59 protein-coding genes, 1 tRNA gene and 1 pseudogene (2 of these 61 only partly in view) are annotated in these 55,054 nt (G+C 65.2%); 24 read left to right on the top strand and 37 right to left on the bottom strand.

Annotation, left to right across the window (positions count from 1 at the left end):
- Both V6N07_RS09210 and V6N07_RS09205 read right to left on the bottom strand, forming a co-directional pair.
- A protein-coding gene (locus V6N07_RS09210; protein ID WP_371155818.1) for a TRAP transporter permease crosses the window boundary here: on the bottom strand, positions 1-526 show its beginning. The gene continues 1,361 nt to the left of window position 1, outside the view; 526 of the gene's 1,887 nt are visible here — the first part of the coding sequence; it begins with the start codon at positions 524-526; its stop codon lies off the left edge, out of view.
- 58 nt (positions 527-584) lie between these two features.
- The gene (locus tag V6N07_RS09205; RefSeq protein ID WP_371155817.1) at positions 585-1,511 is read right to left on the bottom strand and encodes a TAXI family TRAP transporter solute-binding subunit; all 927 of its coding nucleotides are present in this window, start codon (positions 1,509-1,511) and stop codon (positions 585-587) included.
- 155 nt (positions 1,512-1,666) lie between these two features.
- Between V6N07_RS09205 and V6N07_RS09200 the strand changes: the two genes are divergently transcribed.
- Both V6N07_RS09200 and V6N07_RS09195 read left to right on the top strand, forming a co-directional pair.
- Complete coding sequence (locus V6N07_RS09200) at positions 1,667-2,218, top strand: cupin domain-containing protein (protein WP_371155816.1); 552 nt, start codon at positions 1,667-1,669, stop codon at positions 2,216-2,218.
- A 5-nt stretch (positions 2,219-2,223) separates the two neighbouring features.
- A complete protein-coding gene (locus V6N07_RS09195) occupies positions 2,224-3,003 on the top strand; it encodes a glutathione S-transferase family protein (protein WP_371155814.1) in 780 nt (259 codons plus the stop codon).
- 42 nt (positions 3,004-3,045) lie between these two features.
- Here the strand turns inward: V6N07_RS09195 and V6N07_RS09190 are convergent, their stop codons facing one another.
- Complete coding sequence (locus V6N07_RS09190) at positions 3,046-4,404, bottom strand: hypothetical protein (protein ID WP_371155812.1); 1,359 nt, start codon at positions 4,402-4,404, stop codon at positions 3,046-3,048.
- Between the two features lie 50 nt (positions 4,405-4,454).
- Between V6N07_RS09190 and V6N07_RS09185 the strand changes: the two genes are divergently transcribed.
- Complete coding sequence (locus V6N07_RS09185) at positions 4,455-5,015, top strand: cupin domain-containing protein (protein WP_371155811.1); 561 nt, start codon at positions 4,455-4,457, stop codon at positions 5,013-5,015.
- Here V6N07_RS09185 and V6N07_RS09180 read toward each other — a convergent pair.
- From V6N07_RS09180 to V6N07_RS09165, 4 genes are all read right to left on the bottom strand, one after another.
- Positions 5,009-5,491 (bottom strand): heme-binding protein, encoded by a 483-nt coding sequence (locus V6N07_RS09180; RefSeq protein ID WP_371155809.1) that lies wholly within the window; start codon positions 5,489-5,491, stop codon positions 5,009-5,011. The two genes, V6N07_RS09185 and V6N07_RS09180, sit on opposite strands and share 7 nt — an antisense overlap.
- Before the next feature lie 12 nt (positions 5,492-5,503).
- The gene (locus V6N07_RS09175) at positions 5,504-6,826 is read right to left on the bottom strand and encodes a TRAP transporter large permease (RefSeq protein ID WP_371155808.1); all 1,323 of its coding nucleotides are present in this window, start codon (positions 6,824-6,826) and stop codon (positions 5,504-5,506) included.
- Complete coding sequence (locus V6N07_RS09170) at positions 6,823-7,449, bottom strand: TRAP transporter small permease (RefSeq protein WP_371155806.1); 627 nt, start codon at positions 7,447-7,449, stop codon at positions 6,823-6,825. Before V6N07_RS09170 ends, V6N07_RS09175 begins: the two co-directional genes overlap by 4 nt.
- 74 nt (positions 7,450-7,523) lie before the next feature.
- Positions 7,524-8,561, bottom strand: coding sequence for a C4-dicarboxylate ABC transporter substrate-binding protein (locus V6N07_RS09165; protein WP_371155804.1), 1,038 nt, complete (start codon positions 8,559-8,561; stop codon positions 7,524-7,526).
- A gap of 319 nt (positions 8,562-8,880) precedes the next feature.
- Between V6N07_RS09165 and V6N07_RS09160 the strand changes: the two genes are divergently transcribed.
- Positions 8,881-9,630, top strand: coding sequence for a gamma-glutamylcyclotransferase (locus V6N07_RS09160; RefSeq protein ID WP_371155802.1), 750 nt, complete (start codon positions 8,881-8,883; stop codon positions 9,628-9,630).
- On the top strand, positions 9,627-10,688 hold the full coding sequence (locus tag V6N07_RS09155) for a dipeptidase (RefSeq protein WP_371155800.1): 1,062 nt from the start codon (positions 9,627-9,629) through the stop codon (positions 10,686-10,688). The genes V6N07_RS09160 and V6N07_RS09155 overlap by 4 nt, the downstream gene beginning before the upstream one ends.
- Before the next feature lie 49 nt (positions 10,689-10,737).
- Here the strand turns inward: V6N07_RS09155 and V6N07_RS09150 are convergent, their stop codons facing one another.
- Complete coding sequence (locus tag V6N07_RS09150; RefSeq protein WP_371156798.1) at positions 10,738-11,904, bottom strand: alpha-D-ribose 1-methylphosphonate 5-triphosphate diphosphatase; 1,167 nt, start codon at positions 11,902-11,904, stop codon at positions 10,738-10,740.
- A 22-nt stretch (positions 11,905-11,926) separates the two neighbouring features.
- On the opposite strand from V6N07_RS09150, the gene V6N07_RS09145 reads away from it, so the two are divergent.
- Positions 11,927-12,589, top strand: a complete 663-nt coding sequence (locus tag V6N07_RS09145) for a DUF1045 domain-containing protein (protein ID WP_371155798.1) — start codon at positions 11,927-11,929, stop codon at positions 12,587-12,589.
- Here the strand turns inward: V6N07_RS09145 and phnN are convergent.
- The 8 genes from phnN to phnG are packed head-to-tail and all read right to left on the bottom strand — an operon-like array spanning position 12,553 to position 18,023.
- The gene (gene phnN, locus V6N07_RS09140) at positions 12,553-13,089 is read right to left on the bottom strand and encodes a phosphonate metabolism protein/1,5-bisphosphokinase (PRPP-forming) PhnN (protein ID WP_371155796.1); all 537 of its coding nucleotides are present in this window, start codon (positions 13,087-13,089) and stop codon (positions 12,553-12,555) included. The two genes, V6N07_RS09145 and phnN, sit on opposite strands and share 37 nt — an antisense overlap.
- Positions 13,086-13,775 carry a phosphonate C-P lyase system protein PhnL gene (gene phnL, locus V6N07_RS09135; RefSeq protein WP_371155794.1) on the bottom strand — a complete coding sequence of 230 codons (690 nt, stop codon included), beginning with the start codon at positions 13,773-13,775 and terminating at the stop codon, positions 13,086-13,088. The genes phnN and phnL overlap by 4 nt, the downstream gene beginning before the upstream one ends.
- Positions 13,772-14,527, bottom strand: a complete 756-nt coding sequence (phnK, locus tag V6N07_RS09130; RefSeq protein ID WP_371155792.1) for a phosphonate C-P lyase system protein PhnK — start codon at positions 14,525-14,527, stop codon at positions 13,772-13,774. Before phnK ends, phnL begins: the two co-directional genes overlap by 4 nt.
- Positions 14,524-15,354 carry an alpha-D-ribose 1-methylphosphonate 5-phosphate C-P-lyase PhnJ gene (locus V6N07_RS09125; RefSeq protein ID WP_371155791.1) on the bottom strand — a complete coding sequence of 277 codons (831 nt, stop codon included), beginning with the start codon at positions 15,352-15,354 and terminating at the stop codon, positions 14,524-14,526. Before V6N07_RS09125 ends, phnK begins: the two co-directional genes overlap by 4 nt.
- A complete protein-coding gene (locus V6N07_RS09120; RefSeq protein WP_371155790.1) occupies positions 15,351-15,950 on the bottom strand; it encodes an HAD family hydrolase in 600 nt (199 codons plus the stop codon). Before V6N07_RS09120 ends, V6N07_RS09125 begins: the two co-directional genes overlap by 4 nt.
- Positions 15,947-17,047 carry a carbon-phosphorus lyase complex subunit PhnI gene (locus V6N07_RS09115; RefSeq protein WP_371155788.1) on the bottom strand — a complete coding sequence of 367 codons (1,101 nt, stop codon included), beginning with the start codon at positions 17,045-17,047 and terminating at the stop codon, positions 15,947-15,949. Before V6N07_RS09115 ends, V6N07_RS09120 begins: the two co-directional genes overlap by 4 nt.
- Complete coding sequence (gene phnH / locus V6N07_RS09110) at positions 17,047-17,601, bottom strand: phosphonate C-P lyase system protein PhnH (protein WP_371155786.1); 555 nt, start codon at positions 17,599-17,601, stop codon at positions 17,047-17,049. The genes V6N07_RS09115 and phnH overlap by 1 nt, the downstream gene beginning before the upstream one ends.
- The gene (gene phnG, locus V6N07_RS09105; RefSeq protein ID WP_371155784.1) at positions 17,598-18,023 is read right to left on the bottom strand and encodes a phosphonate C-P lyase system protein PhnG; all 426 of its coding nucleotides are present in this window, start codon (positions 18,021-18,023) and stop codon (positions 17,598-17,600) included. The genes phnH and phnG overlap by 4 nt, the downstream gene beginning before the upstream one ends.
- 86 nt (positions 18,024-18,109) lie before the next feature.
- On the opposite strand from phnG, the gene phnF reads away from it, so the two are divergent.
- A complete protein-coding gene (gene phnF, locus V6N07_RS09100; RefSeq protein WP_371155782.1) occupies positions 18,110-18,814 on the top strand; it encodes a phosphonate metabolism transcriptional regulator PhnF in 705 nt (234 codons plus the stop codon).
- Here the strand turns inward: phnF and V6N07_RS09095 are convergent.
- The 6 genes from V6N07_RS09095 to V6N07_RS09070 all read right to left on the bottom strand — a co-directional run bounded on the left by V6N07_RS09095 (position 18,805) and on the right by V6N07_RS09070 (position 24,408).
- On the bottom strand, positions 18,805-19,422 hold the full coding sequence (locus tag V6N07_RS09095; RefSeq protein ID WP_371155781.1) for a chloramphenicol acetyltransferase: 618 nt from the start codon (positions 19,420-19,422) through the stop codon (positions 18,805-18,807). The two genes, phnF and V6N07_RS09095, sit on opposite strands and share 10 nt — an antisense overlap.
- Positions 19,419-20,711, bottom strand: a complete 1,293-nt coding sequence (gene phnE / locus V6N07_RS09090; protein ID WP_371155780.1) for a phosphonate ABC transporter, permease protein PhnE — start codon at positions 20,709-20,711, stop codon at positions 19,419-19,421. Before phnE (V6N07_RS09090) ends, V6N07_RS09095 begins: the two co-directional genes overlap by 4 nt.
- The gene (gene phnE, locus V6N07_RS09085) at positions 20,708-21,559 is read right to left on the bottom strand and encodes a phosphonate ABC transporter, permease protein PhnE (protein WP_371155779.1); all 852 of its coding nucleotides are present in this window, start codon (positions 21,557-21,559) and stop codon (positions 20,708-20,710) included. Before phnE (V6N07_RS09085) ends, phnE (V6N07_RS09090) begins: the two co-directional genes overlap by 4 nt.
- Positions 21,560-21,627: 68 nt before the next feature.
- Positions 21,628-22,545 carry a phosphonate ABC transporter substrate-binding protein gene (phnD, locus tag V6N07_RS09080; protein WP_371155778.1) on the bottom strand — a complete coding sequence of 306 codons (918 nt, stop codon included), beginning with the start codon at positions 22,543-22,545 and terminating at the stop codon, positions 21,628-21,630.
- 61 nt (positions 22,546-22,606) lie between these two features.
- Entirely contained in the window at positions 22,607-23,431 is an 825-nt protein-coding gene (gene phnC / locus V6N07_RS09075) for a phosphonate ABC transporter ATP-binding protein (protein ID WP_371155777.1), read from the bottom strand.
- 179 nt (positions 23,432-23,610) lie between these two features.
- Positions 23,611-24,408 carry a hypothetical protein gene (locus V6N07_RS09070; protein ID WP_371155776.1) on the bottom strand — a complete coding sequence of 266 codons (798 nt, stop codon included), beginning with the start codon at positions 24,406-24,408 and terminating at the stop codon, positions 23,611-23,613.
- A 52-nt stretch (positions 24,409-24,460) separates the two neighbouring features.
- Here V6N07_RS09070 and V6N07_RS09065 point away from each other — a divergent pair, with 52 nt between their 5' ends.
- Positions 24,461-24,904, top strand: a complete 444-nt coding sequence (locus V6N07_RS09065) for a hypothetical protein (protein WP_371155774.1) — start codon at positions 24,461-24,463, stop codon at positions 24,902-24,904.
- A gap of 228 nt (positions 24,905-25,132) precedes the next feature.
- Here the strand turns inward: V6N07_RS09065 and V6N07_RS09060 are convergent, their stop codons facing one another.
- Positions 25,133-26,386 carry an ATP-binding protein gene (locus tag V6N07_RS09060; RefSeq protein WP_371155772.1) on the bottom strand — a complete coding sequence of 418 codons (1,254 nt, stop codon included), beginning with the start codon at positions 26,384-26,386 and terminating at the stop codon, positions 25,133-25,135.
- A 274-nt stretch (positions 26,387-26,660) separates the two neighbouring features.
- Positions 26,661-26,736, bottom strand: a tRNA-Lys gene (locus V6N07_RS09055).
- An 84-nt stretch (positions 26,737-26,820) separates the two neighbouring features.
- Here V6N07_RS09055 and dapF point away from each other — a divergent pair.
- Positions 26,821-27,633 carry a diaminopimelate epimerase gene (dapF, locus tag V6N07_RS09050; protein WP_371155771.1) on the top strand — a complete coding sequence of 271 codons (813 nt, stop codon included), beginning with the start codon at positions 26,821-26,823 and terminating at the stop codon, positions 27,631-27,633.
- A complete protein-coding gene (gene mtaB, locus V6N07_RS09045) occupies positions 27,630-28,880 on the top strand; it encodes a tRNA (N(6)-L-threonylcarbamoyladenosine(37)-C(2))-methylthiotransferase MtaB (RefSeq protein ID WP_371155770.1) in 1,251 nt (416 codons plus the stop codon). The genes dapF and mtaB overlap by 4 nt, the downstream gene beginning before the upstream one ends.
- Here mtaB and V6N07_RS09040 read toward each other — a convergent pair.
- Entirely contained in the window at positions 28,837-29,757 is a 921-nt protein-coding gene (locus tag V6N07_RS09040; protein WP_371155769.1) for a DMT family transporter, read from the bottom strand. The genes mtaB and V6N07_RS09040 overlap by 44 nt on opposite strands.
- A gap of 225 nt (positions 29,758-29,982) precedes the next feature.
- On the opposite strand from V6N07_RS09040, the pseudogene V6N07_RS09035 reads away from it, so the two are divergent.
- The 7 genes and pseudogenes from V6N07_RS09035 to V6N07_RS09005 form a co-directional block, all read left to right on the top strand.
- Positions 29,983-30,528, top strand: a pseudogene (locus tag V6N07_RS09035) (fasciclin domain-containing protein); the annotation flags it as partial.
- A 66-nt stretch (positions 30,529-30,594) separates the two neighbouring features.
- The gene (locus tag V6N07_RS09030) at positions 30,595-31,050 is read left to right on the top strand and encodes a fasciclin domain-containing protein (RefSeq protein WP_371156797.1); all 456 of its coding nucleotides are present in this window, start codon (positions 30,595-30,597) and stop codon (positions 31,048-31,050) included.
- Between the two features lie 148 nt (positions 31,051-31,198).
- Positions 31,199-31,804 carry a glutathione S-transferase family protein gene (locus V6N07_RS09025; RefSeq protein WP_371155768.1) on the top strand — a complete coding sequence of 202 codons (606 nt, stop codon included), beginning with the start codon at positions 31,199-31,201 and terminating at the stop codon, positions 31,802-31,804.
- Complete coding sequence (locus tag V6N07_RS09020) at positions 31,801-32,220, top strand: GNAT family N-acetyltransferase (RefSeq protein WP_371155766.1); 420 nt, start codon at positions 31,801-31,803, stop codon at positions 32,218-32,220. Before V6N07_RS09025 ends, V6N07_RS09020 begins: the two co-directional genes overlap by 4 nt.
- A 405-nt stretch (positions 32,221-32,625) precedes the next feature.
- Positions 32,626-33,186 (top strand): ubiquinol-cytochrome c reductase iron-sulfur subunit, encoded by a 561-nt coding sequence (gene petA / locus V6N07_RS09015; protein ID WP_371155765.1) that lies wholly within the window; start codon positions 32,626-32,628, stop codon positions 33,184-33,186.
- 12 nt (positions 33,187-33,198) lie between these two features.
- Complete coding sequence (locus V6N07_RS09010; RefSeq protein WP_371155764.1) at positions 33,199-34,575, top strand: cytochrome bc complex cytochrome b subunit; 1,377 nt, start codon at positions 33,199-33,201, stop codon at positions 34,573-34,575.
- A gap of 12 nt (positions 34,576-34,587) precedes the next feature.
- Positions 34,588-35,397: a cytochrome c1 gene (locus tag V6N07_RS09005; RefSeq protein ID WP_371155763.1), complete on the top strand. Its 810-nt coding sequence runs from the start codon at positions 34,588-34,590 to the stop codon at positions 35,395-35,397.
- A gap of 501 nt (positions 35,398-35,898) precedes the next feature.
- On the opposite strand, the gene infB is transcribed toward V6N07_RS09005, so the two are convergent.
- Genes infB through rimP form a run of 4 tightly spaced genes read right to left on the bottom strand, consistent with a single transcriptional unit; the run spans position 35,899 to position 41,214 of the window.
- On the bottom strand, positions 35,899-38,361 hold the full coding sequence (gene infB, locus V6N07_RS09000) for a translation initiation factor IF-2 (protein ID WP_371155762.1): 2,463 nt from the start codon (positions 38,359-38,361) through the stop codon (positions 35,899-35,901).
- Positions 38,358-38,990, bottom strand: coding sequence for an RNA-binding protein (locus tag V6N07_RS08995; protein WP_371156796.1), 633 nt, complete (start codon positions 38,988-38,990; stop codon positions 38,358-38,360). Before V6N07_RS08995 ends, infB begins: the two co-directional genes overlap by 4 nt.
- A gap of 18 nt (positions 38,991-39,008) precedes the next feature.
- Complete coding sequence (gene nusA, locus V6N07_RS08990; protein WP_371155761.1) at positions 39,009-40,628, bottom strand: transcription termination factor NusA; 1,620 nt, start codon at positions 40,626-40,628, stop codon at positions 39,009-39,011.
- Between the two features lies 1 nt (position 40,629).
- Entirely contained in the window at positions 40,630-41,214 is a 585-nt protein-coding gene (gene rimP, locus V6N07_RS08985; RefSeq protein ID WP_371155760.1) for a ribosome maturation factor RimP, read from the bottom strand.
- Between the two features lie 243 nt (positions 41,215-41,457).
- Between rimP and V6N07_RS08980 the strand changes: the two genes are divergently transcribed.
- The 4 genes from V6N07_RS08980 to V6N07_RS08965 all read left to right on the top strand — a co-directional run bounded on the left by V6N07_RS08980 (position 41,458) and on the right by V6N07_RS08965 (position 44,967).
- Entirely contained in the window at positions 41,458-42,504 is a 1,047-nt protein-coding gene (locus tag V6N07_RS08980) for a putative zinc-binding metallopeptidase (RefSeq protein WP_371155759.1), read from the top strand.
- 94 nt (positions 42,505-42,598) lie between these two features.
- Positions 42,599-43,711, top strand: coding sequence for an S-(hydroxymethyl)glutathione dehydrogenase/class III alcohol dehydrogenase (locus V6N07_RS08975; RefSeq protein WP_371155758.1), 1,113 nt, complete (start codon positions 42,599-42,601; stop codon positions 43,709-43,711).
- On the top strand, positions 43,708-44,199 hold the full coding sequence (locus V6N07_RS08970) for an N-acetyltransferase family protein (RefSeq protein ID WP_371155756.1): 492 nt from the start codon (positions 43,708-43,710) through the stop codon (positions 44,197-44,199). Before V6N07_RS08975 ends, V6N07_RS08970 begins: the two co-directional genes overlap by 4 nt.
- Before the next feature lie 60 nt (positions 44,200-44,259).
- Complete coding sequence (locus V6N07_RS08965; protein WP_371155755.1) at positions 44,260-44,967, top strand: NYN domain-containing protein; 708 nt, start codon at positions 44,260-44,262, stop codon at positions 44,965-44,967.
- A 24-nt stretch (positions 44,968-44,991) separates the two neighbouring features.
- Here V6N07_RS08965 and V6N07_RS08960 read toward each other — a convergent pair whose 3' ends face one another.
- From V6N07_RS08960 to V6N07_RS08945, 4 genes are read right to left on the bottom strand one after another with little or no spacing between them, the layout of a single operon-like run.
- Positions 44,992-45,441 (bottom strand): MarR family winged helix-turn-helix transcriptional regulator, encoded by a 450-nt coding sequence (locus V6N07_RS08960; RefSeq protein ID WP_371155753.1) that lies wholly within the window; start codon positions 45,439-45,441, stop codon positions 44,992-44,994.
- Complete coding sequence (locus V6N07_RS08955; RefSeq protein ID WP_371155752.1) at positions 45,438-46,268, bottom strand: carbon-nitrogen hydrolase family protein; 831 nt, start codon at positions 46,266-46,268, stop codon at positions 45,438-45,440. Before V6N07_RS08955 ends, V6N07_RS08960 begins: the two co-directional genes overlap by 4 nt.
- Positions 46,269-46,526 carry a glutaredoxin 3 gene (gene grxC, locus V6N07_RS08950; protein ID WP_371155750.1) on the bottom strand — a complete coding sequence of 86 codons (258 nt, stop codon included), beginning with the start codon at positions 46,524-46,526 and terminating at the stop codon, positions 46,269-46,271.
- Positions 46,527-46,563: 37 nt separating this feature from the next.
- Complete coding sequence (locus tag V6N07_RS08945) at positions 46,564-47,307, bottom strand: double zinc ribbon domain-containing protein (RefSeq protein ID WP_371155748.1); 744 nt, start codon at positions 47,305-47,307, stop codon at positions 46,564-46,566.
- Between the two features lie 18 nt (positions 47,308-47,325).
- Here V6N07_RS08945 and V6N07_RS08940 point away from each other — a divergent pair, with 18 nt between their 5' ends.
- Both V6N07_RS08940 and hemH read left to right on the top strand, forming a co-directional pair.
- Positions 47,326-48,138 carry a methyltransferase domain-containing protein gene (locus V6N07_RS08940; RefSeq protein ID WP_371155746.1) on the top strand — a complete coding sequence of 271 codons (813 nt, stop codon included), beginning with the start codon at positions 47,326-47,328 and terminating at the stop codon, positions 48,136-48,138.
- Positions 48,135-49,220: a ferrochelatase gene (gene hemH, locus V6N07_RS08935; protein ID WP_371155745.1), complete on the top strand. Its 1,086-nt coding sequence runs from the start codon at positions 48,135-48,137 to the stop codon at positions 49,218-49,220. The genes V6N07_RS08940 and hemH overlap by 4 nt, the downstream gene beginning before the upstream one ends.
- A 132-nt stretch (positions 49,221-49,352) precedes the next feature.
- On the opposite strand, the gene V6N07_RS08930 is transcribed toward hemH, so the two are convergent.
- From V6N07_RS08930 to V6N07_RS08915, 4 genes are all read right to left on the bottom strand, one after another.
- Entirely contained in the window at positions 49,353-49,478 is a 126-nt protein-coding gene (locus V6N07_RS08930; RefSeq protein ID WP_371155744.1) for a hypothetical protein, read from the bottom strand.
- Positions 49,479-49,588: 110 nt separating this feature from the next.
- Positions 49,589-49,990 carry a (deoxy)nucleoside triphosphate pyrophosphohydrolase gene (locus tag V6N07_RS08925; protein WP_371155743.1) on the bottom strand — a complete coding sequence of 134 codons (402 nt, stop codon included), beginning with the start codon at positions 49,988-49,990 and terminating at the stop codon, positions 49,589-49,591.
- A 10-nt stretch (positions 49,991-50,000) separates the two neighbouring features.
- Complete coding sequence (gene argJ, locus V6N07_RS08920) at positions 50,001-51,383, bottom strand: bifunctional glutamate N-acetyltransferase/amino-acid acetyltransferase ArgJ (protein ID WP_371155742.1); 1,383 nt, start codon at positions 51,381-51,383, stop codon at positions 50,001-50,003.
- 3 nt (positions 51,384-51,386) lie between these two features.
- Positions 51,387-52,217, bottom strand: a complete 831-nt coding sequence (locus tag V6N07_RS08915) for a peptidylprolyl isomerase (protein ID WP_371155741.1) — start codon at positions 52,215-52,217, stop codon at positions 51,387-51,389.
- Between the two features lie 197 nt (positions 52,218-52,414).
- On the opposite strand from V6N07_RS08915, the gene secA reads away from it, so the two are divergent.
- Positions 52,415-55,054 carry the 5' portion of a preprotein translocase subunit SecA gene (secA, locus tag V6N07_RS08910; protein ID WP_371155740.1) on the top strand. It continues 93 nt past the right edge of the window, so only the first 2,640 of its 2,733 coding nucleotides appear in the window; it begins with the start codon at positions 52,415-52,417; its stop codon lies beyond the right edge, outside the window.

Below are 55,054 nucleotides of genomic sequence, written 5' to 3'. Positions count from 1 at the left end.
GCGGAATGCCGTAGACCCCTTCGGATGACGTCGTCATGAAACCCGCCACCCGCGATGCCGCATAGCCGCGGGATTCGAACACGCCGGGCAACCACGGGCTGACGATGGGGTAGGCAAGGAAGATCAGGATGATCCCCGCGAGGAACCAGCCGATGCGCCGGATGACGGCAAACATGACCAGCCCGATGACCACCGCCCCGACCGCAATGTCCGTATCGTTGGTGATGCCCCCGGACAGGGCGATGTCCAGCCAGCGGGAATACAGATACCACCCGGTTCCTGCCGCAAGTGCGGCGCAGATGCCATCGACGATCAGCAGGGGCCACGGCAGGGGGGCACCCTCGGGCAGGGTGGCAAGGCGCTTTTCGGCCAGCACGAGGAAAATCAGCACCAGCATCATCGCAAGGTGGACGATGCGCACCTCCAACGTCGAGACGGAGGCAAAGCCGGAAACGAGGTACAGGTGCCAGAGCCCGAGGCCGATCGCCAGCCAACGAGTTGTCGTGCGCAAGGATGTCAGTATCATATCAGCGCCTTAGCTGCTGCAGGTTGGGGCCCGGGCCAAGGCCCGGACCCGTGGGGGATCACTGCTCGTCGAAGAAGCGCTTGGCGCCGGGATGCAGCGGAACCGCGATGTCGTAGGCTTCGGAGGCGACGATCTGGCGCGCATTGGCGTTCTCGGTCGCGAACTCCTCGAGGTTGCCATAGATCGCCTTGGTGATCTGATAGATCTTGTCCTCGTCCGCGTCGGCCTGCGTGATCAGGATGTTCTTGGTGCCCAGAACCGTCAGCGGCCCGTCGGTGCCATAGGCCTCGGCCGGAACTTCGACGATGGAGTAATAGGGGAACTGGTCGATGATCTCGTCCAGTTTTTCCCGTCCGATGTCGACGAAGGCGATGTCCGTCGTGGTCGAGGTCTGGATCACCGCACCTGCCGGAAAGCCGGACAATGCGATGGAGGCATCGACGGCCCCGTCCGACAGCTGGCTGAAGCCGTCCGCATACGACAGGAAGCTCGGGGTGATGTCACCGAAGCTCAGGCCATGGACGCTGAGCACATCGTTCAGCAGGTTCAGCGTGCCGCCGCCCGCCGGGCCGACAGCGACCCGCTTGCCCTTGAGGTCGGAAATGCTGGTGACGTCGGAGCCGTCCAGCGTGACGATATGCAGGATCGAGCTGTGAAGGGTGCCGATCGACGCGATATCGATATTGTCCTGATACGGGGGCATCCCCTGTGAGGCAAAGAAGGACGTGTTCGCATTGCCGATCGCGATGTCGACCTCTCCGTTGCCGATCAGGCGGGGGTTTTCGGTGCCGCCGGCGGTCACGACAGGAACCATCGTGTAGTCCGGCGCATGCTTGTTCACGAGGTTGGCCGCGGCCTGCCCCACGGGATAGAAGGCCCCCCCGAGGCTGGCCGTGCCGATGCGCAGCTCCTCGGCCTGCGCACCGAATGCCGAAACCGCCATGGCAATTCCGGCGAGCATCATGCGTGTGTTCAAGGTGGTCATAGAATCCTCCCAAATTCTCGTGTCCTGTCTGGAACCATCAGCGAAGCCTGTCGTCAGGTCAATAAAAATATCGATTTTGAAAACATGAGGCTGGATTGTCGACTTTTACTGCGCAATGGTGGCCGTAGTTTCCAAGCAATGGGAGGGACGCAGACATGGGCAAGGGAATCAGACGGGTCGTGACGGGACACGACGAAACCGGAAAGGCCATCGTCGTTTCCGACGACATCGCCACCAACATTCTGAGCCGGCCAAACCGCCCCGGCGTAACCTTGACGAACTTCTGGCAGACCTTCGAGAACCCGGTGCCCTTCGACGGCCCGGATGAGACGTTGGACGGCCCCCTCGTCCTCAAGCCGCCAAAGAATGGCACCGTCTTCCGCTTCGTGGAGTTCGAACCGGAGGACCCCGAGGTTCTCAAGACCCTCGACGGACGCGCCGCCTTTGCCGAGATGGGTGCCGCCGACCGGATCAAGGACAATCAGCGGCACCCCTTCATGCACCGCACCGACAGCCTCGATTATGCGGTCGTCGTGAAGGGCAAGATCGTCATGATGATGGACGAGGAGGAGGACGACCTCGTGCTGGAGGCCGGGGATGTCCTGATCCAGCGTGGCAACAACCACGCCTGGTCCAATCAGTTCGACGAAACCTGCATCATCGCCTTTGTCCTGATGGACGGCAAAGGCGACATCGACCGGTGGTAAGTGACATGGATATCAAGCTCAGCCCCAAGGTGACCCTGTATCACGCACATCACTCGACCTGTTCGCAGAAGGTGCGCATTGCCCTCGCGGAAAAGGGCATCGAGTTCGAGAGCGTCATCGTCGACCTTGCCAACAAGGGACACCTGACGCCCGAATACCTCGCGATCAACCCCAACGGCGTGGTTCCGACGCTGGTGCATAATGGCGCGACGATCGTCGATTCCTCGGTGATCATCGAATACCTCGATGAAGTGTTCGACGGCCCGTCCCTGCTGCCCGCCGATCCCGTGGCCCGCGCGAAGGTGCGCGCCTGGATGCGCTTTCTGGAGGAGGTGCCGACCTATGCCGTGCGCGTGCCATCTTTCAACAAGGCCTTCCTCGGGCGGTTCGAGGGGATGTCGAACGATGAGTTTCAGGAAAGCCAGGCCGACGTCCGCCCCCTGCGCAAGCATTTCTACCGCAAGATGTCCGAGAACGGGTTCGGCGCCGAGGCGGTGCAGGAAAGCCTCGACCAGATGACGCTGACCTGCAGTCGCATGCAGAAGGCGTTGCAGGACGGTCCCTGGCTGGCGGGCGAAGATTTCAGCCTTGCCGACGTGGTTGCCGCCCCCCTGATCGACCGCATGGCGGATCTGGGCCTCGACGATATCTGGACCACCGATTTCCCGCTGGTTGAGGATTGGTTCCAGCGGATGAAGGCCCGCCCGACCTATGACATCGCGATCTACGCCGGCGCCCGCCTGTCCGAGACGCACCAGATCCGCGAACTGGCGGCCAAGGTCTGATCCGCGCGGAGCGGCGGCCCCGCCATGGGGCGCCGCACCGTATCAGGCCGTCAGCAGGGCGAAGATGCCGACGAAGACCACGTAGCAGATCAGCGCGTATTTCAGGTTCCAACGCCACGTCAGGGTCGTGGGCGCGATGCCGGTCGTCGCGCTGACCAAAAGGGTCGCGGTCGCATTGGGCGAGGCCAGCATGCTGATCGCCCAACCCGCCGACAGGGCAAAGACGATATGCGTCGGCTCCGCCGGCAGGACGGGGATGGTCGCGATCACCTGTCCGATGAACACCACCAGCATGATCGGACTGATCGCGACCTGTCCACCCAGCGTGATCAGTATGGGCAGCGTGGCAAGGAACAGCCATCCCGGTACCGACGACAGGTCGGCGGCCGCGGCCCAGGCCTCGACCGGCAGAACCTGTGCCAGGGCCCGCCCGATGAACCCCGACAGGCCAAGGGCGATACCGCTGCGCGCCAATGCGGGGGCCGAGGCCGACAGGATGCCTGGCAAGTCGCCCATCCGGCCCGTGCCCGCGCGGGCCTGTGCGGCGAACCACGCGGCGGTGACGGCGGGCGCCACGAACATCAGCGCCAGCGCCGTCGAGAACCCGGCAACCGCCCGCAACGTCAGGGTGCCCGCGATCAGCAGGGTGCAGACGGCGGCGACCTTGCCCATCGCGGACCAGGGAACCGCCAGTTTCGGCGCCTCGGCCAAGGAACGCGGCCATTCCCAGCGATCATACAACCGGCCGATCCCGATCATCACCACCGATGTGGCAAGCCCGATCACCACGAGGCGGGGCCAGTCGACATCCGTGAACAGCGTCAGCAGCACCGCCTGCGACAGGGTCGTCGGCGCCCAGAGGAGGATCCACGCGAACCCCCGCATCAGGCCGGTCAGCTGCCGCCGCTCCAACGCGGGGTCGGGTGTGCCGTCGGCGGTGACGGCGCTTTTCTGGATCAGGGGCGCCATCAGGCTGATCGCGCCGAAGTTCAGGAACACGCCGAAGACATGGCCCCCGAGGGCGGTGGCATAATACCGGCGGCCCGCGCGCTGGGCGGTCAGATAATGCCCGACCGTCAGGATGCCGCGCGACCGTTCGGCGGCGATCTTGAGGACCGTCAGAAGGGCGATGAAGGCCGCGAAAAACGCGGCGAGGTCGAGGGCGGACCACAGCGTTTCGTACCCAGCCGCACCCGACCGGATCAGCAGCGCAGCCAGGATCAGGGCCGCCGTCAGCAACAGCCATTCCCGGATCGTGCTGGTCGTCAGGCCCAACAGGCACAGCGCGCAGAACAGGCTACGCGCTGCCTGATCGGCGGGCCCGAACCCTGTCGCCGCAGCCAGCAGGACCGCGACCGACAGGGCGATAAGGCACAGGGTCAGGGCGGCCCGGACATTCATCGGTCGCACCAGGCCGGAGGCGTGCTAGACTGCCGCGCAAGGAGGCGCCGATGACGAACTGGATCATGTCCCTGACCGACGGGACGACACAGGCCGAGGCGGGCGTTGTCTGGACGCGCTACGCGCACCTGAAACCCGACGATCACCCGGCCGGGCAGGGCACGGTTCTGGAAGATGCGGCCAAGGGCGATCTGTCCTTCGTGCTGACGCGCGAGCCGCTCTTCGGTCCGGTGCTGCATCAGTCGCAGATCACGCTGCCAGCGGGGCCGGTCCTTTTGCGGCTGGACGAGGTTTTCTTTCCGCCCGGCGCGATCGCCTATCGCCACGTCCATCCCGGCCCCGGTATCCGCCACCTCGTGCGGGGACGCCTGCATTTGCAGGCCGACGATCACGCGTTTGAGGCGGCGCCCGGCGACAGTTGGTTCGAGGACGCCAACAGCCCCGTGCGCGCCACGGCCCTCGAACAATCCAGCTTCGTGCGGTTCATGGTCCTGCCACCCGAGTTCGCGGGCAAATCCACCCTGACGATCCTGTCCGACGAGGACCGCGCGCGCCCCCGGCGACAGCAGACCCACCGGCATGTGGATGCCCTGATCCATCCGGGTCAGTGACGGTCGTCCAGATAGGATGTGCTCCAATCCGGGTCGGCCTCGGCCGGCTCCGATGACAGGCCTGCCGCGCGGATGCCCGCGATGGCGCAGTATTCGTCTTTCTCGGATGTATCGCCGCTGATGCCCACGGCCCCGATGGTGACACCGTCCCGTTCGACCAGAACCCCGCCCGGCACCGGTATCAGGCGGCCATCCGACGCGGTGGCCAGTGCCGCCTGAAACGTGGGCCGTGCCGACAGGCGGTCCCGGATCAGACGGCTGGAAATGCCCATGCCCAAGGCCCCCCATGCCTTGCCGAAGGCGATGTCATGGCGCAGCAGGCCGGAGCCGTCCTGCGACTGACAGGCGACCATGCGCCCGCCCGCGTCGATCACCACCACCGTCAGCGGCAGCAGGTCGTTCTCTGCGCCGACGCGCAGGGCCTCGGCGATGATGGTATTGGCATGGTCCAGCGACAGGGACGTTTGCAGGCGCATTCTTGGTTCCTCTCAGCCCATCATCAGTTCGGGCAAGACGGTGATGATTTCCGGAAAGGCCAGCAGCATCCCGATGGTGATCACGTCCGCCACGAAGAACAGGCCCACGCCCCGGAACACGTCGCCCAGCGGAATGTCTGGCCGGACCCCGTTGACCACGAAGCAGTTCAACCCGATCGGCGGCGTGATCAGGCAGACCTCGGCCATCTTGACCACGATGATGCCGAACCAGATGCTGTCGAAGCCCAGGGCGATGACCGCCGGATAGACCACCGGCAGCGTCAGCAGCAGCATCCCGATCGCATCCATGAACATGCCCAAGACGGCATAGCCCAGCAGGATGCAGATCATGATCACCATCGGCGGATAGGGCAGGTCGACGATCCAGTTGGTGAACGCCTCGGGCAGGCCCGAAAACCCGAGGAACCGCACGAAGATCAGCACACCCCAGATCAGCGAAAAGATCATGACGGTCAGCTTGGCACTCTCCATCAGCGATCCCTTGATCGCCGACAGGGGCGTGCCGCGCAGCAGGGCCATGATGAACACGACGGCCGCGCCCAATGCGCCCGCCTCGGTCGGCGTAGCCCAGCCGGAATAGATCGACGTCATGATGATCGCGACCACGAGAAAGATGGGCGTGATACCGGGCAGGGATCGGACCCGCTCACCCCATGTGAACCCGGAGACCGAGGGCGCGGCCTCGGGCTTCATCATGGCCCATATAATGATGATCCCGGCATAGACGGCGGCCGACACGATCCCCGGCAGGAACCCCGCCAGCAGCAGGCGACCCACCGATTCCTCGACGATGATGGCGTAGATCACGAGGATCGCGGAGGGCGGGATCAGCGTCGCCAGCGTGCCGGCAGAGGCGACCACCCCCGCCGCCATGCGCCGGTTGTAGCCGTATTTCAGCATCTCGGGGATGGCGACACGGCTGAACACGGCGGAGGTCGCGGTCGACGCCCCCGAGACGGCGGCAAAGCCCGCGGTCGCGAACACGGTCGCCACGGCCAGGCCGCCGGGCAGCCAGCCAAGCCATTTGCGCGCGGCGTCGAACAATTGCTGCGTCATGCCCGCGTGGAACGCGAGGAACCCGATGAAGATGAACATCGGCAGGACCGACAGGGCATAGGCCGATGATTTGGAATGCGGCACCGTGCCGACGATGCCCGCCGCCGGGCCCCAGCCCAGCAGTTCCACCAGACCCAGCAGGCCGACGATGGCCGCGGCAAAGACCACGCGCACGCCAAGGAAGATCAGGACCATCATCAACCCGAGCGCGATCAGCCCGACGGTGAACGGGTCGGAAAAGCCGATACCGAGGATCATCGTGTCGCCTCCGGCGCATCGGCTTCGTCGCCCATGACCTCGTGGATTTCATCCTGCGCCTGTTCGGCGACGTCCTTCATCGTGACGACCGCCACCGGCGCCTTCGACGGGTCGAGGAACAAGCGCACCGACCCCCACAGTTGCAGCGACAGCCGCACGAACCAGATCGAGAAGGCGATCGGCACCAGCAGTTTCGAGGGCCAGACCGGGTATTCCGCATCCATCGTCGTGTCGCCCAAGGTGTAGGAGCGCAGGAAATGTTCGAACCCGTACCATGCCAGCACGCCGATGATGGTCAGCGCGACCAGCGTGCCGAAGATCTCCGCCGCCCAGAGACCGCGACCCGACAGCTTGCCGATCAACAGCTCCATCCGGATGTGACTGCCGAGGCGCTGGCAATAGGCGGCGCCAAGGAATGCCATCGACGCCATCGAAAGCTCGACCAGGTCGATGTAGCCGGGCAGCGGGCTGTTGAAGACGGATCGCAGGACGATCTGCGCCACGCCAAGGCACATCAGCCCCATGATGGCGAAGGCGGCCACGAGGTTCGCAAGATCCTCGACCGGCATCCACGCCCTGTGCAGGCGCCCGAGGGTGCCGTCGTTCCTGTCGATATGTGCCATGGTCGTTCCCCCGCCCGTGCCGTCGTCTTGTGCCCCGGCGGACAGATGCCGCCGGGACAGGTCGCATCAGCGGATCACTGGGCCTGCGCTTCTTCGGCGTAGGTCCAGATCGCGTCGAACACCGCCTGGCTGTCGAACTTGTCGGCGTTGTCCGCGATCCAGGCATCCCAGACCGGCTGACCGGCGACGGTGCGGAATTCCTCGATCTGCTCGTCCGAATAGGTGACGGCCTCCATCGTCTCGGCGAACAGGGGCAGGTTCTTTTCGTCGGCGGCGGCATAGGCGGCCTGCGTGACGTCCATCACCATCTCGCGCTGATCCATCAGCAGCTGCTGATACTGCTCGGGCAGGGCGGCATAGGCCGACTTGGAGAACAGCCAGCCGCATTCGGAGGTACCGGGCGCAAGGTTCGCCGTGTACCAATCCGCCTCTTCGTTGATGCCGAAGGAGACATGCGCATAGGTATAGGGGAAGGCGGCGGCGTCGACGGCGCCGCGCTGGAACGCGGTCGAGGTCTCACCGGCGGGCAGCGTCTGCTTGACGGCGCCCAGCGCCTCCATCGCGTCGCCAAGGCCACCGCCCGCACGAACGCGCAGGCCGGACCAATCCGACAGTTCGGTCGGGGCATCGCCCTTGCCGAGGATCTCGTACTGCGGCAGCAGGCCCGAGACGTAGGGCATGGCGTTCCATTGATCCATGTCGGCGATGATGGCGGGATGTTCGAACATCTTGGCGCGGACGTACTTGTCGACCGCCGGGTCGCCCAAGGGCAGGAACGGCAGCGAGAACACCATCCACGCAGGGTTCTTGCCCGGGTGGTAGAAATTGCAGATCGCGGCCCCTTCGAAGGCGTTGATCAGCAGGCCGTCGAGGTTTTCGCGGCTGCCGGACAGCTGGCCGCCATAAAAGATCTGAATACGGAAATTGCCGTCCGTCGCCTCGGACACGCGTTCTGCCATGGCCTCCATCCCGGCAGACAGCGCGCGGGGATTGCCCCAGAACGACAGTTTCCAGAACACTTCGGGGCCATCGACCTCGGCCGCGGCGACCGGCGCGGCAGACAGCATCGTCAGCGCCGTACAGGACGCCAGCATGAATTTCGTGAATGACATTTCTTTCCTCCCTTTGATCGGCGTCCCCCCCGACGGCCGTCGCGACACTTTATGACGCAAGGCTATCATATCAAGAAAAATCGATGATACGTGCCTTTTCACCGGATCGTCGGTTTAAGTCGCAGGGCATCATGGTGACAGCCCTTCGCCTCAACACAAGATATTTCTGCCCCGGGACCGGATTTGCCCGGGCCCGGCCACGGGCAGGCCGGCCTCGGCGCGCGGCGGATCTGCCACGACAGATGCGTGGCAGATTTCGCAGGCATGGTGCGGCAGGTCTGCTAAGCAGTGCGTGCGACCCCGATCCCGAGGAGACGTCATGACTGGACGCGTCGATCCATTTGCGCACCACCCGGAGCTTCGCGACCGCATCGCGGACCCGGAAACATCGTTCTTCCGCACCCTCACCGTCGAAGGTCTGCTGCGCAGCAACCCGGAGCTGGGGCACCTGCGCGGCTGGGTGTTTTCCGACACGCGGAGGGAGGCGATCCGGCGCGAGGCCCTGCGCGGCCACAGCGGCGATCTGTGGGTCTTTGCCTATGGTTCGCTGATGTGGGACCCGGCGATCCGCTTTGCCGACGTGCGCCGCGCCCATGCCCCGCACCATGAACGGCAATTCATCCTGCGCGACACCAAGGGCGCGCGCGGCACGCAGGAGGCGCCCGGCATGATGGCCGCGTTGGACGCCGGAGGCGGCTGCGACGGGCTGGCCTTTCGCATATCCGCCGACAATGTGGACACGGAGACCGAGATCCTCTTTCGACGGGAAATGATCGGCCCCGGCTATCATGCCGTGTTCATCGAAGCCGACATCGGCGCGGAGGCGATCTGTGCGCTGACCTTTCTGGCCGACCATGGATCACCGGATATCCATCCCGACATCTCGCGTAGCGATCAGGTGCGCCACATCGCGACCGGCAAGGGTTTTCTCGGGACGAGCCGGCAATACCTCGTGAACGTGGTCGACCACTTCAGGCATCTGGGGATCGTGGATCGGCATTGCGCCGACCTGCTGGTCGAGGTCGATGCCTATATCGCGGCGCATGGCCTGCGCGGGGACCTGCCATGACGGCGGTTCCCTTCTTCGACGGTCACAACGATTTCCTGCTGCGCCTGATGAAGACATCCGTTCCACGCGATGATGTCTGGCTTGGCGACGGGGGGGTGGGGCACCTCGACCTTGGCCGCATGAAAAGGGCGGGTTTCGCCGGCGGTCTGTTCGCGATCTTCGTGCCGCCGCAACGCGCAGGGAAGCCACCGGATTTCCGGGTTCTGATGGCACGGCCACCCTACCGGATGCCGACCCCGCCGATGATGACGCACGCGGAGGCACAGCCCGATGCGATGACGATGGCGGGGCTGCTGCATTGGATGGCGCGGGCGGCCCCCGATGATTTCCGGCTCTGCACCTCGGTCGGCGGTCTGCGCGGCACGATGGATGCGGGTATCATCGGCGGCATCATGCACATGGAGGGGGCCGAGGCGATCGGCCCGGACCTCGACGCGCTCTACCTGTTTCACGAGATGGGCCTGCGATCCCTCGGACCGGTCTGGAGCCGGGACACGATCTTCGGCTGTGGCGCACCCATGGCCTATCCGGGCACGCCGGACACGGGGCCCGGCCTGACCGAGGTCGGCAAGGACCTGATACGCCTGTGTGACGAGCTGGGCATCATGATCGACCTGTCGCACCTGAACGAAAAGGGGTTCGACGATGTGGCCGCGACGTCGCACGCGCCGCTGGTCGCGACCCATTCGAATGCCCATGCGCTTTGCCCCTCGCCACGCAACTTGACCGACCGGCAGTTGCACATGATCCGGGAGCGCGGCGGCATGGTGGGGCTGAACTTCGCAACCTTCTACCTGAACCCCGATGGGCGTGCGGCGTCAGACATGGGTTTCGACGTGATCCTGCGACAGGTGGATTACCTGATCGATCAGCTGGGCGAGGACCATGTCGGCCTCGGCTCGGATTTCGACGGCTGCATCCTGCCGGACGTGATCGGGGATGTCACAGGCGTGCAGTCGCTGTTCACGGCAATGGCCGACCACGGCTATGACGCGCCCCTGATTGCCAAGCTGGCGCGCGAAAACTGGCTGTCCTGTCTGGACAGGTGCCTGACGTAAGGCGGCGCCGCCGGATCGTCGGCGGCAACACCCGATCGACCGCGGCGAATTACGCGACCGTTCTGCCGCCGCAGATCACCCGCTGGATCGACGGTGTGCCGTCGCGGTCCCGCACGCGCAGAACATCGGCCCGCAGACCCGGCTGCAATGCGCCCCGATCCTGCAGGCCCGCCGCCTGTGCCGGGGTGCGCGTGACCGTTGCGACAGCGCGCGGAAGGTCGTTCCAGACCGCACTCAGGCGCCATGCCGCCAAAAGCAGCCCCGATGGCACGTAGTCCGAGGACAGGACGTTCAGCAAGCCGGCCCCGGCCAGATCCAGCGCCGAGACATTGCCCGAATGGCTGCCGCCCCTAATGACGTTCGGGGCCCCCATCATGACCGGGATACCCGCATCGCGACAGGCTTCGGCGGCTTCGAATGTCGTCGGAAACTCGGCCACCCGGACGCCGTGTCGCGCCGATACCGCGACCTGATCGGCGGTCGTGTCGTCATGGCTGGCCAGAACGGCCCCGATCCGGCGTGCCGCCGCCACGGCCCCGGCTTCGTGCGCGTCCCCATGGGCGTCCCGCAAGCGTTGCAGGTTGGCAACATGCGCCTGAAACCCCGCTTCGTCCATTCCGCGCTTGCCCATCACATAGGCCCGCAGTTTGGAGATATCGCGAAACTGCCGCTGGCCGGGCGTATGATCCATCAGGCTCAGGATGCCGACACCGTCCTGCGGCCCGAACGCGGCCAGTTCCTCCAACAGGGTTTCGGAACAGATCTCGGCCCGCAGGTGCAGGAAATGCTCGATCTGCAATCCCCCCGCGGCGCGCAGGGCCAACATCTCGGTCGCCAGGCCACGCGCGTATTCGACATAGGCCATCTTGCCCCCCGACAGGACGGAACCGACCCGCATGGCGTCGAAAACCGTGGTGATCCCGCAAGACGCCAGTTCCCGGTCATGGGCCATGAGAGCGGCGTCGTGGGGCCAATCGACACCGGGCCGCGGCTCGATATGGCGTTCGAGGCTGTCGGTGTGCAATTCGACCAGACCGGGCAGAACGACATCGCCCCGGCAATCCGTGGCTCCGTCGGGAACATCCGTCCCTTCCGTGATCGCGGTGATGATGCCATGGGACCAGGCAATCGCGCCGCGCATCGTGCGGTCATCCAGAACGAGGGTTGCGTTCGCAAGGCACCCCGACGTCACGTGGTCGTCATCCATGCTGGCCATAGGGGGATCGAAAGGAAGGGTCATGTCACGATATGCCATCTATTGTCTGCCGGAAGGGGAATTCGGGGCGCAGGGCGCCGCCTGGTTGGGGTGGGATGCCGCCGCCGGACGGGCGCTGCCAGTGCCCGAGGGGCGTGCCGCCTGGGTGGCGCAGCCGCGAAAGTACGGGTTCCACGCCACGCTGAAACCGCCGTTCCGTCTGGCGACAGGCCGCGATCGCGCCGGGTTGGAGAAAGCGGTGGCCGCATTGGCCGCGCGCACGGCACCGGGACGGGCCGACAGGCTGAACGTCGCTGCGTTCGGCGGGTTCGTCGCGTTTCGTCCGTCCGAAGGGCATGATTTCGCGCGGATCGCGGCCGCTTGCGTGATGGACCTCGACGCCTTCCGCGCACCTGCCCCGCCCAAGGAAACCTTGCGCCGACGGGCGGCAGGATTGTCCAGGGCACAGGAGGCGATGCTGCTGCGCTGGGGCTATCCGCACGTGCTGGACCAGTTCCGGTTCCACATCACCCTGTCGGGACGTGTCTCCGATGCGGCCGAGGTGCTGGAGGCGGCGCGCGCGCATTTCGATCCGCCCGCGCCCTTCATGCTGGACGCGCTGGCCCTGTGCGAGGAAGGGCAGGACGGAACCTTCACGCTGCTCCATCGCTATCCCCTGACCGGCGTCAACGCGCCGAGCGCCTGATCGACGGCGGCCTGCAAGGTGCCGTCGTTCGGGATGGTGACGACCGAAAGACCGTCTGGCAGGGGGGCGTTGCGCGACAGGCGGCCCGCAATCTCTGCCGGGGTTTCGCGGCCTCGCCCGGCAAGGCGCTGCGCAAGCGTTTCGGGCGTTGCGGTGATCGACAGGACCGACAGGTCCGGGAACACCCTTGCGGCCTGCTGCAACATCTTGCGCGACAGGTTGGCCAGACAGGTCTGACCATCGCGCACCCGGTCCAGCGTTTCGGCGGGAATGCCGTAGGACAGACCATGGGCCTGCCAGTGAAGCGCAAAGGCGCCGGCATCACGTCGGATGGCGAAATCCGTGGGCGAAACCGGCTCGAAGGGTTCCGTGCCGGATGCGGGCCGCGTGATTGCGCGGCGCACCCAATGCAGGGATGGATCCCGTGCGATCATGCCCGCAATGACGCTGTCCTTGCCTGCACCCGAGGGGCCGACAACGGCGATCAGCCGCCCCGTCACGCGGCGGCCTGTGGCGCATATTCGGCCACGTCGACCACCCGGTCGCATACCCGGTCGCGGGCGACATCGTCATGGAAGATGCCGATCACGGCGGCCCCGCGGGACTTGGCCGCTTCGATCAGCGACAGGACCACATCGCGGTTCGTGCCATCCAGCGATGCCGTCGGCTCGTCCAGCAGAAGGACCGGATAGGGATGCACGAAGCCGCGTGCCACGTTTACGCGCTGTTGCTCTCCGCCTGAAAACGTCGTCGGCGACAGCGACCAGAGGCGTTCGGGCAGGTTCAGGCGGGCCAGCAGATCCTCGGCCCGCGCGCGCGCCTCGTCCGGGGCACAGCCCAGCGCAAGCAGCGGATCGGCGACGACATCGCGTGCCGGAACGCGGGGCACGACCCGCAGGAATTGCGAAACATGGCCAAGACGGTCACGGCGCAAGGCCGCAATCGTGCGGGGCGGCGCGCCGACCAGTTCCGTCCCGAGGACCCGGATCGATCCCTCGGTCGCAAGGTAGTTGCCGGCAAGCATCCGCAGCAGGGTCGATTTCCCCGATCCGGAGGCGCCCCCCAGCGCGACGCATTCGCCGGGGGCGACCGTCAGGGCGGCATCCTGCAGGACGCCGATCCGTGCGGCGCCCTGATTGTGCAGAACGAAGGCCTTGGACAGGCCCGAGACTTCGACCGCGCTCATGCCGCCAACACCGATGATACGAGCAGTTGCGTATATCCGTGCTGCGGGTCGTCCAGCACCTGATCCGTAAGTCCGGTTTCCACCACGCGTCCATCCTTCATTACCATCAGGCGGTCGGCCAGAAGGCGCACCACCCCGATGTCATGTGTCACCACGATCGCGGCCAGGCCCATTTCCCGCACCAGCCCGCGCAACAGATCCAGCAGGCGGGCCTGCACGCTGACGTCGAGGCCGCCTGTCGGCTCGTCCATCAGAACGAGACGAGGTGCCGTCACGAGGGCACGCGCGATCTGAAGCCTCTGCTGCATCCCGCCCGAGAATTGAGCCGGCCTGTCGTCGATCCGGGCGGGATCGATCTCGACCCGTTGCAACCAATCGGCGGCCGTGGCGCGGATATCCCCGTAATGGCGCGCCCCGCCCGCCATCAGCCGTTCACCGACGTTTCCACCCGCGCTGACACCCATGCGCAGACCGTCTCGCGCGTGCTGATGCACGAAGGCCCAGTCGGTGCGCAGCAGGCGCCGCCTTTCGGGTTCGGCCATGGTACGCAGGTCGCGACCGGCATAGTGCAGACGGCCCGCATCCGGGGCGACGAACCCGGCGACGGAGCGCAGCATGGTCGTCTTGCCGGACCCGCTTTCGCCGACGACGCCAAGAACCTCGCCCGGGGCCAGGTCAAAGCCCACGTCTGCACAACCGATCCGGGTGCCATAGCGCACGGTCAGGTCGGATACTTCCAGAAGGGGGGTCATGCCGCGGCCTCCCGCCGGGCTTCGCAATGGTCCGTGTCCGAACAGACGAACATCCGGCCACCGGTATCGTCGGTCACCACCTCGTCGAGATAGACACCCTCGGCCCCGCACAGCGCGCAGGGGTGCGGCGCATGGGAGGGGTCGAAGGGATGGTCGTCGAAATCGAGGCTGACGACCTTCGTATGTGGCGGAATCGCATAGATCCGCGCCTCGCGCCCCGATCCGAACAGCTGAATCGCATCCATGGTCAGCTTGGGGTTGTCGAACTTCGGGATCGGCGACGGGTCCATCACGTAGCGCCCCTCCACCATGACGGGATAGGCATAGGCCGTCGCGACATGGCCGTGACGCGCGATGTCCTCGTAGAGCTTGACATGCATCAGGCCGTATTCCTCCAGCGCATGCATCTTGCGGGTCTCCGTCTCGCGCGGTTCGAGAAACCGCAGGGGTTCCGGGATCGGCACCTGATAGACGAGGATCTGCCCCTCGCTCAGCGGTGCCTCGGGGATGCGGTGACGCGTCTGGATCACCGTGGCTTCCGTCGTGCGCGTGGTCGTCTCCACATCGGCGACACGGGCAAAGAAGCGCCGGATGGAAACGGCATTGGTGGTGTCGTCGGCGCCCTGGTCGATGACCTTCAGGCGATCCTCGGGCGTCAGGATGCTGGCCGTGACCTGCACGCCCCCCGTGCCCCAGCCGTATGGCATCGGCATCTCGCGGCTGGCGAAGGGGACCTGATATCCGGGCACGGCCAGCGCCTTGAGGATCGCGCGACGGATCATCCGCTTGGTCGGCTCATCGAGATAGGCGAAATTGTAGTCGGTCACAGAAGCCCCCGTTCGACCAGGTCCTGGCGCAGGCCTGCCGCGCCGGTAAAGTGATGCCCCGCCATGCCGATCGCCCGTGCGCCGTCGACGTTGTGCATCTTGTCATCGACGAACAGGCATTGTTCGGGCGACAGGCCCGCGCGATCACACAGCAACCGGAAAATCGCGGGATCCGGTTTGATGAGCCCTTCGCGACCTGACACGACGAGGGTGCCAAAGACGCGGTCCAGTTCGGGATGCACCTCGGTCCCGGGCGCCCATGTTTCCGCGGACCAGTTGGTGATCGCGTGGATCTGAACGCCGGTCGCCTTCAGATCGTGCAGGATGTCCCAACTACCCGGCACCCGACCCTGCACCGTGCGGACGTAAAGCGCCGGATAGGCCGCCAGACGGGCGCGGTCGTCCGGGTCGGCAACCTCCTGCGCCAGATCGGCAAAGCGTTCGCCCCCGTCGGCGCGCAGGTTCAGGGCCGCAAAATCGATCCGCTCGATGAAGGCGTGGGCCGCATCGAGGCCGATCTCCGGCGACCAGGCCAGAGCTGGCCGCCATTCGACGAGGACATCACCGATGTCCCAGACAACTGCTTCGACGGTCATTCCGCGGCCTCCGGAAACGGGGTGGTCTGCGATTCTGCCGCTGCCTCGCGACGCAGACGGCGGATGAGTTCCAGCTCGGCCTGGAAGTCGACGTAGTGAGGCAGCTTGATATGCTCCAGAAAGCCTGTGGCCTGCACGTTGTCGGCATGCATCAGGACGAATTCCTCATCCTGCGCGGGCGCGCCGCTGTCTTCCTCGCCCAGTTCCTTCCAGCGCAGGGCGCGGTCGACCAGCGACATGGCGATCGCCTTGCGCTCCGACTGTCCGAACACGAGGCCATAGCCGCGGGTGAACTGCGGCGGTTCGGTCCTCGAACCGGTGAACTGGTTGACGGTTTCGCATTCCGTCAGGGTGATGTCGCCAAGGTCGATGGCAAAGCCCAGTTCGGGGATGTCCATCTCGACCGTGACGGCACCGATCCGCAGCTCTCCGACGAAGGCATGCGTGCGGCCGTAGCCGCGCTGTGTCGAATAGGCCATCGACAGCAGGAATCCCTCGTCACCACGGGCCAGAACCTGAAGCCGCGTCGCCCGATCCGCGGGCAGGCCCAGCGGCGTGCGGGTGATGTCATTGGGCTGTTCGGCGCCGGTGCCGACGGCCTCCATCAGACCCTCGGCCCCCAGCATGTCGGCCACGCGTGGTTTCGGTGCGGTGTCCGCCACCGCCTGCATGGCGGATGGTGCCTCGCCCTCGGCGGCAAGGGCGAAATCGATCAGGCGGTGGGTGTAGTCGAAGGTGGGGCCCAATACCTGTCCGCCTGGCAGATCCTTGAATGTCGCGCTGATGCGCCGGTCGCATCGCATCGCCCCCGTGTCCACGGGGCGCGTGGCGCCGAAACGGGGCAGGGTCGTCCGGTAGGCCCGGACAAGAAAGACGGCTTCGATCAGGTCTCCGCGCGCCTGCTTGATGGCCAGCGCGGCCAGTTCGGGATCGTAGAGCGCCCCTTCGCCCATCACCCGCGCCACGGCGAGGGTCATCTGTTCCGCGATTTGCGCGACCGACAGGTCCGCGACGGACGGGTCCCCGCGTCGTTCCTCGGCCAGCCAGTCGTGGGCCGCATCGATGGCGGCCTCGCCGCCCTTGGTTGCCACATACATCAGGCGTCTCCGATCCGGGTGGAGCGGGGGAGACAGGCAAGCCGATCCCCGCAGGTCAGCATCACGTCCACACCCAACGGGAATTGCGCCGCATTGCCGCGCAGGGCGTCAACATCGGGCAGGGACAGGTGCCGTGTCTCGGCGATCCCCGGGCCGGTCAGGCAAGGGCCCTCGGCCGTCAGTGTATCGACCTCGACAACAAGGGTGGCGGATCGGTCCGGGTATTCGGAGGTGCCGATCCGGTAGGGCGTCAGCGGGGCCAGCGCATCCCACCTGCCGAAGGCGAAGGCACATTCCGCCTTGTCGACGAACGGCGTGCCGCAATGGAACGTCAGCCAGGCCCGCGCCCCAGATGCGCCTTCGGCCAAGTATACGGGCACATCGGGGTCGCAAAGCGTCAGCGCGACCGCCGCCGCCGCCGGGGACAGGCCGGGGGCATGAGCCCCTTCGACCGTCACGATACGGCCGGGCCGTGCCATCGCGTCGAGGATGGCGCGAAAGGCGCGTGCACCGTCGCGGGCCGGGTCGGGAAAGCCGCCACCAAGATCGTTCATGCGTCTTCCCCCCGCACCAAGGTAAAGAAATCGACTTTCGTGGCCGCCGCCTTGGCGGCACGGGTGGTGTTCGCGGCGGTGTGCATGGCCTTCAGGGGCTGCAACACCTCGGCCCGCACCTTGGCTGCATCGGGGCCCTGCATCAGGGCATCCACGAGTGCTGCGGCCATCGCCGCGTCCTTTGACCGACCCTGGACATGCCCATGGCCGACCACGTCGCCAAGGGCGACGGATGCCCGCGTGACGGTCATTTCCCCAAGGTTGAAGGCGGCGCCGGTTCCGCCCGCGCGACCACGCACCATGACAGACCCCGTTTCCGGGGCCCGCAGGGTCCGCACCTGCCGCGCGAAAGGCGTGGCGAGGGCCGAAAGCCGCGCATGGGGGGCACGTGCGAGGATCGAGAGCCATTCGCGGCGTTCCATCTCGACAACCTTTCAGATTACTATACAACTCGACAAATGTTAGCATATCGGGGGGTGAAAGCCATCCGCAGCGAGGTGAAGTTTTCATGACGCTCTGGTCCCGCATCGCCGACAGCCTGCGACGCGAAATCGTCGAGGGGGCTCGGCCCGAAGGCGCCCGCCTGCCGACCGAGGCGGACCTTGCCGCGCGCTTCGGCGTCAATCGTCACACGGTCCGCCGTGCCCTTGGTGCCCTGACCGAAGAGGGGCTGATTCGGTCCCGCCGGGGGGCCGGGTCTTTTGTCGCCTCCGTTCCGACGGATTATCCGATCGGCACGCGGGTGCGGTTTCGCCATTCCATGCAGGCCGCGGGCCGTATGCCGGGCAAGCGCATCTTCGCGTCCGAAACCCGTGTATCCACACCGGCCGAGGCCGAGGCATTGCGCCTTGCCGATGCGGAGGAGGTCCATGTCACCCACGGGGTGGCCGAGGCGGATGGCCGCCCCGTCGCCCTGTTTCGCGCGGCCTATCCCCTGTCGCGCCTGCCGGGGATGGCCGATGCGCTTGCCCGGTTCGGGTCCGTCACGCCGGCGTTGGCCGAATGCGGCGTGGCCGATTACCTGCGCGCCTCGACCCGGATCACGGCCGTGGCGGCGTCAGCGGTCGAAGCCGGGCACCTTCTGGTGGCCGAAGGGGCGCCGTTGATCCTGACCGAGGCGGTCAGCATCGATGTGGCAACGGGCGATCCGGTCGAACACGGGTTCACCCATTTCGCGGGCGACCGCATCGCCCTGACGCTGGATCATTCGTAGCGTTCGAGGAAGGCTTCGGCGGACAGGGTGCGAAAATCGTCCAGCCGCGCGCGCAGCGTTCCATGATCCCAGTCCCACCATGCGAGCGCCATCAGGCGCGTCGCGATATCGTCGGGCAGGCGGCGCCGGACCGGGCGTGCAGGAACGCCCGCAACGATCCAGTATGGCGGCACGTCCTTCGTCGCGACGGCCCCGGCGGCGACGACGGCCCCGTGGCCGACCGTGACCTCGGGCATGACCAGCGCCTGCGCCCCGATCCATGTATCATGGCCCAGGACGGCCCGGCGTGACCTGCGATGGGCGAACCATGCGGCATCATCCTCGGCATCGTCGAAATAATCGGCCGAACGATAGTGGAAGTGATGCAGCGATGCCTTTTCCATCGGGTGATCGGTTGCGCCGATCCGGCTGTGTGCCGCGATGTTGGAAAACAGGCCGATGTCCGCATTGGCGATATCGGCGAACCTGTCGCAATAGCTGTAATCGCCGAAATGGCTGTGGGCGACGCGGGTTCCGCGCCCGATCTCGACGAAGCGGCCGAAGGTACAATCCTCGGTGACCTCGACGTCCGGATGCAGGAACGGCGCGTCCGCGCAAAGCCGGCTCATCCCTTGATCAGCCGCCGGCGCAGCCAACCCGACAGGCTGTCCATTGCAAAGACCATCAGGATGACCAGCAGGATGTAGTAGGTCACTTCCTCCCAGTCCTTCTGGGTGATGATCGCCTGCGTCAGCAACAGGCCGATGCCGCCCCCGGTGATGGCGCCGATGACCGTCGCGGACCGGGTGTTGGATTCGAGGTAATACAGCACCTGTGCAACCAGCACGGGCAGAAGCTGCGGGATGACGCCGAAGCGGGCGCGCATCATGGCGCCTGCGCCGGTGGACCGGATGCCTTCGATCTGTTTGCGGTCGACGTTTTCAAGCGCCTCCGAGAACATCTTGCCGAAGGTTCCGGTGTCCGTCAGCAGGATGGCCAGCGTGCCGGTCAGGGGACCGGGGCCGAACGCACGGCTGAGGACGATCGTCCAGATCAGGCCGTCGACCCCGCGCAGGAAGTCGAACAGGCGGCGCGAGACGAAGCGTACGGCCATGAGGGGGCTGAACCCGCGCGCGGCCGCGAAGGACAGGGGCAGGGCAATCATCGCCGCACCCATCGTGCCGAGGAAGGCCATGAGGATCGTCTCGAACAAGGCCCATGCGACCTCGCCGTGACGCCACATGTCGTTGGTCCAGAAGTCGTTCCAGATCGCGCCCGCCTCGCCGTTGAACGCGGCCGCGACGAGGGCAGCGGGGGACATGCCGTGGTAGGGGCTTTGCAGCGTGAAGAAGAACAATTCCCACCCCGCGAAGTAGCGGAACACCTCTGTCCGGTTGCGGGTCACGATGAAGCGCCCGGCCTCCGTATCCGCCACGAGGCGATTGCGGCTGGCGCTGATCCAGTCGGGGACCGGGCCGGCGGGCAGGGTGACATTGGCGCCCGCACTGCGCGACGGTTGTGCCGCGATGGTGCCATAGCCCGGCACCTCGTAGAAGGTCGCATTGTCGGCGCCGAAGGTGACGATATGCCCGTCGCCAAGGTCGATGCGCGTGACGTCCCCCAGGCTGACCCATTCGGGCGAGGTCCCTTCGGGATAGCGGCCCTTTCGCTCGCCCTCGATGGCGACCTCGATGCTGCCGTCGCGGTTGTCGCGGCTGACGTGGACCTTGTGGCTGACGGTATCGGCCAACAGGATGCGGGCGTTGTCACCATCCGCCGTGCGGATCAGGTCCGGTCCCTCGAAGGCGAAGAAGATATAGACGAGATAGGCCAGCAGAAGGGCCGGCAGCCCGATCAGCCACAGCCGCGTGCGGCTGAAATGGCGGTCGGTCGCGGCATACAGGTCAGCGGTTGTCACAGTGCGGCCCCCTTGGTCAGGCGCTGTCGGATGGCGCCGCCGATCTGGTCGACGATCACGATGGTGGCGAACAGAAGGACGAAGATCGCGGCGGCTTCGGCAAAGCGCCCCTGACCCCAGGACATGGCGTTGCGCAGGTCATAGCCGATGCCGCCCGCGCCCACGAAGCCGAGGATCGCAGAGGCGCGGATGTTGATCTCGAAGCGCAGCAGCGCATAGCTGAGCCAGTTGGGCGCAATCTGCGGAAGGACACCGAACAGCATCCGTTGTCCCCAGGTCGCACCAACGGAATGCAGGCCCTCGACCGCGCCGAGGGGGGCGTTTTCCGCCACCTCCGAGAACAGTTTGCCAAGCGCCCCCATCGTGTGCAGCGCGATGGCGATCATCGCCGGTACCGGACCGCCGCCCAGCACGAAGATCAGGATCAGCGCGATCACGATTTCGGGGATGGCGCGAAGGGTATCCAGAAGGCGGCGGATTGGCGCGATTGCCCAGCGGGAGGGGGCAAGGCCGCGGGTGATCAGAAAGGCGAGCGCGCCGCCCACGACCGCGCCGATCAGGGTCGCGGCGGCGGCGATGTTCACCGTCTCGATCAGGGAAGGCAGATATACCAGCAGAAGGCCGGGCAGTTCATCGGCCCGCGCGACCGCTTCGGTAATGACGTCCGCGGGGAAGTCGAAAACATTCGGCAGACCGTTCCAGAACCCGCCCGCATTGCGGTCGTTGGCGGTCATGAAGCCGCTGACGAGCAGCAGGACAAAGATCAGAAGGCCGATGCCGGACCAAAGACGCTTGGTCCGCAATTCGCGCCCGTAGGCGACACGCAGGTCGGCGGTGGTCATCGTCATGGGGCAGGCCTCGGAATGTGAAAAGGTCCGGCCCCCATCATCATGGGGACCGGACCGGATTTGGGAGCTCAGTTGTTCTTCGACTGACGCGCGGCCACGATGCTTTCGTACATCTCGTGGGTCACCGGCTGGAAGCCCAGCGATTCGCCGGCGGACACGCCATAAGCGCATTCGATGTCACGCTCGTACAGGCCGTCGACGAGTTCGGTCATTGTCGTCTTGACGTCGTCGGGCAGGGCCGTGCGCAGGACGATCGGGCCCTCGGGGATGACCTTGGAGCGCCAGATTTCGACCAGGTCGTTCATGTCGACGATGCCCGAGTCGGAGGCCTTGCGCAGCGCGCCGGAGTTGAAGCCGTCTTCCCAGTCGCCCTGGCCGTCGGCCCAGGTCACGCCGGCATCGACGTCACCGCTGTTGACGGCGACGATGGTCTGTTCGTGACCGCCGGTGAAGACGACCTCTCCGAAGTAGTCGCCGTTTTCCATGGTCGCGCCGGTCGACTGGGGGATCTCGATCGACGGGATCAGGTAGCCGGAGGTCGAGTTCGGGTCGCCGAAGCCGAAGCGCTTGCCCTGCATGTCTTCGAGGGAGGTGACGCCGCTGTCGGCGCGGGCGAAACCGATGGAGTGGTAGCCGGTGGAACCGTCGAGGTTCACCTTGATGAGCACCGGCTCGACGGCCTCCGGGTCCTGCAGGAAGACGGCGGCGTAGGCCGAGGCGCCCAGCCATGCCATGTCGATGGTGCCGCCCAGCAGGCCCTGGATCACGCCATTGTAGTCGGCCGGGGTGAAGATGTTGACGTCATCGGCATCGAGGCCGAGTGCTTCGGCCGTGTAGTCGGCCAGGCACTGGTTCGCGGTCATGCGATCCTGTGCGTTCTCACCGCCGAGAACGCCGATGTTGAACTGCGTCAGGGCATGGCCATCGGCAAGGGCGGCCGTCGTCATCGCGGTGGTGGCGACAAGGGCCAGAAGGGTCTTGGTCATAGGTCTCTCCACTAGGGTTTGTCTCGGAACCCCGCGAGGTGCGGGGTGCAGGTTTCACACGTCAGACCGCGGCTGCTGCCTCGTTGATGAGGCTTTGGGCTTCGGTCTCGGTGTCCTTGATCTCGGTGCTGGTGGCAGCCTCCGAGAAATCAGCGCCTGCGCCATAGATGTCGCGGGCGGCGCCGGTGGTCAGTTGCTCGGGCGTGCCGTCGAACACGACGCGGCCGTGACGCATGCCGATCACGCGGTCGCAGTAGCGCCGCGCGGTATCGAGGGTATGGAGGTTGCAGATCACAGTGCGGCCGTCCTCGTCGTGGATGGCGCGCAGGGATTGCATCACGACCTGTGCGTTCATCGGGTCCAGCGAGGCAATCGGTTCATCCGCAAGGATCATCTTGGGGTCCTGCATCAGCGCCCGGGCAATCGCCACGCGCTGCTGCTGTCCGCCGGACAGGGCCTCGGCCCGTTTGGAGGCATGCTGTTCGATGCCGAGGCGCGCAAGAATGTCGATGGCGCGGTGCACATCCTCCTGCGGCCAGAGGGCGAAGAGGGCACGGGCCGTCGAGCGGCGGTTGAGCGTTCCGTGCAGGACGTTCGACACCACGTCCATGCGGGGCACGAGGTTGAACTGCTGGAAGATCATGGCGCAATCGGCCTGCCATGCCCGCGCGGCACCACCGGTCAGGGTGGTGACGTCCCGGCCCTCGAACGCGATGGACCCTTCGGTCGGTCGCTCCAGCAGGTTCATCATGCGCAGCAGGGTCGACTTACCCGCGCCAGAGGCCCCGATCACGCCGATCATGCAAGGTTTCGACACCTCGACGGACACGTTATCGACCGCTGTTGCGGAACCGAACCGCTTGGTAACTGCGTTGATCGTCAGCATCATTCCCCCGCCAATCTGGACCGGCCTCCGCGGCACTAGGGGTGTGGTGTCTCTGTTTTGTGACGTACTCGTAACGGTTTCTTAACGGCCTCTTTTCCTGGTCGGCAGCCTGCCGTCAAAGCGCAGGAACCGGGCGTCGTGGGGGGGAAACGGGCACTTTGGCATGACCCCGTCGGGTATCAGGCCTGAAACCTGCGGTGCACCATGGCCTCGAAGGCATCGGACGTCGCCTGGTCATGAGGCTGCTTGTACGGAAAGTTCCGGGCATGATCGAAGCTATGCCGCATGGAGGCATTGAGTTCGTAGATGAAGAGGCCGCCATCGGTATCCACCGTGAAATCCATCCCGAAGAAGTCCAGCGGGGTCCGGGCGAACACGTCCTCGACCGCGGCGGCCGCCTTCGATCCGATGTAGCCGCGCCAATCCCTCAGGAAATGCTGTTCCTGCTCCATCAACTCTGCCGAGGCTTTCATCACCGTCCGTCGATTGCCGCCATGGACGTTCCAGACATGGTCGAAATGGCAGACGACGGGATAGGCGGCGCCGTCGATGCAGAACAGGCGCATCTTGCGAAAGAACGTATCCCGCCAGAGAAGCTGCTTGTACTGGATCGCATAGAACTCACCCCGTGGTTCGTCCGCGCAGAAGGTGACGAGGTCTTCGGGGGCATCGATCCGCACGGTGCTGCGTCCCGTCTGCGTTCCGGTCCTGCGCAGGATGACCGGCAGCCGGAAATCAAGCGCGCGCAGTTGCCGGTCGAGGTCCTTGGGTGTCGGCGCGTCGAGAACCACACGTATCGTTCCGGGAAAATGCACGTTCGGAAGGTCGAGCAACCGATTGTAGTTTCCGTCCCGCGTCGTCTCCATCACGGCGTCCGGCGCGTTGATCACCCGCGTTTGCGGGTGCGCCGAGAGGTGCGATGCAAGGCTGCTGAGGGACCCCAGTTCCATGTCCGCGTCCGATATCGCATTCAGCATCACCCGGTGGGGTGGCAGTTTTCCTGCATCGAGATCGACGCAGGGCACCACGGTGACACGCTGCCGTGCCGGGGCTGTCGTCGAGAAGAAGATAGCGCAGGGTGAAATGTCCGCCACGCAGCTTGGGTTTGTAGGTGCCATCCGTGCGCCGACCGATCGTGGGCTTGGTCTTGTCGAGGCCACGCACCACAAGCAGGCGCGGGCTGTCCGGGTCAAGGCCTTCCGGCGCAGGGCCGATGGGGTTTTCCGCATAGAAACCCTGCATATGTCGCCGGGCGCCCCGACTGTCCTTCAGCTTGGTCAGGCAACCCGCGTAGGCCAGATGAACGGAACTGCGCTGCGGGCCCTGCGCGATCAGCGTCGCTTAGGCCGCGCGGGCCTTGTCGAATTGCCCCGCGCGCATGGCCGCCTGAGCGGTCTGTTCGATCCGGGTCTTGTTTCTGAGCATCTGCGCCTGTGCCTGTCGTCTGCTTCGTGGGTCGGCTCGGGGCCGTGAATCGGCGCATTCCCGCGGAAACTTGTCCTCGGATTGCAGCTCTCTGCCGGAGTTTAGAGACCGGAGTGGGAATGGGAATGATGGATGCGGGGCGTGACGCGGTTGGTTGCGGCATGTGGCGGGCGTGCCAGCAACCCGTGGTCCCCCGCGCATCACCTCACGGGTGATGAAGGCCTGACGTGGAGCAAAGCCATGGTCCTGACCTGGCATCGCGGGGTGCGGGGGTATTCAGTGGCTCAGGGCCACGGCTGGTTGCGACGACGGGACCGTCAAGCTGAACGTGGTTTCACCATGCGCGCATGCGAAGTCGATCCGGCCGCCATGTGCGATGACGATCGACGACGCAATGTAGAGGCCAAGGCCCAGACCGTCCCCTGCTGCGTGTTCGCCACGCCTGAACGGGCGGAACAACGTGTCACGCAATGCATCGGGCACTTCGGGGCCTGTGTTCGTCACGGTAATCTCGACGGTCCCGGCATCCGCATGGCCCCGCACGTGGATGGGCGTGGCAGGTGTCGCGTGGCGGACGGCATTCGACAGAAGGTTCGAGACCGCCTGTGCGATGCGTGCGGAATCAAGGCTCACCGGATGATCGATCCGCAGGTCGAGGGTGATTTCCCGGTCGCCGGAGGCGGCTCGGACTTCCTCGACGATCTGGGTCATGGCCTCGGTCAGGGGCGCATCGCTTTCGGCGGCAATACGAATGCCACCGGCCAGCCGGGCCTTGGCATGCAGCATTATGTTGTCGATCAGGTCGTTCATCCGGTGCAGCGAGGACTGCATCATCGGCAGAAGGCGTTGCGCCTTGTCGGTCAGGGGTTCCTTGCGCAGCATCCGGAGACCGGCGCCAAGCGCCGCGACCGGGTTGCGAAGGTCGTGTCCGAGAACAGCGACGAATTCCTCCTGGATACGGCTCATTTCGCGTTCATGGGCGACCATGTCCTCGCTCGCCTCCAGACGTTCCTCGGTTTCGAGGCTTTGACCGATCATGTCGGCGAACATTTCCAGCATCGCGACCGCACGTGGGTGCTTCACGTCCCGCGGCTCGGTATCGATGGCGCACAGGGTGCCGAAGAATGTCCCGTCGCTGCGGTGGATGGGAATCGAGGCATAGCTCACGATTCCGAACTTGGCCGCGATCGGATGGCCGGCGTACACCTCATCGGTTGCCGTATCGTTGAAGATGACCATCTCGGACGTATCGCGAACTGTCTGGCAGAAGGTCGATCCGATCTCGATCTCATCGCCCGAGCGCAGGCCGAAATTGACTTCGTCCACGGTGCGGCATGCGACCCAACGGTCGGCGGTGACGCGGGCCACCGCAGCAAATCGCATGTTCGTCGCCAGCATGACGGTTTCGAGGACGGTGCCGATCAAGGCGCTGTCCGCCAGCAGCTCGATATCCGCCTGGAAGGTATGCGTTCCCGCAAGGAAGGCTGCGTGGTCCTGGATGACCGCCTGCCGCGATGCCGTTTCGGTCATTTTCTGCCTCCTTGCGGCCGCCGTCCGTGCGCACGGTCGCATCCTGCTTTCATCGCGATACAATCAGTCTCGATCCGGACGCAATGTTTGCGTCGCAAGCGGGTCCCCTGACCATGTGGAGCCTTCCCGCCCCGGGCGGGGCCATTCCGTTGCTCGACGGGTCGGCCATTATCGTCGCGCGCACCACGCTACGGTCCGCCCGCAGGCCCGCAATGCCATCGTGACAGACCCGGGTGTGCCTGTACAATACAAACTGCCATCTCGAAGGATAGAATGGTGAGCCCGCAGGGGTTCGAACCCTGGACCTACTGATTAAAAGTCAGTTGCTCTACCAACTGAGCTACAGGCTCTCCGTGGGCGCACCTACCTTTGCCGAATGGTGCCGTCAAGCGGGGGTCTTTCAAAAATGTCATCGCGGGCGTATCTGGCCGGTCATGACAGGAATACAAACAGATCGTCTGCCGTTCATGAAGATGCACGGGTTGGGCAATGACTTCGTCGTCGTGGACGAGCGCGGGATCGGCCAATGCGTGGATGCGGACCTCGCGCGGCGTGTCGGCGACCGGCATCGGGGCGTGGGTTTCGACCAGCTGGCGGTCATCCGGGAGGGCAGCGATGCGGATCTCGAACTGCTGTTCTGGAACTCGGACGGGTCCACGGCGGGGGCCTGTGGCAACGCCACCCGGTGCATTGCCGCATGGGAAATGGCGCGCCGGGGGACCGATACCCTGACGTTGCGGACGGAGCGGGGGATTCTGCACGCCCGCGACGCCGGTGACGGGCTGACCTCCGTCAACATGGGGGCGCCGATCCTCGATTGGGCCGCGATCCCGCTGGCCTCCGATGTCTGCACCCTGCACCTGCCGGTCGAGGGCGATCCGGTTGCCACCGGAATGGGGAATCCCCATTGCTCGTTCTTCGTCGCGGATGCCGAAGCCGTCGATCTGTCCACCTTCGGTCCGGCACATGAACACCATCCGCTGTTTCCCGAACGCACGAACGTGCAGGTCGCGCATCTGGTGGCGCCTGATCATCTGCGGATGCGGGTCTGGGAACGGGGGGCCGGGCTGACGCTTGCGTCGGGGTCTTCCTCCTGTGCGGTGGCTGTCGCGGCGGCACGCCGGGGGATCACGGGCCGGTCCGTGCGCATCGATCTGGATGGTGGAACGATTCACGTGGAATGGCGCGACGATGGTGTCTGGATGACCGGACCGACCGCGCATGTGTTCGACGGGGTGCTGCTGTGAAGGCCCCGATCCTGTCCAACCACGGCTGCCGCCTGAATGCCTACGAGGCCGAGGCGATGCGTGACCTCGCGACGCAGGCGGGTCTTGACGATACGATCATCGTGAACACCTGCGCGGTAACAGCCGAGGCGGTCCGCAAGGGCCGACAGGATATTCGCAGGCTGCGCCGCGCCCACCCCGATGCGCGTATCGTGGTGACGGGATGCGCGGCACAGACCGACCCCGACAGTTTCGCCGCGATGCCGGAGGTGACGAACGTCATCGGCAACACCGAAAAGATGCAGGCGGCCACATGGGCAGGCCTGTCGACAGGTGGGTCCGAACCGGTGCAGGTCGACGACATCATGTCCGTCACTGAAACGGCGGGGCACCTGATCGACGGCTTCGGCACGCGCAGCCGCGCCTATGTGCAGGTCCAGAACGGGTGCGACCACCGCTGCACCTTCTGCATCATTCCCTATGGGCGGGGAAATTCGCGGTCGGTGCCTGCGGGCGTGGTGGTCGATCAGATCAATCGCCTCGTGGGGCGCGGCTTCAACGAGATCGTATTGACCGGTGTGGACCTGACCTCCTGGGGGGGCGATTTGCCGGGGCAGCCGCCCTTGGGCGATCTGGTTGCCCGCATCCTGCGCCTGACCGACGTGCCCCGCCTGCGGATCAGCAGCATCGACAGCATCGAGGTTGACGAGGCGCTGATGCGCTGCATCGCCGAGGAGCCGCGTCTGATGCCGCACCTGCACCTGTCGCTGCAACATGGGGCGGATCTGATCCTGAAGCGGATGAAACGGCGGCACCTGCGGGGCGATGCGATCGCTTTCGCGCAGCAGGCACGCGCCCTGCGCCCCGACATGACCTTCGGCGCCGACATCATCGCGGGGTTCCCCACCGAGACGGAGGCGCATTTCGAAGACAGTCTGCGCCTCATCGCGGAATGCGACCTGACGTGGCTGCATGTCTTTCCCTATTCGGCACGTGCGGGCACCCCGGCGGCCAAGATGCCTGCCGTCGACGGATCGACGATCAAGGTGCGGGCTGCGCGCTTGCGGCAGGCGGGTGCCGAGGCGGTCGATCGGCATCTGCGGGCACAGGTCGGACACATGCATGACGTCTTGATGGAAAACCCGCGCATGGGCCGGACGGCACAGTTTGCCGAAGTGCACTTCGACACCGACCAGACCGAGGGCGCGATCGTGCCTGCCCGGATCACTTCAGTCGCAGGAACGCACCTTCGGGCCGAGGCCGCGTAACGGTGATCAGGCCCGCGGTCGCGATCAGCAGGATGCCGATCGCCCCCCACGGCCCCGGCAGATGCGCAAACAGCGCGAAATCGAGGATCACGGCAAAGACCAGCCCGGCATAGTCGAAGGGGGCCAGCACGAGGACGGCGGCGCGGGCGGATGCTTCGGTCGCGGTGATATGCGTCGCGGCGCCAAGGGCACCCGCCCCCCCCAGCCAGGCCCAGAGGGGGGGCGTCATGGGCGTCCACCCCGTGAAGGCCACGGCAAGCGCCCCCATGCAGGCCGCGACCACGGCAAAGGACAGTGCGATGGAAATGACGGTTTCCGTCGCGGTCATCGCCCGGATGTGCACCCGCACCCATGCCATGATCCCCGCCGAGACCAATCCGGCCAGCATACCGGAAATTTCGGACCAGCCCCAGTCGGGGCGCGCCACAGATGTATAGAGCATGGCCAGCATTCCCGCGAACCCCAGGGCCACGGAGAAGACCGCGCGCACCGACAGGCGTTCCCCCAGCAGGATGACCGCCATCGGGACCGACAGGACCGGCGCCAGGTAGGAGATGGTCTGGGCATGGGCGACCGGCAGTTGGCCAAGGGCGTAGAAGTTCAGGACCATCGTCGAGCCGCCCGCCAAGCCGCGCATCAGGTGAGAGCGTGGCGCCCGTGGCAACCAGTCGCGCGGCGGGGCGGTGAACGAGGCCCAGACGAGCAGGATCGGAATCGAAAGCGCCGCGCGCATCATCACGATCTGTCCGGTGCCTGCGTGGGCTGCGGCCCCATGGACGCAGATGGCGAGGCCGGTGGCGAAAAGGGCCGCGAAAAGGCGCAGGACGATGGCGGACGTCGGGCGGTCGGGACGGGCGGGGTCTGCGGTTTCGGACATGGCGGGACCTTGCGCCCGCAAATGGCCGGGGACAAGAATGGCACCCTGTTCATTTCCGCGAAGCCGCCGTTGCAACGTATCCGATCCGGCGCAGGCGTGACTTCACGCAGCCGTGATCACGCAGGCGAAACTATCTTCCGATCTCGTCGTGGATGTTTGGGACCGACCGAAGATGTCGGACCAAACAATCGGAGAGACGTGATGACCAACCTGCGCAGCCTGCTGATGACGACGACCCTGACCGCGGCGCTTGCCCTGCCGGGGCTGGCCCTTGCCGATGCCCATGCGACCCCCAACCCCGAAGTGGGCGGCGCCGCGATGATGACCGACATGGATATCATCCAGAATGCCATGAATTCCCCGATCCACACGACGCTTGTGGCCGCCGTTCAGGCCGCCGACCTTGTCGAGACCTTGCAGGGCGAGGGGCCGTTCACCGTGTTCGCGCCGACGGACGATGCCTTCGCCGCCCTGCCCGCCGGCACGGTCGAGACCCTGTTGATGCCCGAGAACAAGGCACAGTTGCAGAAGGTGCTGACCTGCCACGTGGTCGCGGCAAATGCGCTGTCGGATGCGATCCAGGGCATGATTGCGGATGACGACGGTCGCCATCCGGTGCCGACGGTGGGGGGGTGCACGTTGCAGGCCTACATGGATGGCGACATGATCAAGCTGGAGGATGAAACCGGCCGCGTTGCGACCGTGACCGTCGCCGACGTCGTGCAGTCGAACGGCGTCATCCACGTCATCGATACCGTGCTTCTGCCCGCCGCCGAGACCGAGCAGGCCGCCGCACCCGCAGCCACAAGCGAGAATTCGACGGTCGGCGGGGCCGTGATGTACATGGATCGCGATATCGTCTCGAACGCAGTGAACTCGCCCATCCACACGACACTGGTCGCCGCCGTTCAGGCCGCCGATCTGGTCGAGACGTTGCAGGGCGAGGGGCCGTTCACCGTGTTCGCACCCACGGACGAAGCCTTTGCCGCGCTGCCGGAAGGGACGGTCGAGACGTTGCTGATGCCGGAGAACAAGGCGACCCTGCAAAAGGTGCTGACGGCCCATGTCGTGCCGGGCCGACTGCGGGCCGAGGATCTGACCCGTGGGTTGCAGGGGGATGAGTTCAATCACCTGCAGACCGTTTCGGGTGACGCGCTGTCGGTTCAGATGACCCCGTCCGGTCGGGTCTTCGTCTACGACGAATCCGGGAATGCCTGGCAGGTGACGACCGCGGACGTGATGCAGTCGAACGGCGTCATCCACGTGACGGAAGGTGTGCTGCTCCCGCGGTGATATCCGGTCATCCGTGGCAGGCCGCCCTCGTATGGTCTGCCACGATGAGCGTCGCCGTCCCGGGCCCCCGCCCGGGACGGCGATTGCGTTCGTGCGAAACCGGGGTCAATGTCGCGCGAAAACAGCCGCTACATACCCGGAGACTCGGATGCAATTGCTCAGCTCGCCCGCCTCGCCCTTTGCCAGGACCTGTCAGGTCATGGCGCTGGAACTGGGTTTGACCGACATGCAGGTGGTTGGCGTCTCGGCCAGTCCGATGGGGGGCGACGACGCGATCAATTCGGCCAACCCCTCGGGCAAGATCCCGGCCCTGATCCGGGATGATGGCCCGGCGATCTATGACAGCCGCGTCATCAACCGCTATCTCGACGCGCAGGTCGATGGCGGGCTCTATCCTGATGGTCGGTTGTGGGATGTTCTGGCGCTGGAGGCGAACGCGAACGCCATCATGGAAGCCGCCGTGGGTATCGTCTACGAGCGTCGGCTGCGTCCGCCCGAGTATCATTATGAACCGTGGATGGAGGCCCAGTGGGTCAAGGTGACCCGGTCGCTGGACATGCTGGAGGCCCGGTCGATGCCCTTGCTGGCGGGACCCGTCACGGCGGCGCAGATCGCCGTCGGCTGTGCGCTGGGTTACCTTGATTTCCGTCACGCGGACCGCGATTGGCGTCCCGGTCGCGCGGCACTTGCCGCCTGGGCCGAGACGTTCCTTGCGCGCCCCTCGATGGTCGCCACGGCCCCACCGGCCGCATGACCACGCGGATCGAACGGGTCACGGACCTGACGGCGTCTCTGGCAATCCGTGCGGCGGTCTTCATCGAGGAACAGGGCGTGCCCCCTGGCGAGGAAGTCGACGGGGATGATCCGATTTGCCAGCACTGGCTGATGACGGATGCCATTGGGCCGGTCGCAACCCTGCGGGTTCGGCCGAAAGGGGCATTGGCCAAGATCCAGCGGGTTGCCGTCATGCGCCGCGCGCGGGGGACCGGCCTCGGGGCGGCGTTGATGCGCCACGTGATGGACGATTTGCGCGCGCAGGGGGTCGAGGGGGTCATCCTCGGGGCACAGACGCAGGTGATCGGCTTTTACGAGAAACTGGGATTCGAAGCGTTCGGGCCGGTGTATGACGATGCGGGAATTCCGCACCGGGATATGCGCGCCGGCCTCTAGGGCAGGGACGAGGGGGCCTGCCCCCTCGTGCTCCCCCGTTCAAGGGGGCCGCTGGCCCCCTTGAAGATCCCCCGGGGTATCTGTGGTCAGGGGAAGGCGCGGCCGATGGCGAATCGGTGGCCCGGGGATATGGGTGCCGCGCCCGGAAGGGGATTGCGATCGAACGGGGCTGCCCTGGCCACCGGGGTTCGCCCAGCCGCGCCGGACAGCGGGCGCAGCGCCGTCGTTGGCGTTGTCTTTTCGGCACCTGTGCAGTCATTCCCGGACGCCTGCGGTGGAATGTCCGCTGGCACTTTGCATCGTCTATGCGATAAGACGCGCCAGATATGGTTTGTCCCAAGGGGGCGGACCGTTCGGATTCAAGGACGGGGCACCTGCGCCCCACCGATACGGGAGATGCCTATCGTGTCACACGCAGACGATCATTCGGGCACGCGCCGCGACTTTCTCTACTACGCCACCGCTGGCGCAGGGGTGGTCGTGACGGGTGCCGCGGTCTGGCCTCTGGTCAATCAGATGAACCCCTCGGCGGATGTGCAGGCCCTGGCCTCCATCGATGTGGACGTGTCCGGTGTCGAGCCGGGAACGCAGATCACCGCCCTGTGGCTCGGCAAGCCGGTGTTCATCCGTCGCCGCACGCCCGAGGAGATCGAGGCCGGTCGTGCCGTCGACGTGCCCGATCTGCCCGACCCGTTGGCCGCAAACGCCAATATCGACAGCGCGGCGCCCGCGACCGACGAGAACCGCGCCCTGTCCGAAGATGGCGAGTGGCTGGTCATGATGGGGGTCTGCACGCACCTTGGTTGCGTTCCGCTGGGCGATGGCGCCGGTGATTTCGGCGGCTGGTTCTGCCCCTGCCACGGATCGCATTACGACACTGCCGGACGGATTCGCCGCGGCCCGGCGCCGACGAACCTGCCCGTCCCACCTGCCGTGTTCGACGGCTCAACAATCACGCTCGGCTGAGGAGAGAAGACCATGTCTGGCATTCCCCACGACCATTACGAGCCCGGTTCCAAAGGTGAGAAGTGGGTCGAGAGCCGCCTTCCCATCATTGGCCTGCTCTACAACACCTTGATGATTCCCACCCCCAAGAACCTCAACTGGATGTGGATCTGGGGTATCGTTCTGACGTTCACGCTGGTCCTGCAGATCGTGACCGGTATCGTTCTGGTCATGCACTACACGCCGCACGCCGACATGGCCTTTGCGTCGGTCGAGCATATCATGCGCAACGTGAACGGTGGCTGGGCCCTGCGTTACATCCACGCCAACGGCGCATCGCTGTTCTTCGTGGCCGTTTATGCGCATATCTTCCGGAACCTGTATTACGGCTCCTACAAGGCGCCGCGTGAAATCACGTGGATCCTCGGCATCATCATCTACCTGCTGATGATGGGCACCGCCTTCATGGGCTACGTGCTGCCGTGGGGCCAGATGTCCTTCTGGGGTGCGACCGTGATCACCGGCCTGTTCGGCGCCATTCCCTTCGTGGGTGAGCCGCTGCAGGCATGGTTGCTGGGCGGACCGGCGGTCGGCAACGCGACGCTGAACCGCTTCTTCTCGCTGCACTACCTGATGCCGTTCCTCATCCTCGGCCTGTCGATCGTCAAGATCTGGTCCTTCCACTCGACCGGGAACAACAACCCGACCGGCGTCGAGGTCCGCCGCACGTCCAAGGCAGAAGCCAAGGCCGACACCCTGCCGTTCTGGCCCTACTTCGTGATCAAGGACCTCTACGCGCTGGCCGTGATCATGCTGGTGTTCTTCGCGATCGTCGGCTTCATGCCGAACTACCTCGGCCACGCCGATAACTACATCGAGGCGAACCCGCTGGTGACGCCCGCGCACATCGTGCCCGAATGGTACTTCCTGCCGTTCTACGCGATCCTGCGTGCCTTCACCTCGGACGTCTGGGTCGTGATCATCGCGGAATGGATCACCGGCGGTATCGTCGATGCGAAGTTCTTCGGCGTGCTCGCGATGTTCGGTGCGATCGCCGTCATGGCCTTTGCCCCGTGGCTCGACACGTCGTCGGTGCGGTCGGGTCGGTATCGTCCGATGTTCAAGTGGTGGTTTGGCCTGCTGGTCCTCGACTTCTTCGTCCTGATGTGGCTCGGGTCTATGCCCGCAGAGGAGCCCTGGGCCTCCCTGTCGCTGATCGCATCGGCCTACTGGTTCGCCTATTTCCTGGTGATCCTGCCGCTTCTGGGCGTTATCGAAAAGCCGCTGGCCCGTCCCGCAACCATCGAGGCCGATTTTGCCTCCCACTATGATGGTGGCGACGGTGGGTCCGGAGGCAGCAAGGTCGGCACGACCGCCAACGGCACCCACGCGCCGACACCGGCCGAATAAGGAGAGGGATAGATGAAACGCATCCTCACCACGACCCTTGCCGTGCTGGCACTCTCGACTTCGGCAGCCTTCGCTGCCGGGTCGGACGGCCACGTCGTGAACTACGAGTTCCCGTTCGAGGGCCTGACCGGCACCTATGACCAGAACCAGCTCCAGCGTGGTCTCAAGGTCTACACGGAGATCTGCTCGGCCTGTCACGGGTTGAAGTTCGTGCCGTTCCGGACGCTTGCAGACGAAGGCGGTGTCGGCTTCACCGAAGATCAGATGAAGGCCTACACGGCTGGCTTCGAAGTCTTCGACCCGACGATGAATGCCGGCGAAGGCGACTTCCGCACCGCCACGCCGACGGACCACTTCCCGGAAAACAACGGCGTGGGCGCGCCTGACCTGTCCGTGATGGCCAAGGCACGTGCGGGGTTCCACGGGCCCTACAACCTCGGCATCAACCAGTTCCTCAAGGGCGGCGGCGGGCCCGAGTATATCGCGTCCCTTCTGACCGGCTACACCGGCGAGGAAATGGAGCAGGCAGGCACGGTTCTGTATGAGAACACGGCCTTCCCCGGCGGCTGGATTTCCATGGCCCCGGTGCTCTACGGCGACGACGTGACCTTCGATGACGGATCGCCGACCGACATCGAATCGACCGCCAAGGACGTCGCCGCGTTCCTGATGTGGACGGCCGAGCCGAAGCTGGCAGCCCGCAAGCAGATGGGTCTTACCGCCGTGATCATGCTGTTTGTCCTGTCGGTCCTGCTGTACCTGACGAACAAGCGCATCTGGGCGCCGGTCAAGGGCAAGAAGGGCGTTCGCGAAACCGCCTGAGGCATTTCACGTACGCACATCGTGAATGGGGCCGCTCCGCTTATGGAGCGGCCCTTTTCGTTTGTGGGCACGGTGGGGCGGTCGCTGTGATCTGGTGGTGGGGCAGGGGGCGATAGCCCCGGCATCCGCTGATCTGGGCCGCCTAGGGGTTGATGCGTCTTGTGTCAGGGTAGCCGAAGCGCCTTTGCCTGCTGATCAGCCTTCTGCAGGGAGGAGGCGGGGAGACGCCTATTCATGGCACATGGTGTCCTGCGCAGGAACAGAAAGGCCGCGCGTGGCCGGTTCTCATGCCGGTCGCAGCATCGGCTGGAATGACCCGTTCGATCTGCTGCCCGGCTGGAGAGCTGTCATGGATGACGCCTCGGAACCACTGACACGCCCGCTCCAATTTCGAGGCCACGTACCCCGCTCGTGGCCATGGGCCCGTACGGTAGACACGAGAAGGGGGCCCCGCCGGGGCCCCTTTTCCTGTCGCACACCAGATGACTGGTCCGCGCGGGATCAGTCGAGCGTCCGCTCGACCTCTTCGCGCGTGAAGATCTCGATGACATCGCCGTTGCGAATGTCGTCGTAGTTCTCGAACGCCATGCCGCATTCCTGGCCGGACTGCACTTCCTTGACCTCGTCCTTGAAGCGCTTGAGCGTCTTGAGCGTGCCTTCGTGGATGACCACGTCGTCGCGCAGCAGGCGCACACCGGCCGAGCGTCGTGCGACGCCCTCGGTGACGAGACAACCGGCGACATTGCCGACGCCAGTGACCCGGAACACTTCGCGGATTTCGGCATAACCGATGAAGGTTTCCTTGATCTCGGCGGACAGAAGGCCCGAGGCCGCCTGTTTCACGTCGTCCACAAGGTCGTAGATTACCGAGTAGTAGCGGATCTCCACACCTTTCTGGTTCGCCGCGGCACGCGCAGGCGCGTTGGCCCGGACGTTGAAGCCGATGACCGGCGCGCCGGAGGCTTCGGCAAGGGTGATGTCGCTTTCGGTGATGGCACCGACGCCCGAGTGCAGGATGCGCACGCGCACCTCCTCGTTGCCGATCTTTTCCATCGCCTGAACGATCGCCTCGGCAGACCCCTGCACGTCGGCTTTGACCAGCAGCGGCAGTTCGGAGACATTCTTGTCGCTCTGCGCCTTGGCCAGAAGCTGATCCAGCGTCGTGGCGGCACCGGCAGCGGCGCGTTTGTCCTTGGCCGCCTTCTCGCGGTATTCCGCGATTTCGCGGGCCTGTGCCTCGGTCGAGACGACGTTCAGAACGTCGCCCGCACCCGGTGTGCCGTTGAGGCCAAGAACCTCGACCGGCACGGACGGGCCGGCTTCGTTCACGCGCTCGCCCTGATCGTTGACCAGTGCACGGACCTTGCCCCACTGCTCGCCTACGACGAAGATGTCGCCACGACGCAGGGTGCCGTTCTGGATCAGAACGGTCGCGACAGGGCCACGGCCAACGTCCAGCTGTGCCTCGATCACGGCGCCTTGGGCGGCGCGGTCGGGGTTGGCCTTCAGTTCCAGGATCTCCGCCTGAAGCGCGATTGCCTCGAGCAGTTTATCCAGACCCTGACCCGTCTTGGCCGAAACCTCGACGTCCTGCACGTCGCCCGACATCGCCTCGACGACGACTTCGTGCTGCAGCAGGTCGGTGCGGACCTTCTGGGCGTTGGCACCCGGCGTGTCGATCTTGTTGATCGCGACGATCATGGGAACACCGGCGGCCTTGGCGTGATTGATCGCCTCGACCGTCTGCGGCATCACCTGGTCGTCCGCCGCGACGACGAGGACCACGATATCCGTGACCTGCGCACCGCGCGACCGCATCGAGGTGAAGGCGGCGTGACCCGGCGTATCGAGGAACGACAGCTTCTTGCCGTCGGTCTCGACCTGATAGGCGCCGATGTGCTGCGTGATGCCGCCCGCCTCGCCGGAGACGACCTTGGTCTTGCGGATCGCATCCAGAAGCGACGTCTTGCCGTGGTCGACGTGACCCATGATCGTGATGACCGGGGCCCGGTCGATCAGATCCTCGGGCTTGTCCTCGACCACGTCGATGACCTGCTCCACGTCCGAATCCGAGACGCGCACGACGGTGTGGCCGAATTCCTCGATGATCAGCTCGGCGGTATCGGCGTCCAGAACCTGGTTCTGGGTCACCATCATCCCGTTCTGCATCAGCGCCTTGACGACGGCTGCGACACGTTCGGACATCCGGTTGGCCAGTTCCGAGACGACGATCGTCTCGGGCAGCTTGACCTCCCGCATGACCTTTTCCTGCTGGACGGTGCCGCCACCGCGCTTCTGTCGCTCCTGCTTGCGACGCATGGACGCGAGCGAGCGATGCCGCCCTTCGCCGCCACCGCGCAGGGCCTGGTTCACGGTCAGCTTGCCGCCGCGACGCTCTCCACCGCCCTTGGGCTTGCCGGAGTCGTCCTCGCGCTTGCGCTTGGCGTCGTTGCCGCCGCCCGGCCGCGCATCGGGGCCAAGGTTGCGGGTCCGCTCTGCGGCGGGCGCTGCGGCTGCTGCCGGAGTCTCGGCCGGCTTGGCCTTCTCTTCGCGGGCTTCGCGTTGACGGCGCTCGTCTTCCTCGGCCTTCTGGCGCAGGAGCTCTTCGCGTTCCTTCTCCTCACGCTCCCGCGTCTCGATCTCTTCGCGACGGCGTGCCCGGGCTTCCTCGCGCTCCCGCTCTTCGGCGGCACGGCGCTCGGCGTCCTCGGCCTCGCGGGCCTTGGCGGCCTGCAATGCCTTCAGACGACGGTCCATCTCCGCGTCCGTGGTGCCGGCTGCCTTGCCGCCCTGTGCGTTGACGGCGGCTGCCGACTGCGCGTTGGGCTTGGGCACCTGCACGCGTTTGCGCTTGGTTTCTACCACGACGCTTTTCGTGCGGCCTCGGGCAAAGCTCTGCTTTACCTGGCCGCTACGCGCGCCACCCGAAAGTCCGAGGGGTTTTTTACCGTCCTGATCGCTCATGCGTTCCCGATATCCTTCTTGGCGGCCGGTTTGCCGCCATCAATCTGTCTGATGCCCTGAAGCCTTGCGGCTTCCTCTACAATACGTTTGGCCAAGGTTCCAGCGGCCACCGCAGCGTGGATCACGCGGTCCCGCCCGAAGGCGAGGCCCAGTTCGTCCGCCGTCAGAAAGCCGATCCACTTGCCGTCCTGCGGTGTCGATAGTTTGCCCTTGCCCCGTTCCGACCCGTCACAGGCCTGGAGAAGAACCCGGGCGTCACCCCGGTCGAGCATGATCTTGACCTTCTCGTAGCCCGCCAGCGCCTTGCCCGACTTGCGGGCCATGGCGATGGCGTCCTGAAGGCGTTTGAGCGTGCCGGCCTCGACCAGTTCTATCAGGTCGTCCGGCACGGTCACCGGTTTCTTGGCGCCCCGGCTGAACATGCGCTTTGCGATGGCCTTTTCCAAGACCCCGCGGTCGGCAGACACGTAAATGCCCCGCCCCGGCAGCTTGCCGGTCGCGTCCGGATAGATCCTGTCATCCGGTCCAACCACAAATCGAAGCAATCCGCCCTTGGGGCCGACCTCTCCGGTTACGATGCAGCGACGATCAGGCTCGTCGCGATGTATATCTCTGCCGCCGCGCGTCAGGGGAACAATCCGGGGCGATCACGCCCCGGCCTCCTCGGGCTCGGCGTCCTCGGCATCCTCGTCCGAGGTGCCGACAACGTCTTCGGGCGTCACCCAACCCAGCATCACCCGGGCGGTCATGATCATGTCCTGCGCTTCCTCGAGCGAGACATCGAATTTTTCCAGCAGGCCGTCATCCTTGATCCGCTCGCCGCCGTCGGTCGTCCAGCCACCGGCCAGTTCCCAATCCGCGCAGGTCGCGAAATCTTCGAGGGTCTTGACGCCGTCGGCGGTAAGCGCCTCGAGCATCTGGGGTGTCAGCCCCTCGAAGTTGGCGAGGTCATCCTGCAAGCCTGCCTCGCGGGCGGCCTCCATCGACTTCTTGTTCTGCGCTTCGAGGTAGTCGCGGGCACGGGCCTGCAGTTCCTCGGCGGTGCTTTCGTCGACGCCGTCGATCACCAGAAGCTCGTCGACCTCGACGTAGGCGACTTCTTCGAGATTGGTGAAACCTTCGGAGACGAGAAGCTGGGCAAAGAACTCATCCAGATCCAGCGCCTCCATGAACAGCTTGGTGCGCACCTCGAACTCGGCCTGACGACGCTTCGATTCCTCTTCCTCGGTCAGGATGTCGATATCCAGACCGGTCAGCTGGGATGCGAGGCGCACGTTCTGACCGCGACGGCCGATGGCCAGCGACAACTGCTCCTCGGGCACGACGACCTCGATGCGCTCGGCTTCCTCGTCCAGAACGACCTTGCTGACCTCGGCGGGCTGCAACGCGTTCACGAGGAACGTCGGCGCGTCCTCGTTCCATGGGATGATGTCGATCTTCTCGCCCTGCAATTCGTTGACGACGGCCTGAACGCGGCTGCCGCGCATGCCGACGCAGGCGCCGACGGGGTCGATGCTGTTGTCATAGGAGATGACGGCGATCTTGGCGCGGCTTCCGGGGTCACGGGCGACGGCCTTGATCTCGATGACGCCGTCGTAGATCTCGGGCACTTCCATCTTGAACAGCTCGGCCATGAACTCGGGCGCCGTGCGCGACAGGAAGATCTGCGGACCACGAACTTCGCGGCGCACGTCCTTGATGTAGACGCGGATACGGTCGTTCGGGCGATAGGATTCGCGGCCGATCTTCTCGTTGCGGCGCAGAACGGCCTCACCGGCGCCGATGTCGACGATGATGTTGCCATATTCCTCGCGCTTGACGAGACCGTTGATGATCGTGCCTGCGCGGTCCTTGAATTCCTCGTACTGACGATCCCGCTCGGCTTCGCGGACCTTTTGCAGGATGACCTGCTTGGCCGACTGGGCGGCGATCCGGCCCATGTCGACGGCGGGAACCTGTTCGACGAAGGTGTCACCCACCTTGGGGTCGTCCATGTAGGGTTTCGCCGTCTCGACGGTGAATTCCGCCTTTTCGTTCTCCAGCAGATCGTCCTCAACGACCGTGCGGACACGGGTAAAGGTCGCATGACCGGTCCTGCGGTCGATCGACACGCGGATATCCATCTCGGAGCCGTAGCGCGACTTGGCGGCCCGGGCGAGGGATTCCTCCATCGCCTCGATCACCAGACCGGGGTCGATCATCTTTTCGCGGGCTACCGCGTCGGCGATCTGCAACAGCTCCAGCTGGTTTGCGGATGTGATGGCCATATCAGTCTTCCTCACCGTCCATGAGTGTCTCTACTTCGTCGAATTGGGTCTCATCGATCTGACCCTTGTCCTTGCGCGATTTCAGCACTTCGCGGATCAACCCGTCCGTGAGGATCAGCTTGGCATCGCTCAGCCACTCGAACTTCAGCCCGATGGTCGGCGTTTCCTTGCCCTGCTCGATCTCGATCAGGATCTCGTCGCCCTCGGTGCCGCGCAGCCACCCCTTGAAGCGGCGCTGTCCGTCGATCAGCTCGGTCGTCTCGACCCGCGCCTCGTAGCCGTCCCAGACGTCGAAATCCTTGAGGCGGGTCAGGGGGCGGTCGATGCCGGGGCTGCTGACTTCCAGCGTGTATTCCTCGACGATCGGGTCCTCGACATCCAGCGTCGCGGACAGCGCCGTCGAAATCTCGGCCAGGGCATCGACCTCGATCCCGCCCTCGGGCAGGTCGGCCATGATCTGAAGGTTGGCATTCTTGCCGGTCATCAGACGCAGGCGCACGAGTTCATAGCCCATGTCCTCGATGACGGGGCTGACGATCTCGGCCAGGCGCTTGTCCATGGCGGTCTTTGCGATCAGGTCGGACATGACTTTCCTTGAACTGGACGCGGACACAAAAAAACGGGCCCGCGGCCCGTTAAACTTTCCGGTGGGGCCGCTCGGCCGCCGCTGTTGAAGGGGCACATAGGCCAGTTTGCCGTCAGATGCAAGCGTGGCGTTCGGCCATCGCCGATGCATGGGGCCGATGGCAAGCGCGCCCGGTGCCGTATAGGAACAAAAATGGCCACCGGGGCATTCCCGGGTGTCCCTTGCCGGAAAGACGAAGAAACCATGCGTCGATACGCCTGCCCGACCTGCAACGCGCAGGTTCACTTCAACAATACCGCCTGCGTCGTCTGCGATGCGGTCCTCGGCTATGTCCCGCTGGCGGATAGGATCATCCGTATCGACGATCCGGCGGCGGGCGCACCGGTTGCGCAGACCTGCGCGAACCGGGGGCGGATCGGCTGCAACTGGCTGTGCGAGCCGGATGCACCCGGCAACCTGTGTCTGAGTTGTCAGCATACGACGCGAATCCCCGACATCACCGATCAGACACGCCTGTTGCGGTGGGGCCGGTTGGAACGGGCGAAGCGGCGGCTGTTCTATTCCCTCATCAAGTTCGACCTGCCGCTGGATACGGACGGCGCCCGCGACGACGGTTTCCTGCATTTTCAGCTGCTCGGGGATGAGACCCTGCCGAACGGACAGGCCCGCCGGGTCATGACGGGGCACGCCAACGGGCGCGTAACCATCAACATCGATGAGGCCGACGACGCCATCCGCGAACGCAACCGCACGGCCCTGGGCGAGCCGTACCGCACCCTGATTGGCCATTTCCGCCACGAGGTCGCGCATTACTACTGGGACAAGATGGTGCTTGATACCGAGGCGCTGGCGGCCTGTCGCGCCTGTTTCGGCGATGACACGCAGGACTACGGCGAAGCGCTGCGCCGTCACTACGCCAAGGGCCCCACGCGCGACTGGCAAAACACCTACGTCAGCGAATACGCCAGCGCCCACCCGTGGGAGGATTTCGCCGAGACATGGGCGCATTACTTCCACATGGTCAGCGGGCTGGAGACGGCCTTTGCCTATGGCATCAACCCCCGCCCGATGGACCCGACCGCGCCTGCGCAGGTGCAGCTGGAGGATCCTTATCACCAGACGGACGTTCAGGAACTGATCGACCACTGGGTGCCGCTGACGGTTGCGATGAACGCGATGAACCGGTCGATGGGCAACCGCGATTTCTATCCTTTCGTGCTGTCGCAGCCGGTGCTGGACAAATTGACCTTCGTGCACGACCTGATCGGCGGGCGCTGGGCCCCGGCCTGACGGCGGGTTGGCGGCCCGCACCGACGTGCGTCGCACGGGTTGCACGCGACAGCCGGACGGGCCACCCTCCGTGCAACAGTCAGGAGGGTCCCCCATGCGCACCAAAGCCGCCGTCGCCTTGCAGGCCGGCAAGCCACTCGAAGTGATGGAGGTCAATCTCGATGGCCCCCGTGCCGGCGAAGTTCTGGTCGAGATGAAGGCCACGGGCATCTGCCATACCGACGAGTTCACCCGCTCGGGCGCGGACCCGGAAGGGGCGTTTCCCGCGATCCTCGGGCACGAGGGTGCCGGCGTCGTGGTCGAGGTCGGTCCCGGCGTGACATCGCTGAAACCCGGCGATCACGTCATCCCGCTCTACACGCCCGAATGTCGGGAATGCGAATACTGCCTGAACCCGAAGACGAACCTGTGTCAGTCGATCCGCAGCACCCAGGGCGCCGGTGTGATGCCTGACGGAACCTCGCGGTTCTCGACGCTCGATGGGGATCCGATCCTGCACTACATGGGGTGCTCGACCTTCGCCAATCACACGGTCTTGCCCGAAATCGCCCTCGCGAAGGTCCGCGAGGACGCGCCATTCGACAAGATCTGCTACATCGGTTGCGGCGTGACGACGGGCATCGGCGCCGTCATCAATACGGCCAAGGTCGAGATCGGCAGCCGCGCCATCGTCTTCGGCCTTGGTGGGATCGGTCTGAACGTCATTCAGGGGCTGCGGCTTGCCGGTGCCGATCAGATCGTCGGCGTCGACCTGAACCCCGACAAGATCGAAATGGCCACGCGCTTCGGCATGACCGATTTCGTGAACCCGTCCGAGTTCGAAGGCGACCTCGTTCCCTATCTGGTCAACCTGACGAAGGGCGGCGCGGATTACACCTTCGATGCCACGGGCAATACGACCGTGATGCGTCAGGCGCTGGAATCGGCGCACAAGGGGTGGGGCGAATCCGTCATCATCGGTGTTGCCCCGGCGGGTGCAGAAATCTCCACCCGGCCCTTTCAGCTGGTCACCGGGCGTGTCTGGCGCGGGACGGCGTTCGGCGGTGCGCGTGGCCGGACGGATGTGCCGAAGATCGTCGATTGGTACATGGACGGCAAGATCGAGATCGATCCGATGATCACGCATACGATGCCCCTGTCGGACATCAACAAGGGCTTCGACCTGATGCATGCGGGCAAGAGCATTCGGAGCGTCGTCCTCTATTGACCCCCAGCCTGCGTTTCGAAGAGGTCGCGCCCGGCGCGGCCGATGATGCCATCTGGGACATGCTCGCGCCGGTATTCCGCGCGGGCGACACCTATGCCGTCGACAGCGGCATAGATCGCGCCGGGGCGCTGGCCTACTGGTTTGCCGAACGCTGCTGGATCGTTCATCTGGACGATGTCCCCGTCGGGACGTTCTACATCCGCGAGAACCAGAAGGGCGGGGGTGCCCGCCTGTGCAACTGTGGTTTCGTCACGGCGCCCGCCGCGCGCGGGCGCGGCGTTGCGCGCGCGATGCTGGCCCATGCGCTGTCCGAGGCGAAGGCGCTCGGGTTCCATGGTATGGTGTTCAACTTCGTCGTGGCCAACAACACCCGCGCCATCGACACATGGACGCGGGCCGGTTTTTCCATCGTCGGCCGGATTCCCGAGGCATTCGACCATCCCGTCGATGGCCCTGTCGATGCCCTGATCCTGTATCGCGCCTTGTGATCGCGTGTCCCCCGGCCTTATGCGTGGGGGGCACGCGAACCCGTTTCAGGAAGCCACCGAATGCCCCAACGCGACCGTCCCCTGCTGGCCGTCCTGATCGACGCCGACAACATTCCGGCCAAGTACGCCGAGGCCATCATCAAGGAGATCACGGGCCTGGGCGAACCCGCCCTGCGCCGGGTCTATGGCGACTGGTCCGGCGGGCATCTTCGCGGCTGGGCCGACAAGGTGCTGCAACTGGGTCTGGTGGCGCACCAGGAAACCGCCAACACCAAGGGCAAGAATGCATCGGACATCGGCCTCGTGATCGACGCGATGGACATCCTGCATTCGGGCCGGTTCGACGCCTTCGTCCTCGTCTCCTCGGACAGCGATTTCACGCGCCTCGCCTCCCGCATCCGCGAGGAGGGGCTGGAGGTGTTCGGCATCGGCGAGAGCAAGGCCCCCGAAAGCCTGCGCAAGGTCGTCAACCGCTTCATCACCATCGAGAACCTGATGGACGAACCCGCGACGCAGGCCTCCGGGACGCGTCCGGGCAAGAAACAGCCACAGGATGCCCTGCCTCTGATCCTGCGCGCCATGGAGCGTATGGATCAGGACGATGACTGGTATGCGCTGGGCGCGCTGGGCAGTCAGATCGTGGCCGAAGTCACCGATTTCGACACGCGAACCTATGGCAAGCGCAAGCTGAGCGACCTTGTCGCCGACATCAAGCGTCTGGAGACGCGGATGGAAGGGACGCAAATGATGGTCCGGCGCATCGACTGAGAAGGCTGCCCCCGGACCGCGCCATCAGTCCCCCAGACTGGCGAAGCGCACGCGCATCTCGCGCAGAACGGGAATCGCGGCGCGGACACGATCCGTGCCGAGGTCGCGCACCGCGCTGCCCATGATCGGACGAATTGCACTGAGCGCGGCATCGCGCGATCGCGTGCCCGCCCCGGAAATCGAAACCCGTTTGCGCCGCGCATCGTCCCAATCCGGGCGGACGTGGATATGCCCCGCCCACTCCAGCTTGTTCAGGGTGTTCGTCATCGCCCCACGGGTCACGTGGAAGATGCGGGCCAGTTCCGCCGGTGTCCGTTCGTCCTGATGTTCGGCCAGATAGTTCAGCACGATAAAATGCGACAGTTCCATCCCCTTGGGCAGGGCGCGGGACAGGCGTGCGCGGATCAGCTGATCCGCGGTCAGGATCTCGCTGAACAGGGCCACGGCCAGCTTGTCGGCTTCTTCCCCGCTCATGGCCCGGACCAGGCAGGTTCGGCGGACCATGCCGGAATGCGGGCACGGGCGCGGGCGCTTTCGTCCGGGTCGATGTCGACGACATAGGCCCCCGGTTCATGCCCCGCATCCAGCAGGATTTCGCCCCAGGGGGCGACGACCATGGAATGGCCATGGGTCTGCAGCGTCCGGTCCGCCGTGACGGCATGCGTCCCCGTCTGGCCGGGGGCCAGCACGAAACAGCCGGTCTCGATGGCGCGGGCCCGCAACAGAACCTCCCAATGGGCGGCGCCCGTCGTGGCCGTGAACGCAGCCGGGATGGTCAGGAAAGTCGCCCCCGCCTGCGCGAGCCTGCGGTAGAGCGTCGGAAAGCGAAGGTCATAGCAGATGCTCATGCCGACCTTGCCCCAGGGCGTATCAGCCAAGGAGGCCCGCGATCCGGGGCGGTAGCCGTTGGATTCGCGAAAAGTCTCCGCCTCGCTGACGTTCACGTCGAACATGTGGATCTTGTCGTATCGCGCGACAATCCCGCCGTTCGGGTCGATCAGGATGGACCTGTTCGCGAAACGCCCCTGCGGATCGGCCGTGCGCAGGGCGATACTGCCGATCAGGACCCAGACGCCATGGTCGCGCGCCGCCGTGCGCATCGCCAGCAGGGTCGGATCCTGCGCCTCGGGGCGCAGGACGCCGCGCTGATATTGCCTGTCGAACGACAGGCAATTCGTGACCTCGGGTGTCAGGATGAAATCCGCCCCCTGATCGACGGCCTCGGCCAGCAGGCCGCGCGTCGTTTCCAGATTGACGAGCGGATCCGTCCCGACATTCAGTTGGAGCAGGCCGACCCGCATCTAGGCGCGCAGCAGGGCGTCGAGCTTGCCTGCCCGGTCGAGGGCAAAGAGGTCGTCGCACCCGCCGACATGGGTGTCGCCGACGAAGATCTGTGGCGTGGTGCGGCGTCCGTTTGCGCGTTGCATCATCTCGGCGCGCTTTCCGGGCTGACGGGCGGTATCGATCTCGGTGATCTGGGCGCCCTTCTCGGTCAGCAGGCGGATCGCGGCAGTACAGAACCCGCAAAGCGGCTGTGTATAGATTTCGACGGGTTTCATGATGGTCCTCGCATGGCTCCGCCTGTCATATATCCCGCTAGGGGTCTTTCGCAACGCGCGCGAGCATCAGGACCGTGATCCGGGGGGTTCCCCCACGTCGCAGGACCTCGGCACAGGCCGTCAGGGTCGCGCCCGAGGTCATGACGTCGTCGACCAGCGCAACATGCCGTCCCGCAAGGTCAGGCTGCATCCGCCCGATGGCCCCTTCGAGGTTGGCGAACCGATCGGCCGTGCCCTTGCGATCCTGACTGGGGGTCTGGCGCAGGCGGGTCAGGCCCTCGGGGGCGAAGGTGCCACCGGTCAGGCGCGCCAGTGCCGCGCAGATCAGGGCCGACTGGTTGTAGCGGCGTTTGAGAAGGCGCCATCGGTGGATCGGAACGGGGACGAAGACGGTCTCGGGCCCGATCAGGGTCCGCGACCGGCGCAGGATCCAGCGCGCCGCGGCCTCGGCCAGTTCGGTCCGGTCGCCATGTTTCAGTGCAAGGACCATGCGCCGCCCACCGCCCGCATAGGATAGCGCCGCGCGCCCCTCGTCCCACGGGCGCGGCGTTCTGAGACAATCGTCGCAGCGGTCCGCCGATCCATCCGACGCGCCCGGCAGGGACGCGCCGCACATGTCGCAGGCAGCGCCCGTGACGAAGGGCGTCTCGGCCCAGCAGGCCGGGCACAGCGCATTTTCGTCCTCGACCCGTTCGTCGCACAGGACACAGGTTTGCGGATACAGCGCATCCCGCATCATCAGCAGGGTGCCACGTCCTGCCCTTTGCAATTTCGGGTTCATCCCCTAAATGCCCCTTCGATGTCCCAACCAACCCTCACAGACCGCGCGGCCCTGTCCGCCCATCGTGCCCGCGCGGACGGCAGCGCATGGTTCCTGCACGAGGAAGCGCTGGATGAGATGCAGGAGAGGCTGAAAGACGTTAACAGAACGTTTACCGCGCCTGCGATCGTGACGGGGCAGCCGGATCTGTGGCGGGGTTTGCTGCCATCTGCGAAAGTCGTTCCGGACACGCCGACGCTGGATCTGGACGTGGGACAACATGACCTTGTCATTCATGCGATGGCCCTGCATTGGGCCGACGATCCGGTCGGACAGCTGATCCAGTGCCGCCGCGCGCTGCGCCCCGATGGCCTGTTTCTCGGCGTGACCCTTGGGGGTGAGACCCTGTCCGAGCTGCGCGCGGCACTGGCCGAAGCAGAGGCGCAGGTTGCCGGGGGGCTGTCCCCGCGCGTGGCCCCCATGGGCGAGGTGCGTGATCTGGGCGGTCTTCTGCAACGTGCGGGACTGGCCCTGCCGGTGGCCGACATCCTGCCGCTTCGCATCAGATACGCCCACATGTACCGCCTGATGGCGGACCTGCGCGCCATGGGCGAGACCAACGCGCTTGCCATGCGGCACAGAAAACCATCGTCGCGTGAACTGTTTTCGCGTGCCGCCCGTATATACCAGGATGCCTTCGCCGACGGCGACGGGATCCGCGCGACATTCGAGATGATCTTCCTGACGGGCTGGGCCCCGTCCGACGATCAGCCAAAGCCCTTGCGCCCCGGGTCGGCGCAGGCCCGGCTGGCCGACGCACTGGGGGTCAAGGAACAGGGACCAGACCGATGAACATGATGAACGCCACGCCGCTGCCGAACGCCCCCGCCGATCACCCCAAGGTGCGGATGGGCAAGGTCGGCGTTCTGCTGGCCAACCTCGGCACGCCGGACGGATATGACTACCGCTCCATGCGCCGCTATCTGAACGAATTCCTGTCGGACCGCCGTGTCATCGATTACTCCCCATGGCTCTGGCAGCCGCTGTTGCAGGGCATCATCCTGACAAAGCGGCCGTTCTCGTCGGGCGCTGCCTACAAATCCATCTGGAACGAGGCGCAGGGCGAATCGCCGCTGGCCACGATCACCAAGGCACAGACCGCCAAGATGGCCGAACGGATGCGCGCGGTCTTCGGCGAGAACGTCGTGGTCGATTACTGCATGCGCTACGGCAACCCGTCGACGCAGTCGAAGGTCGAACAGATGCAGGCGGCCGGTTGCACCCGGATCGTGTTCTTCCCGCTTTATCCCCAATACGCGGGTGCCACGACGGCCACCGCCAATGATCAGTTCTTTCGCACGCTGATGAAGATGAAGTGGCAGCCGTCGGTCCGCACGGTGCCCGCCTATTTCGACGATCCGCGCTATATCGAGGCGCTGGCCCAGTCCGTCGAGCGGGCCTATGCCGCCGCCGAGGTGAAGCCGGAGATCCTGTGCTGCTCCTACCACGGGGTGCCCAAGCGCTATCTGATGGAGGGCGATCCCTACCATTGTCAGTGCCAGAAGACGACGCGCCTGCTGCGCGAGCGTCTGGGTTGGGACGAGAGCCAGATCAAGACGACCTTCCAGTCGAAGTTCGGCCCCGAGGAGTGGTTGAAACCCTATACGGTCGAGGAGGTCGCGCGTCTGGCCGAGGAAGACGGCAAGAAGAACATCGCCGTCATCGCGCCCGCCTTTTCCGCCGACTGCATCGAGACGCTGGAAGAGATCAACGAAGAGATCAAGGAAAGCTTCGAAGAGGCGGGCGGAGAGCATTTCCTCTACATCCCGTGCCTCAACGACGACGACGCGCATATGGATGCCCTGTCGCAGATCGTGATCGAGAACCTCGCCGGGTGGATCGTGCCGCAGCATCAGCGCGCCGCTGCCGAATGACGATCCGGGGTCGGGTCTGGCCCCGGTACCGGCAGGATGCCACGAAAAAAGGCGGGACGCCTCGGTGAGTGAGCCGGCCCCGCCTTCAGGTGGTGTGCACAGTTTCTTCTAGATCATCTTACGTCTGAAAACTCAGCTTACGGGGCGCCCGGCATAGGTGCGGGTGCCGACGCGGACTTCTACGAGGCCATTCTTGAGCATTTGGACAAAGGTCCCCTGAATCGACAGGTGGTTCCCGATCGTAACAGTCCTAAGCATCCAGTATCCTCCGACTGGGTGTGAGTGTAATATAAAGGTAGGATGACACTTAGGCATTGCCTAGTCAAAACCGCATCAATTTCGTGCGATTTCAGAACTTTGTTTCTTCCTTACAACCAATCCCGCAATATAGGGACCAAAGGAATGTCGGCCGCTGGCATCGGATAATTCTTCAAATCCAGTGGTTTGACCCATTTCAGGCGTTGGTTTTCGCGGCCCGTGACCTGTCCGTTCCATTTTCTGCACGCAAAGAGCGGCATGAGAAGATGGAACGTATCATAGGCATGTGATGCAAAAGTAAGCGGGGCAAGGCAGGACGCCCAGGTGTCGATGCCCAATTCCTCGTGCAATTCGCGAATTAACGCGGCTTCCGGCGTCTCTCCGTCCTCGACCTTGCCGCCCGGAAACTCCCAAAGGCCGGCCATCGACTTGCCCTCGGGCCTTTGCGCCAGAAGGACGCGTCCCTCCGGATCGATCAGCGCGACCGCCGACACAAGGACGATTCGGGTCATCGGGCGCGCGTCACGATCGGTAGTCCGCATTGATCTCGATGTAGCGGTAGGTCATGTCGCAGGTCCACATCCTGTCCGATGCAGTGCCAAGGCCCAGGTCGACGCCCAGGGTGATCCGGTCCCGCGTCATGTAGGCGGCGCCCGCCTCCTCGGCGTAGGTTTCCGCGACGGCCCCGTTTTCGGCCACCAGAATATCCCCGAACGTGATCCGCAGCTTGTCGCGATCTGCCCGCGCCCCCGATTTTCCGACGGCCATGACGACGCGGCCCCAATTCGGGTCCTCGCCCGCGATGGCGGTCTTGACGAGGGGGCTGTTGGCGATGGCCGAGGCGACGCGCCGCGCATCCAGCGCATTGGCGGCCCCGGTGACGGAGACCTCGACGAGCTTGGTCGCACCTTCGCCGTCCATGACGATCTGCAGGGCAAGGTCGTGCAGGATGGCGCCCAGGGCCTCCTTGAAGGCCTTGCCCGCGACGGTGCGCGCGCTGGTGATTTCCGGATGGTCCGCCTTGCCCGTCGCCGCAACCACGAGGCTGTCGGAGGTCGAAGTGTCGCTGTCCACCGTGATGGCGTTGAACGTCGTCTTCGTCAGGTCGGACAGCATGGCCTGCAAGGCGCGGTCGGTGATCTTCGCGTCGGTAAAGACGTAGGACAGCATCGTGGCCATGTCGGGCGCGATCATCCCCGATCCCTTGGCGATGCCCGCGATCGTGACCGTCGTGCCGTCGAGGTCGACGGTCGTGGTCGCGCCCTTGGGGAAGGTATCCGTCGTCATGATCGCACGGGCCGCATCCTTCATCCCGTCGGGCGAAAGCCCTTGGGACAGGCCGTCCAATGCCGTCACGATCCGGTCGTGCGGCAACGGTTGCCCGATGACGCCCGTCGACGACGTCAGAACGCGCGAGGGTGGCAGGCCCAAAGCCTGGCTGACCCCGTGACAGATCGCATCGACCGATGCGACACCTGCGGCCCCGGTAAAGGCGTTTGAATTGCCCGAATTGACCAGCAGGGCCCAACCGCCGCTTGCGCGCGGGGCCTTGAGTTTCTCCTGACAATCCAGAACCGAGGCAGACCGCGTGCCCGACCGGGTGAACACCCCGGCGACCGCGGTGCCGGGGGCCAGATCCACCAGCATCAGGTCGGTGCGACCCTTGTATTTCACGCCCGCCTGAGCGGTCGCAAAGCGCACGCCATCGATGGCAGGCAGGTCCGGAAAGGCGGGCGCCAGAGGCGAGACGAGCGGGCCCTTCGGGCCGGCCAACTGTGCCTCCAGCTCCGCGATGCGGGCCTTGAGGTGTTTCTTCTTCACCCCGGTGTCCCGCGATTTCTTCGCGGCGGACGTATCGTCCTTGGCCTTCTTGCCGGCTTTCTTCGCCTTTCCGTCCTTTGCCATTGCCTACTCCGTCAACAGGTCGGTGTTGCGGATCAGCGCGGGATCGGGGGCGATGTCGGATCGCTCGATCATGGCCTCTGCGGTCAGACGCTCCACCTCGGCATCGACGGCGCCTGCGCGCAGGGTCTGTTCCAGTTCGGCACGCACGGTGTCCAGCGGCGGCGCGTCCTTGGTGCGCGTCTCGTTCAGCTTGACGACATGCCAGCCGAACTGCGTCTGCACGGGCGCGCTGACGGCGCCGGTCTCAAGCTCGGTGATGGCGGTCTCGAACTCGGGCACCATCATGCCGGTGCCGAACCAGCCCAGCATCCCGCCGCCGGGGCCAGAGGGGCCTGTCGAATGTTCCTGCGCGAGGGTGGCGAAATCGGCCCCGTCCTCGAGCTGGGCAATCAGGTCGGCGGCCTCTTCCTCGGTTTCGACGAGGATATGGCTGGCGTTCCACTCCGTCTCCGGCTCGGCGGAACCGTAGGTCTCCGCATAGGCGGCCTGCAGGTCTTCGTCGGCGATGTCCTGCCCGGCGGCGCGGTCGATGATGCGCCCGGCGAGGAAGGCGCGCTGCTCGTTCTCCAGCCCGATCTCATCGGCGCGGGCCATGTCGGCACGGGCGGCATCGGCCAGGACCTGCTGCTGGATCAACTGTTCCAGCATTCCGTCATACAGCACCTCGTCGGGCAGTTGCTGATACTGCTCGGGCAGGCGATCGCGCATCGCAACCATGTGGCCCAGCGTGATGTCGGTGCCGTTGACGGTGGCCAGCACCGTCGTCGCATCCTGCGCAACCGCAGGGGCAGCCAGCGCCAGCGCCAGTGCCGTACCAGTCAGAAGTCGTTTCATCAGGTCGTTCCTTTCCGGCAGAACCTGCCGATCATATCCTTGCGTCCCCCGGGGGGCGTTCGTTGACACCCATAGGGGCGGGTCTTAAGTGCGCTAGAGGCAATTTTTTACCGCGCCCGCACTTGGCCGCCACCCGTCTTTCCCGAACTGATATGGGGCAGGGGCACGGTCGGCAAGGGCGCGAAGCAGGGACGCACATGCTTGGACTTGGTGGTATCGCGAAGAAGGTGTTCGGCACGCCGAATGACCGAAAGGTAAAATCGACGCTCAAGATCGTCGCTCAGATCAATGCATTGGAGCCGGAGTTCCAGGCCCTGTCGGACGAGGGGATCAAGGACCGGACCGAGGCGTTGGCCAAGCGCGCCCTTCAGGGCGAAAGCCTCGATGCCCTCCTGCCCGAGGCCTTTGCAAATTGTCGTGAGGCCGCGCGCCGCGCCCTGGGCCTGCGCGCCTTCGATACGCAGCTTCTGGGCGGCATCTTCCTGCATCAGGGCAATATCGCCGAGATGAAGACCGGCGAGGGCAAGACCCTCGTGGCGACATTCCCGGCCTATCTGAATGCGCTGTCCGGCAAGGGCGTGCATGTCGTCACCGTCAACGACTACCTCGTGCGGCGCGACGCGGAGTGGATGGGCAAGGTGTTCGGCGCGCTGGGCCTGACCACCGGTGTCGTCGTCCCGCAGCAGTCGGACGATGAAAAGCGTGCAGGCTATGCCGCCGATGTGACCTATGCGACGAACAACGAGCTGGGCTTCGACTACCTGCGCGACAACATGCGCGCCAACACCAGCGAGATGATGCAACGCGGGCACAACTTCGCCATCGTGGACGAGGTCGATTCCATCCTGATCGACGAAGCGCGCACGCCGCTGATCATCTCCGGCCCGTCGCAGGACCGGTCGGAACTCTATCAGACCATCGACCGCCTGATCCCCGAGATCCAGGACGACCATTTCACCAAGGACGAAAAGCAGCGTTCCGTCACCTTCACCGACGAAGGCAACGAGTTTCTGGAGATGCGCCTGCATCAGGCCGGCATCCTGCCGGAGGATCAGTCGCTCTATGATCCCGAATCGACCACCGTCGTGCACCACGTCAATCAGGGCCTGCGCGCCCACAAGCTGTTCGCCCGGGATCAGAACTACATCGTGCGCGACGACGAGGTTGTCCTGATCGACGAATTCTCGGGCCGCATGATGCCGGGACGGCGTCTGTCGGATGGTCTGCACCAGGCGATCGAGGCCAAGGAAGGCGTGTCGATCAAGCCCGAGAACGTCACCCTCGCCTCCGTCACGTTCCAGAACTACTTCCGTCTCTACAACCGCCTGTCCGGCATGACCGGCACCGCGGCGACCGAGGCGGAGGAATTCGGCTCCATCTACGGCCTCGGCGTGGTCGAGGTGCCGACCAACCGGCCCATCGCGCGCGCCGACGAACACGATCAGGTCTATCGCACCGCGGCCGAAAAATACGCCGCCGTCGTCAACGAGATCAAGGAAGCACACGCCAAGGGCCAGCCCGTCCTCGTCGGCACGACCTCGATCGAGAAGTCCGAGATGCTGTCCCAGATGCTCAAGGCCGAAGGGATGGAGCACAACGTCCTGAACGCGCGCCTGCACGAGCAGGAGGCGCAGATCATCGCGGATGCGGGCAAGCCCGGCACGATCACCATCGCAACCAACATGGCCGGTCGCGGCACCGACATCCAGCTTGGCGGCAACGTCGAGATGCGGGTGTTGCAGGCGCTGGCCGCCACGCCAGACGCCGACCCCGACGAGGTCCGCACCCGGATTGAGGCGGAGGTCGCCGCCGACAAGCAGAAGGTGCTGGACGCCGGCGGCCTGTTCGTTCTGGCCACCGAACGCCACGAAAGCCGCCGCATCGACAATCAGCTCCGCGGCCGGTCGGGCCGTCAGGGCGATCCGGGGCGGTCCGTGTTCTTCTTGTCGCTGGATGACGACCTGATGCGGATCTTCGGCTCCGAACGGTTGGAGAAGGTGCTCAACACCCTGGGCATGCAGGAAGGCGAGGCAATCATCCACCCTTGGGTGAACAAGTCGCTGGAGCGCGCGCAGGCCAAGGTCGAGGGGCGCAACTTCGACATCCGCAAGCAGCTGCTCAAGTTCGACGACGTGATGAACGATCAGCGCAAGGCGGTGTTCGAGCAGCGGCTTGAAATCATGGAGGCCGACGAGATCGGCGAGATCGCGCAGGACATGCGCCATCAGGTCGTCGACGATCTGGTCGATCAGTACATGCCGCCGAAATCCTACGCCGACCAATGGGACGCGACCGGCCTCTATGCCGCCTGTATCGAGGTGCTGGGCCTCGACGAACCGATCATTGCCTGGGCCGACGAAGACGGTGTCGATCAGGAAGTCGTGCGGGAGCGTCTCTATGAGGCCTCCGACAAGAGCATGGCGGAAAAGGCGGAGGCCTTCGGCGAAGACCAGATGCGCCAGATCGAAAAGCAGGTTCTTTTGCAGACGATCGATGCCAAGTGGCGTGAACACCTGCTCACGCTGGAGCATCTGCGTTCGGTCGTGGGGTTCCGGGGCTACGCGCAGCGCGATCCGCTGAACGAATACAAGACCGAGAGTTTCCAGTTATTCGAGGGGATGCTTGATTCCCTGCGGGCCGACGTGACCAAGAAGCTGTCGCAGATCCGTCCCATGACCGAGGACGAGCGCAAGGCCATGCTGGAGCAGTTGGTCGCCCAGCAACGCGCCGCTGCCGCCGCTGCGGAACCGGCGCCTGCCGAATCGTCCGAGGCACCGGCGGGCGCGCAGACGGTCGATGCGGCGAAGGCGCCGGGCCGCAAGCCCGGCTTCGTCGAG

Source organism: Jannaschia sp. 2305UL9-9 (genome assembly GCF_041403465.1).
GTDB lineage: Bacteria > Pseudomonadota > Alphaproteobacteria > Rhodobacterales > Rhodobacteraceae > Jannaschia.
This window is presented reverse-complemented; position numbering and strand designations above follow the sequence as displayed.

Bases quoted from the DNA above. Each gene is read 5' to 3' on its own strand.
- V6N07_RS09205 (WP_371155817.1), bottom strand. From the start codon at position 1,511: ATGACCACCTTGAACACACGCATGATGCTCGCCGGAATTGCCATGGCG.
- V6N07_RS09200 (WP_371155816.1), top strand. From the start codon at position 1,667: ATGGGCAAGGGAATCAGACGGGTCGTGACGGGACACGACGAAACCGGA.
- V6N07_RS09195 (WP_371155814.1), top strand. From the start codon at position 2,224: ATGGATATCAAGCTCAGCCCCAAGGTGACCCTGTATCACGCACATCAC.
- V6N07_RS09190 (WP_371155812.1), bottom strand. From the start codon at position 4,404: ATGAATGTCCGGGCCGCCCTGACCCTGTGCCTTATCGCCCTGTCGGTC.
- V6N07_RS09185 (WP_371155811.1), top strand. From the start codon at position 4,455: ATGACGAACTGGATCATGTCCCTGACCGACGGGACGACACAGGCCGAG.
- V6N07_RS09180 (WP_371155809.1), bottom strand. From the start codon at position 5,491: ATGCGCCTGCAAACGTCCCTGTCGCTGGACCATGCCAATACCATCATC.
- V6N07_RS09175 (WP_371155808.1), bottom strand. From the start codon at position 6,826: ATGATCCTCGGTATCGGCTTTTCCGACCCGTTCACCGTCGGGCTGATC.
- V6N07_RS09170 (WP_371155806.1), bottom strand. From the start codon at position 7,449: ATGGCACATATCGACAGGAACGACGGCACCCTCGGGCGCCTGCACAGG.
- V6N07_RS09165 (WP_371155804.1), bottom strand. From the start codon at position 8,561: ATGTCATTCACGAAATTCATGCTGGCGTCCTGTACGGCGCTGACGATG.
- V6N07_RS09160 (WP_371155802.1), top strand. From the start codon at position 8,881: ATGACTGGACGCGTCGATCCATTTGCGCACCACCCGGAGCTTCGCGAC.
- V6N07_RS09155 (WP_371155800.1), top strand. From the start codon at position 9,627: ATGACGGCGGTTCCCTTCTTCGACGGTCACAACGATTTCCTGCTGCGC.
- V6N07_RS09150 (WP_371156798.1), bottom strand. From the start codon at position 11,904: ATGGCCAGCATGGATGACGACCACGTGACGTCGGGGTGCCTTGCGAAC.
- V6N07_RS09145 (WP_371155798.1), top strand. From the start codon at position 11,927: ATGTCACGATATGCCATCTATTGTCTGCCGGAAGGGGAATTCGGGGCG.
- phnL (WP_371155794.1), bottom strand. From the start codon at position 13,775: ATGAGCGCGGTCGAAGTCTCGGGCCTGTCCAAGGCCTTCGTTCTGCAC.
- phnK (WP_371155792.1), bottom strand. From the start codon at position 14,527: ATGACCCCCCTTCTGGAAGTATCCGACCTGACCGTGCGCTATGGCACC.
- V6N07_RS09120 (WP_371155790.1), bottom strand. From the start codon at position 15,950: ATGACCGTCGAAGCAGTTGTCTGGGACATCGGTGATGTCCTCGTCGAA.
- V6N07_RS09115 (WP_371155788.1), bottom strand. From the start codon at position 17,047: ATGTATGTGGCAACCAAGGGCGGCGAGGCCGCCATCGATGCGGCCCAC.
- phnH (WP_371155786.1), bottom strand. From the start codon at position 17,601: ATGAACGATCTTGGTGGCGGCTTTCCCGACCCGGCCCGCGACGGTGCA.
- phnG (WP_371155784.1), bottom strand. From the start codon at position 18,023: ATGGAACGCCGCGAATGGCTCTCGATCCTCGCACGTGCCCCCCATGCG.
- phnF (WP_371155782.1), top strand. From the start codon at position 18,110: ATGACGCTCTGGTCCCGCATCGCCGACAGCCTGCGACGCGAAATCGTC.
- V6N07_RS09095 (WP_371155781.1), bottom strand. From the start codon at position 19,422: ATGAGCCGGCTTTGCGCGGACGCGCCGTTCCTGCATCCGGACGTCGAG.
- phnE (WP_371155779.1), bottom strand. From the start codon at position 21,559: ATGACGATGACCACCGCCGACCTGCGTGTCGCCTACGGGCGCGAATTG.
- phnD (WP_371155778.1), bottom strand. From the start codon at position 22,545: ATGACCAAGACCCTTCTGGCCCTTGTCGCCACCACCGCGATGACGACG.
- phnC (WP_371155777.1), bottom strand. From the start codon at position 23,431: ATGCTGACGATCAACGCAGTTACCAAGCGGTTCGGTTCCGCAACAGCG.
- V6N07_RS09070 (WP_371155776.1), bottom strand. From the start codon at position 24,408: ATGCTGAATGCGATATCGGACGCGGACATGGAACTGGGGTCCCTCAGC.
- V6N07_RS09060 (WP_371155772.1), bottom strand. From the start codon at position 26,386: ATGACCGAAACGGCATCGCGGCAGGCGGTCATCCAGGACCACGCAGCC.
- dapF (WP_371155771.1), top strand. From the start codon at position 26,821: ATGACAGGAATACAAACAGATCGTCTGCCGTTCATGAAGATGCACGGG.
- V6N07_RS09040 (WP_371155769.1), bottom strand. From the start codon at position 29,757: ATGTCCGAAACCGCAGACCCCGCCCGTCCCGACCGCCCGACGTCCGCC.
- V6N07_RS09030 (WP_371156797.1), top strand. From the start codon at position 30,595: ATGTACATGGATCGCGATATCGTCTCGAACGCAGTGAACTCGCCCATC.
- V6N07_RS09025 (WP_371155768.1), top strand. From the start codon at position 31,199: ATGCAATTGCTCAGCTCGCCCGCCTCGCCCTTTGCCAGGACCTGTCAG.
- V6N07_RS09020 (WP_371155766.1), top strand. From the start codon at position 31,801: ATGACCACGCGGATCGAACGGGTCACGGACCTGACGGCGTCTCTGGCA.
- V6N07_RS09010 (WP_371155764.1), top strand. From the start codon at position 33,199: ATGTCTGGCATTCCCCACGACCATTACGAGCCCGGTTCCAAAGGTGAG.
- V6N07_RS09005 (WP_371155763.1), top strand. From the start codon at position 34,588: ATGAAACGCATCCTCACCACGACCCTTGCCGTGCTGGCACTCTCGACT.
- infB (WP_371155762.1), bottom strand. From the start codon at position 38,361: ATGAGCGATCAGGACGGTAAAAAACCCCTCGGACTTTCGGGTGGCGCG.
- nusA (WP_371155761.1), bottom strand. From the start codon at position 40,628: ATGGCCATCACATCCGCAAACCAGCTGGAGCTGTTGCAGATCGCCGAC.
- rimP (WP_371155760.1), bottom strand. From the start codon at position 41,214: ATGTCCGACCTGATCGCAAAGACCGCCATGGACAAGCGCCTGGCCGAG.
- V6N07_RS08980 (WP_371155759.1), top strand. From the start codon at position 41,458: ATGCGTCGATACGCCTGCCCGACCTGCAACGCGCAGGTTCACTTCAAC.
- V6N07_RS08975 (WP_371155758.1), top strand. From the start codon at position 42,599: ATGCGCACCAAAGCCGCCGTCGCCTTGCAGGCCGGCAAGCCACTCGAA.
- V6N07_RS08965 (WP_371155755.1), top strand. From the start codon at position 44,260: ATGCCCCAACGCGACCGTCCCCTGCTGGCCGTCCTGATCGACGCCGAC.
- V6N07_RS08960 (WP_371155753.1), bottom strand. From the start codon at position 45,441: ATGAGCGGGGAAGAAGCCGACAAGCTGGCCGTGGCCCTGTTCAGCGAG.
- V6N07_RS08955 (WP_371155752.1), bottom strand. From the start codon at position 46,268: ATGCGGGTCGGCCTGCTCCAACTGAATGTCGGGACGGATCCGCTCGTC.
- grxC (WP_371155750.1), bottom strand. From the start codon at position 46,526: ATGAAACCCGTCGAAATCTATACACAGCCGCTTTGCGGGTTCTGTACT.
- V6N07_RS08945 (WP_371155748.1), bottom strand. From the start codon at position 47,307: ATGAACCCGAAATTGCAAAGGGCAGGACGTGGCACCCTGCTGATGATG.
- V6N07_RS08940 (WP_371155746.1), top strand. From the start codon at position 47,326: ATGTCCCAACCAACCCTCACAGACCGCGCGGCCCTGTCCGCCCATCGT.
- hemH (WP_371155745.1), top strand. From the start codon at position 48,135: ATGAACATGATGAACGCCACGCCGCTGCCGAACGCCCCCGCCGATCAC.
- V6N07_RS08930 (WP_371155744.1), bottom strand. From the start codon at position 49,478: ATGCTTAGGACTGTTACGATCGGGAACCACCTGTCGATTCAGGGGACC.
- V6N07_RS08925 (WP_371155743.1), bottom strand. From the start codon at position 49,990: ATGACCCGAATCGTCCTTGTGTCGGCGGTCGCGCTGATCGATCCGGAG.
- argJ (WP_371155742.1), bottom strand. From the start codon at position 51,383: ATGGCAAAGGACGGAAAGGCGAAGAAAGCCGGCAAGAAGGCCAAGGAC.
- V6N07_RS08915 (WP_371155741.1), bottom strand. From the start codon at position 52,217: ATGAAACGACTTCTGACTGGTACGGCACTGGCGCTGGCGCTGGCTGCC.